At 38.1% G+C, this 57,671-nt stretch carries 56 protein-coding genes (1 of these 56 running past the window's edge); 27 read left to right on the top strand and 29 right to left on the bottom strand.

Features of this window, described 5'->3' with window-relative positions; translation table 11 throughout:
• A protein-coding gene (locus ACXITR_RS05520; protein ID WP_457996230.1) for an ABC transporter ATP-binding protein crosses the window boundary here: on the top strand, positions 1–577 show its 3' portion. It extends 158 nt beyond the left edge of the window; only the last 577 of its 735 coding nucleotides appear in the window; the start codon falls outside the window, past its left edge; the stop codon is at positions 575–577.
• On the opposite strand, the gene ACXITR_RS05515 is transcribed toward ACXITR_RS05520, so the two are convergent.
• The 3 genes from ACXITR_RS05515 to ACXITR_RS05505 all read right to left on the bottom strand — a co-directional run bounded on the left by ACXITR_RS05515 (position 574) and on the right by ACXITR_RS05505 (position 6,718).
• Positions 574–4,797 carry a response regulator gene (locus tag ACXITR_RS05515; protein WP_457996229.1) on the bottom strand — a complete coding sequence of 1,408 codons (4,224 nt, stop codon included), beginning with the start codon at positions 4,795–4,797 and terminating at the stop codon, positions 574–576. The genes ACXITR_RS05520 and ACXITR_RS05515 overlap by 4 nt on opposite strands.
• Before the next feature lie 94 nt (positions 4,798–4,891).
• The gene (cysS, locus tag ACXITR_RS05510) at positions 4,892–6,340 is read right to left on the bottom strand and encodes a cysteine--tRNA ligase (RefSeq protein ID WP_457996228.1); all 1,449 of its coding nucleotides are present in this window, start codon (positions 6,338–6,340) and stop codon (positions 4,892–4,894) included.
• 177 nt (positions 6,341–6,517) lie between these two features.
• Positions 6,518–6,718 carry a hypothetical protein gene (locus ACXITR_RS05505; RefSeq protein WP_457996227.1) on the bottom strand — a complete coding sequence of 67 codons (201 nt, stop codon included), beginning with the start codon at positions 6,716–6,718 and terminating at the stop codon, positions 6,518–6,520.
• A gap of 201 nt (positions 6,719–6,919) precedes the next feature.
• Between ACXITR_RS05505 and ACXITR_RS05500 the strand changes: the two genes are divergently transcribed.
• The 6 genes from ACXITR_RS05500 to ACXITR_RS05475 all read left to right on the top strand — a co-directional run bounded on the left by ACXITR_RS05500 (position 6,920) and on the right by ACXITR_RS05475 (position 14,330).
• A complete protein-coding gene (locus tag ACXITR_RS05500; protein WP_457996226.1) occupies positions 6,920–8,179 on the top strand; it encodes a dihydroorotase in 1,260 nt (419 codons plus the stop codon).
• Positions 8,180–8,263: 84 nt separating this feature from the next.
• Positions 8,264–9,007 carry a phosphoribosylaminoimidazolesuccinocarboxamide synthase gene (gene purC / locus ACXITR_RS05495; RefSeq protein WP_457996225.1) on the top strand — a complete coding sequence of 248 codons (744 nt, stop codon included), beginning with the start codon at positions 8,264–8,266 and terminating at the stop codon, positions 9,005–9,007.
• 194 nt (positions 9,008–9,201) lie between these two features.
• Positions 9,202–11,400, top strand: a complete 2,199-nt coding sequence (locus tag ACXITR_RS05490) for a BamA/TamA family outer membrane protein (protein ID WP_457996263.1) — start codon at positions 9,202–9,204, stop codon at positions 11,398–11,400.
• Between the two features lie 95 nt (positions 11,401–11,495).
• Positions 11,496–12,215, top strand: coding sequence for an ABC transporter ATP-binding protein (locus tag ACXITR_RS05485; RefSeq protein WP_457996224.1), 720 nt, complete (start codon positions 11,496–11,498; stop codon positions 12,213–12,215).
• 315 nt (positions 12,216–12,530) lie between these two features.
• Positions 12,531–13,382, top strand: coding sequence for an SHOCT domain-containing protein (locus ACXITR_RS05480; protein WP_457996223.1), 852 nt, complete (start codon positions 12,531–12,533; stop codon positions 13,380–13,382).
• 6 nt (positions 13,383–13,388) lie between these two features.
• Positions 13,389–14,330 carry an SGNH/GDSL hydrolase family protein gene (locus ACXITR_RS05475; RefSeq protein WP_457996222.1) on the top strand — a complete coding sequence of 314 codons (942 nt, stop codon included), beginning with the start codon at positions 13,389–13,391 and terminating at the stop codon, positions 14,328–14,330.
• Between the two features lie 90 nt (positions 14,331–14,420).
• On the opposite strand, the gene ACXITR_RS05470 is transcribed toward ACXITR_RS05475, so the two are convergent.
• Positions 14,421–16,022, bottom strand: a complete 1,602-nt coding sequence (locus tag ACXITR_RS05470; RefSeq protein ID WP_457996221.1) for a glycerol-3-phosphate dehydrogenase/oxidase — start codon at positions 16,020–16,022, stop codon at positions 14,421–14,423.
• Between the two features lie 293 nt (positions 16,023–16,315).
• On the opposite strand from ACXITR_RS05470, the gene ACXITR_RS05465 reads away from it, so the two are divergent.
• Together ACXITR_RS05465 and ACXITR_RS05460 are read left to right on the top strand one after the other, a co-directional pair.
• The gene (locus ACXITR_RS05465) at positions 16,316–16,705 is read left to right on the top strand and encodes a c-type cytochrome (RefSeq protein WP_457996220.1); all 390 of its coding nucleotides are present in this window, start codon (positions 16,316–16,318) and stop codon (positions 16,703–16,705) included.
• Between the two features lie 49 nt (positions 16,706–16,754).
• Positions 16,755–17,153 (top strand): MAPEG family protein, encoded by a 399-nt coding sequence (locus ACXITR_RS05460; RefSeq protein WP_457996219.1) that lies wholly within the window; start codon positions 16,755–16,757, stop codon positions 17,151–17,153.
• Positions 17,154–17,428: 275 nt separating this feature from the next.
• On the opposite strand, the gene folP is transcribed toward ACXITR_RS05460, so the two are convergent.
• The 5 genes from folP to ACXITR_RS05435 all read right to left on the bottom strand — a co-directional run bounded on the left by folP (position 17,429) and on the right by ACXITR_RS05435 (position 21,935).
• On the bottom strand, positions 17,429–18,268 hold the full coding sequence (gene folP, locus ACXITR_RS05455; RefSeq protein ID WP_457996218.1) for a dihydropteroate synthase: 840 nt from the start codon (positions 18,266–18,268) through the stop codon (positions 17,429–17,431).
• Positions 18,269–18,347: 79 nt separating this feature from the next.
• The gene (locus ACXITR_RS05450) at positions 18,348–19,832 is read right to left on the bottom strand and encodes a carotenoid oxygenase family protein (RefSeq protein ID WP_457996217.1); all 1,485 of its coding nucleotides are present in this window, start codon (positions 19,830–19,832) and stop codon (positions 18,348–18,350) included.
• 249 nt (positions 19,833–20,081) lie between these two features.
• The gene (gene gcvT, locus ACXITR_RS05445) at positions 20,082–21,185 is read right to left on the bottom strand and encodes a glycine cleavage system aminomethyltransferase GcvT (RefSeq protein WP_457996216.1); all 1,104 of its coding nucleotides are present in this window, start codon (positions 21,183–21,185) and stop codon (positions 20,082–20,084) included.
• Between the two features lie 57 nt (positions 21,186–21,242).
• Positions 21,243–21,434, bottom strand: coding sequence for a hypothetical protein (locus tag ACXITR_RS05440; RefSeq protein WP_457996215.1), 192 nt, complete (start codon positions 21,432–21,434; stop codon positions 21,243–21,245).
• Between the two features lie 57 nt (positions 21,435–21,491).
• Complete coding sequence (locus ACXITR_RS05435) at positions 21,492–21,935, bottom strand: dTDP-4-dehydrorhamnose 3,5-epimerase (RefSeq protein WP_457996214.1); 444 nt, start codon at positions 21,933–21,935, stop codon at positions 21,492–21,494.
• A 204-nt stretch (positions 21,936–22,139) separates the two neighbouring features.
• Between ACXITR_RS05435 and ACXITR_RS05430 the strand changes: the two genes are divergently transcribed.
• Positions 22,140–23,453, top strand: coding sequence for an ABC transporter substrate-binding protein (locus ACXITR_RS05430; RefSeq protein WP_457996213.1), 1,314 nt, complete (start codon positions 22,140–22,142; stop codon positions 23,451–23,453).
• Between the two features lie 54 nt (positions 23,454–23,507).
• Here ACXITR_RS05430 and lepA read toward each other — a convergent pair whose 3' ends face one another.
• The 6 genes from lepA to ACXITR_RS05400 all read right to left on the bottom strand — a co-directional run bounded on the left by lepA (position 23,508) and on the right by ACXITR_RS05400 (position 27,676).
• Positions 23,508–25,316, bottom strand: a complete 1,809-nt coding sequence (lepA, locus tag ACXITR_RS05425; protein ID WP_457996212.1) for a translation elongation factor 4 — start codon at positions 25,314–25,316, stop codon at positions 23,508–23,510.
• A gap of 130 nt (positions 25,317–25,446) precedes the next feature.
• The gene (locus ACXITR_RS05420; RefSeq protein WP_457996211.1) at positions 25,447–25,788 is read right to left on the bottom strand and encodes a HepT-like ribonuclease domain-containing protein; all 342 of its coding nucleotides are present in this window, start codon (positions 25,786–25,788) and stop codon (positions 25,447–25,449) included.
• Entirely contained in the window at positions 25,772–26,098 is a 327-nt protein-coding gene (locus tag ACXITR_RS05415; protein WP_457996210.1) for a nucleotidyltransferase family protein, read from the bottom strand. Before ACXITR_RS05415 ends, ACXITR_RS05420 begins: the two co-directional genes overlap by 17 nt.
• Before the next feature lie 33 nt (positions 26,099–26,131).
• A complete protein-coding gene (locus ACXITR_RS05410; protein WP_457996209.1) occupies positions 26,132–26,521 on the bottom strand; it encodes a RidA family protein in 390 nt (129 codons plus the stop codon).
• A 211-nt stretch (positions 26,522–26,732) separates the two neighbouring features.
• Complete coding sequence (psaC, locus tag ACXITR_RS05405) at positions 26,733–26,978, bottom strand: photosystem I iron-sulfur center protein PsaC (RefSeq protein WP_006515950.1); 246 nt, start codon at positions 26,976–26,978, stop codon at positions 26,733–26,735.
• Positions 26,979–27,124: 146 nt separating this feature from the next.
• Positions 27,125–27,676 carry a DUF721 domain-containing protein gene (locus tag ACXITR_RS05400; RefSeq protein ID WP_457996208.1) on the bottom strand — a complete coding sequence of 184 codons (552 nt, stop codon included), beginning with the start codon at positions 27,674–27,676 and terminating at the stop codon, positions 27,125–27,127.
• A gap of 6 nt (positions 27,677–27,682) precedes the next feature.
• Between ACXITR_RS05400 and ACXITR_RS05395 the strand changes: the two genes are divergently transcribed.
• Both ACXITR_RS05395 and ACXITR_RS05390 read left to right on the top strand, forming a co-directional pair.
• Positions 27,683–28,603, top strand: coding sequence for a hypothetical protein (locus tag ACXITR_RS05395; RefSeq protein ID WP_457996207.1), 921 nt, complete (start codon positions 27,683–27,685; stop codon positions 28,601–28,603).
• Positions 28,604–29,065: 462 nt separating this feature from the next.
• The gene (locus ACXITR_RS05390) at positions 29,066–29,362 is read left to right on the top strand and encodes a hypothetical protein (protein ID WP_457996206.1); all 297 of its coding nucleotides are present in this window, start codon (positions 29,066–29,068) and stop codon (positions 29,360–29,362) included.
• A 206-nt stretch (positions 29,363–29,568) separates the two neighbouring features.
• Here the strand turns inward: ACXITR_RS05390 and ACXITR_RS05385 are convergent, their stop codons facing one another.
• The 4 genes from ACXITR_RS05385 to ACXITR_RS05370 all read right to left on the bottom strand — a co-directional run bounded on the left by ACXITR_RS05385 (position 29,569) and on the right by ACXITR_RS05370 (position 31,512).
• On the bottom strand, positions 29,569–30,225 hold the full coding sequence (locus ACXITR_RS05385) for a hypothetical protein (protein ID WP_457996205.1): 657 nt from the start codon (positions 30,223–30,225) through the stop codon (positions 29,569–29,571).
• A complete protein-coding gene (locus tag ACXITR_RS05380) occupies positions 30,218–30,442 on the bottom strand; it encodes a DNA-directed RNA polymerase subunit omega (protein ID WP_457996204.1) in 225 nt (74 codons plus the stop codon). Before ACXITR_RS05380 ends, ACXITR_RS05385 begins: the two co-directional genes overlap by 8 nt.
• A 174-nt stretch (positions 30,443–30,616) precedes the next feature.
• Entirely contained in the window at positions 30,617–30,733 is a 117-nt protein-coding gene (locus tag ACXITR_RS05375) for a photosystem II reaction center protein I (protein WP_069791879.1), read from the bottom strand.
• Positions 30,734–30,768: 35 nt separating this feature from the next.
• The gene (locus ACXITR_RS05370) at positions 30,769–31,512 is read right to left on the bottom strand and encodes a response regulator transcription factor (protein ID WP_457996262.1); all 744 of its coding nucleotides are present in this window, start codon (positions 31,510–31,512) and stop codon (positions 30,769–30,771) included.
• Positions 31,513–31,779: 267 nt separating this feature from the next.
• On the opposite strand from ACXITR_RS05370, the gene ACXITR_RS05365 reads away from it, so the two are divergent.
• Positions 31,780–32,358 (top strand): DUF3727 domain-containing protein, encoded by a 579-nt coding sequence (locus ACXITR_RS05365; RefSeq protein WP_457996203.1) that lies wholly within the window; start codon positions 31,780–31,782, stop codon positions 32,356–32,358.
• Positions 32,359–32,585: 227 nt separating this feature from the next.
• Here ACXITR_RS05365 and ACXITR_RS05360 read toward each other — a convergent pair whose 3' ends face one another.
• Both ACXITR_RS05360 and ribD read right to left on the bottom strand, forming a co-directional pair.
• Positions 32,586–33,113 (bottom strand): phycobiliprotein lyase, encoded by a 528-nt coding sequence (locus tag ACXITR_RS05360; protein WP_457996202.1) that lies wholly within the window; start codon positions 33,111–33,113, stop codon positions 32,586–32,588.
• A gap of 155 nt (positions 33,114–33,268) precedes the next feature.
• Positions 33,269–34,360, bottom strand: a complete 1,092-nt coding sequence (gene ribD, locus ACXITR_RS05355) for a bifunctional diaminohydroxyphosphoribosylaminopyrimidine deaminase/5-amino-6-(5-phosphoribosylamino)uracil reductase RibD (RefSeq protein ID WP_457996201.1) — start codon at positions 34,358–34,360, stop codon at positions 33,269–33,271.
• Positions 34,361–34,639: 279 nt separating this feature from the next.
• Here ribD and ACXITR_RS05350 point away from each other — a divergent pair, with 279 nt between their 5' ends.
• Positions 34,640–35,596, top strand: a complete 957-nt coding sequence (locus tag ACXITR_RS05350; RefSeq protein ID WP_457996200.1) for an RNA polymerase sigma factor, RpoD/SigA family — start codon at positions 34,640–34,642, stop codon at positions 35,594–35,596.
• 150 nt (positions 35,597–35,746) lie between these two features.
• On the opposite strand, the gene ACXITR_RS05345 is transcribed toward ACXITR_RS05350, so the two are convergent.
• Entirely contained in the window at positions 35,747–37,684 is a 1,938-nt protein-coding gene (locus ACXITR_RS05345; RefSeq protein ID WP_457996199.1) for a transglycosylase domain-containing protein, read from the bottom strand.
• A 206-nt stretch (positions 37,685–37,890) separates the two neighbouring features.
• On the opposite strand from ACXITR_RS05345, the gene ndhC reads away from it, so the two are divergent.
• The 4 genes from ndhC (at position 37,891) to ligA (ending at position 41,858) form a co-directional block, all read left to right on the top strand.
• Entirely contained in the window at positions 37,891–38,253 is a 363-nt protein-coding gene (gene ndhC, locus ACXITR_RS05340; protein WP_015221520.1) for a photosynthetic/respiratory NAD(P)H-quinone oxidoreductase subunit C, read from the top strand.
• 171 nt (positions 38,254–38,424) lie between these two features.
• Entirely contained in the window at positions 38,425–39,165 is a 741-nt protein-coding gene (ndhK, locus tag ACXITR_RS05335; protein ID WP_457996198.1) for a photosynthetic/respiratory NAD(P)H-quinone oxidoreductase subunit K, read from the top strand.
• 7 nt (positions 39,166–39,172) lie between these two features.
• Entirely contained in the window at positions 39,173–39,703 is a 531-nt protein-coding gene (locus ACXITR_RS05330; protein WP_457996197.1) for an NAD(P)H-quinone oxidoreductase subunit J, read from the top strand.
• Positions 39,704–39,833: 130 nt separating this feature from the next.
• Positions 39,834–41,858 carry an NAD-dependent DNA ligase LigA gene (gene ligA, locus ACXITR_RS05325; RefSeq protein ID WP_457996196.1) on the top strand — a complete coding sequence of 675 codons (2,025 nt, stop codon included), beginning with the start codon at positions 39,834–39,836 and terminating at the stop codon, positions 41,856–41,858.
• A 21-nt stretch (positions 41,859–41,879) separates the two neighbouring features.
• On the opposite strand, the gene ACXITR_RS05320 is transcribed toward ligA, so the two are convergent.
• Positions 41,880–42,269: a hypothetical protein gene (locus ACXITR_RS05320; RefSeq protein ID WP_457996195.1), complete on the bottom strand. Its 390-nt coding sequence runs from the start codon at positions 42,267–42,269 to the stop codon at positions 41,880–41,882.
• A 120-nt stretch (positions 42,270–42,389) separates the two neighbouring features.
• On the opposite strand from ACXITR_RS05320, the gene ACXITR_RS05315 reads away from it, so the two are divergent.
• Entirely contained in the window at positions 42,390–42,995 is a 606-nt protein-coding gene (locus ACXITR_RS05315) for a Crp/Fnr family transcriptional regulator (protein WP_457996194.1), read from the top strand.
• Positions 42,996–43,048: 53 nt separating this feature from the next.
• Here ACXITR_RS05315 and ACXITR_RS05310 read toward each other — a convergent pair whose 3' ends face one another.
• Positions 43,049–43,972 carry a LysR family transcriptional regulator gene (locus ACXITR_RS05310; protein WP_457996193.1) on the bottom strand — a complete coding sequence of 308 codons (924 nt, stop codon included), beginning with the start codon at positions 43,970–43,972 and terminating at the stop codon, positions 43,049–43,051.
• Positions 43,973–44,304: 332 nt separating this feature from the next.
• On the opposite strand from ACXITR_RS05310, the gene ACXITR_RS05305 reads away from it, so the two are divergent.
• The gene (locus ACXITR_RS05305; protein ID WP_457996192.1) at positions 44,305–45,084 is read left to right on the top strand and encodes a fumarylacetoacetate hydrolase family protein; all 780 of its coding nucleotides are present in this window, start codon (positions 44,305–44,307) and stop codon (positions 45,082–45,084) included.
• Here ACXITR_RS05305 and ACXITR_RS05300 read toward each other — a convergent pair.
• Positions 45,081–45,557: a Tic20 family protein gene (locus tag ACXITR_RS05300; RefSeq protein WP_457996191.1), complete on the bottom strand. Its 477-nt coding sequence runs from the start codon at positions 45,555–45,557 to the stop codon at positions 45,081–45,083. The genes ACXITR_RS05305 and ACXITR_RS05300 overlap by 4 nt on opposite strands.
• 29 nt (positions 45,558–45,586) lie before the next feature.
• Complete coding sequence (locus ACXITR_RS05295; RefSeq protein WP_457996190.1) at positions 45,587–45,784, bottom strand: hypothetical protein; 198 nt, start codon at positions 45,782–45,784, stop codon at positions 45,587–45,589.
• A 228-nt stretch (positions 45,785–46,012) separates the two neighbouring features.
• Here ACXITR_RS05295 and era point away from each other — a divergent pair, with 228 nt between their 5' ends.
• Positions 46,013–46,954 (top strand): GTPase Era, encoded by a 942-nt coding sequence (era, locus tag ACXITR_RS05290; RefSeq protein ID WP_457996189.1) that lies wholly within the window; start codon positions 46,013–46,015, stop codon positions 46,952–46,954.
• A 114-nt stretch (positions 46,955–47,068) separates the two neighbouring features.
• Positions 47,069–47,269 carry a hypothetical protein gene (locus tag ACXITR_RS05285; RefSeq protein ID WP_457996188.1) on the top strand — a complete coding sequence of 67 codons (201 nt, stop codon included), beginning with the start codon at positions 47,069–47,071 and terminating at the stop codon, positions 47,267–47,269.
• On the opposite strand, the gene ACXITR_RS05280 is transcribed toward ACXITR_RS05285, so the two are convergent.
• Complete coding sequence (locus tag ACXITR_RS05280; protein WP_457996187.1) at positions 47,266–47,562, bottom strand: TIGR03792 family protein; 297 nt, start codon at positions 47,560–47,562, stop codon at positions 47,266–47,268. The two genes, ACXITR_RS05285 and ACXITR_RS05280, sit on opposite strands and share 4 nt — an antisense overlap.
• A 98-nt stretch (positions 47,563–47,660) precedes the next feature.
• On the opposite strand from ACXITR_RS05280, the gene ACXITR_RS05275 reads away from it, so the two are divergent.
• The 3 genes from ACXITR_RS05275 (at position 47,661) to ACXITR_RS05265 (ending at position 50,140) form a co-directional block, all read left to right on the top strand.
• Positions 47,661–48,572 (top strand): branched-chain amino acid transaminase, encoded by a 912-nt coding sequence (locus ACXITR_RS05275; RefSeq protein WP_457996186.1) that lies wholly within the window; start codon positions 47,661–47,663, stop codon positions 48,570–48,572.
• Between the two features lie 134 nt (positions 48,573–48,706).
• Complete coding sequence (locus ACXITR_RS05270; protein WP_457996185.1) at positions 48,707–49,480, top strand: LmeA family phospholipid-binding protein; 774 nt, start codon at positions 48,707–48,709, stop codon at positions 49,478–49,480.
• Positions 49,481–49,525: 45 nt separating this feature from the next.
• The gene (locus ACXITR_RS05265) at positions 49,526–50,140 is read left to right on the top strand and encodes a GerMN domain-containing protein (RefSeq protein WP_457996184.1); all 615 of its coding nucleotides are present in this window, start codon (positions 49,526–49,528) and stop codon (positions 50,138–50,140) included.
• 34 nt (positions 50,141–50,174) lie between these two features.
• Here ACXITR_RS05265 and ACXITR_RS05260 read toward each other — a convergent pair whose 3' ends face one another.
• Complete coding sequence (locus ACXITR_RS05260) at positions 50,175–50,339, bottom strand: hypothetical protein (RefSeq protein ID WP_457996183.1); 165 nt, start codon at positions 50,337–50,339, stop codon at positions 50,175–50,177.
• 60 nt (positions 50,340–50,399) lie between these two features.
• The gene (zds, locus tag ACXITR_RS05255) at positions 50,400–51,833 is read right to left on the bottom strand and encodes a 9,9'-di-cis-zeta-carotene desaturase (RefSeq protein WP_457996182.1); all 1,434 of its coding nucleotides are present in this window, start codon (positions 51,831–51,833) and stop codon (positions 50,400–50,402) included.
• 458 nt (positions 51,834–52,291) lie between these two features.
• Between zds and ACXITR_RS05250 the strand changes: the two genes are divergently transcribed.
• Together ACXITR_RS05250 and ACXITR_RS05245 are read left to right on the top strand one after the other, a co-directional pair.
• Positions 52,292–56,128 carry a choice-of-anchor L domain-containing protein gene (locus tag ACXITR_RS05250; RefSeq protein WP_457996181.1) on the top strand — a complete coding sequence of 1,279 codons (3,837 nt, stop codon included), beginning with the start codon at positions 52,292–52,294 and terminating at the stop codon, positions 56,126–56,128.
• A gap of 138 nt (positions 56,129–56,266) precedes the next feature.
• Positions 56,267–57,671 (top strand): CAP domain-containing protein (locus ACXITR_RS05245; RefSeq protein ID WP_457996180.1); only part of this gene is annotated, 1,405 nt, incomplete at its 3' end.

Raw genomic sequence — 57,671 nt, 5'->3', positions numbered from 1 at the left:
TGGTAAATCTACCATGATGAATATTTTAGGTTGTTTAGATAGACCTACCAAGGGGGAATATTATCTCAATGGGGATAATGTGGCTTCCATGTCTTCTCGACAACAGGCAATGATTCGTAACCAAAGAATTGGTTTTGTCTTTCAACAATTCCATCTTTTAGCCCAATTAAGCGCCTTAGAAAATGTGATTTTACCCATGAAATATGCGGGGGTATCTCCCGAGGAACAAAAAACCAGAGCCATTGATGCCCTTACCAAAGTGGGATTACAAAATCGTCTTAATAATCGTCCTAATCAGCTTTCGGGGGGACAACAACAGCGAGTTGCGATCGCCCGTGCCATAGTAAATAAACCCCTAATACTACTAGCAGACGAACCCACAGGGGCATTAGACTCAGAAACCACCCATGAGGTAATGAAAATTTTTGCCGACCTCAATCAAGAAGGAATGACCATAATTTTAGTCACCCACGAACACGAAGTAGCCGAGCTCACCCGTCGAGTAATCCTATTTTCTGACGGTAAAATTATTAACAATAACTATAAAACCTCCACCAGAATCCAACAACTAGCCTAGGAATTCATTTTTTGTAACTCCTTTTGCATTAAATCTTCAACATTCCCATACTCAGTCACAATTAAAGGTAGTAATTCCTTAATCGCCTTCATATTATTACCTTCATTTTGAGTATGACTTTCCACCTGCCTACACAACTCAGATAAATAGGTAGCCCCAAGGGTAATACTACTAGACTTGAGGGTATGGGAATTAATTTTTATTTCCCCCAAATTCTCATTTTCTACCCCTATCTTAAGACCATGGAGCAACTTAGGGGCATCTTCTAAATAGGAGTTAATTAAATCTTGGAAAACTTCTTCAAAATCTTCCTCCCCTATCATGTCTTTTAATTCAGCAATTATACTTTGATCTAATTCAGTCATTGAATCTTTGATAACAGGTTTTTCTTTCTGATAACTATTATTAAATATAACGGTAGTATCAGATCGTTTAACAGTTTTTAACTTTTCAATAAGTGCCTCCACCCTCACAGGCTTCGATAAATAATCATTCATCCCCGCCTCAATACATCTTTCCCTATCTCCCTCCATGGCATTAGCCGTCATGGCGATAATATGGGGCGGTTGTCCATGAAAATCATTATTAGGACTATCCCATAGAGTGCGTATTTGACGGGTAGCAGTTAAGCCATCCATTTCAGGCATCTGTACATCCATCAAAATTAGGTCATAGGATTGACGGCGGAGAGTTTCTAGCACTTCCAACCCATTGGCTACCACATCGGCACGATACCCCAAACGCTTAAGAATGTTAGTAATTACCTTTTGGTTAATGATGTTATCCTCCGCAATGAGAATCTTAAGGGGGGTTGTGATGGCTAACTCTTGTCCTCCCATGGAGTCTGTTAAAGATATAGAGGAGATTTCCTCGGATTTTACGACTTTTAGATCTGGATTTTGGACAATTTTTGAGAGAATATAATATAGTCTTGATTGCTTGATGGGCTTGATCAGAGTTGCTGCCCAGTTGACTTGTTCGAGGGCTTTTTCGATTTCAGCGTGTCCGATGGAACTTAATAAGATAAGGGGCATTGAGCGATATTTTTCAGTGATACTAATGGCCTTAGCCAGAGTCACCCCATCCATTTTGGGCATCTGCATATCGAGAATGGCTAAATCAATGTCTGGTTGCTTTTCGTTAATGAGGGTGAGGGTTTCTTCCCCAGAGGCGGTGACTAATACATCTAACCCAAATTTATTGCACTGGGTACGCAACATACGACGATTTATTTCATTATCATCCACTACCAATACCTTTTTCCCCTGTAGCAAGGAATTTTGAGTTTCCATGGAACTGGGAATATCACTGGAAAATCGGGTTTTGATGGTAAAACAAAACTTTGAGCCGAGGGTTTCACTATGGGAAGTAATAGACCATTGGGGAGGACAATCCCCCGCTACATGACCTTTACTTTCTACCCACATTCTACCCCCCATCAGGTTGACTAATTTTTGGCAGATAGCTAAACCTAACCCTGTGCCACCATAATTACGGGTGGTGGAGGCATCTACTTGGGAAAAGGCTTTAAATAGCTTATCCATACGGTTGCTAGGTATGCCAATGCCTGTGTCTTCTACCACAAACAATAAATATCCTTGGCTACTGTCGGAAAGATGGGGAGAGTTGATATTGACCGATAAAATAACTTCTCCTTGGGGGGTAAACTTAACGGCGTTACTGAGGAGATTTACTAATACTTGTCTTAGGCGGGTGACATCACCGATGATGGCGGGGGTAATTTGTGGATCGAGGAAGTAAACTAATTCAATATTTTTTTGAGCAGCTTTGGGGGCTAACAAGTCGAGGGATTCTTCTACTACTTGATAGAGGGAGAAGGGTTGTTGTTCTAGTTCTAGTTTGCCTGATTCGATTTTAGAAAAGTCTAGTATGTCGTTAATGATGCTAAGTAAGCTGTCGCTACTGGTGCGGATGATTTCGGTAAATTCTTGTTGCTCTGGGTTTAATTCTGTGTCGAGTAATAGTCCTGTCATGCCGATGACTGCATTCATGGGAGTACGAATTTCATGGCTCATGGTGGCTAAAAATTGACTTTTAGCTAAGTTAGCGGCCTCTGCTTGTTCTTTGGCTATTCTTAATTCCTGCTCTACTTTTACTTTGTCGGTAATGTCGGTGATGGTACCCACTAGGCGATAGGGTTTTCCTTCATTGTCAAAGTCTCTTTTTCCTTTGGCTTGTACCCATACATAGTTTCCATCTTTGTGTTGGAGACGGTGGATATTTTGATATAGTTCTTTTTTACCGTTTAAGTATAAGTAAATTTCTTGGAGATTATTTTCTTTGTCTTCTTGATAAATGCGATCGAACCATGTATCGAGAATGGGGGGAAGGGGGGCAGATTCGTAGCCAATAATCCGCATCCATGCAGGAGAATAATAGACTTCGTTGGTGTTTAAATTCCAATCCCAGATACCATCGTTGGTACCTGATACAGCTAGTTCATAACGTTCGTCCTTTTCCCTTAATCTTTGTTCTATTTGTTGTTTTTTTTGTATTTGCAGTTCTAGTTTTTCGGTGTTGAGTTGTAGTTCTTGGGTACGTTCTGCTATCCTGATGGCAAGGTTTTCTTTTGATTCTCTTAGTTGAGCAAATTTTTCCCTGAGAACCAATATCATTGATCTATAGTTATTACTAAGAAGCTCTATTTCTTGGATGGTAGTTTTTTCCCATTCGATGGGTTGGTCTGTGGTTACTTTTTCTGGTAAGTCGGTGGTAATTTTAGTTAAACTTTTCATCGGTTTAACAATGTTTTGGCTAATTTTGTAGGCTAGGTAAAAGGTAATTAAGACTATTAGCATCATGATGGCAAGAAGTCTTACATAATATCTTTGAAGACTATCAACGTAAGGTTTGGTACTAACATTACTAATAATTTTTAGGGGTAAGTTTTCGGGTAGGGGTATTTGTTTAAAGTAGGTTGATTCTCTCCATCTGGACATGATGGGCATTCCTTTTACTATGGGCAAAGATTGATAAATGCCTTGGTTTGGGGATTGATTATTGTAAATAGGGGGTCTAACTTGATATTTTTCATCGGTTTCTAGGCTAAAAAACAGATTTTCTGTATGGTGTGAACTGGTACTAAAAAGAATCTTATTTTCTTCCCCCAAAAGAAATAAATCAGTTTCAAATATTTGAGCATTTTGGCTAATAAATGTTTGTAAGGTATTAATATTAATCGCTCCATAAATTATGCCAGACCATTGATCATTATTCATAATAGAGCTAACAAAACCTATGTGTAAATTATTATTTGCGATGTCTTTGTGAAGTTCAGTAATTAAATTTCTTCCATTATATTTTGACAGTACAAAATGATCCGTAGCACTGACATCTAAGCCTATTAATTCAGTTTTTCTAACTTGATCTTTGCCCACTGCATTGATAATAATTCCTTGGTCATCGGTAATATAAATTTTGTCGAAATAGGGCAATATATTTACGATCAAAGAAAGGTTATTTTCTCTATTTTCTACTCCGTTGCTAGATTCTGTTTCCGCTAAAAGGGCGATCGCCCTTTGATTATTTTGTTGCCACAGAGTTATGTTTTCACTAAAACTATTAGATACTTGATTCAATTTAGAGACAATTTGACTTTCTATTTCTTGTAATTGATGATTACTTGCTATGATGCTAAATAATAAGAGAGGAATAAAAGTACAAATAATTAACAAATTAAATAAAGTTTGCTCAAAGGGTAAAACTAATTTTTTAGTAACAACATTCAGCTTTTTATCTAGGGAAATATAGTAAATAAATACACTGGCAATTATTGCATTTAAAATACCATTAATACTTTGCTTAAGAATCAACAAAAGTACGCCTAAAAAAGATACTTTTAAAATATATAAGTAAAAAAGAAAAATTAGAGGAGTTCCAATGACTAACCAAAATAAAGTTGTTAATAAGACTAAACTTTTAGATTTCTTTTGCCAAAAGTAGTTGACGGTAAAAGCTTCTATGGTATAGATAATAACCGAATAAATATGACCCCACAAAAAATAGGTATGTACCCCTGCTATAAAACCAGCTATGACTCCCCAAAATCTACCATAATAATAGGAAATTAACCAAACAAAAATACTTCCAAAAATAAAGTCAACCCCAAAAAATAATGGTAAGTTGAAATAGTTCCCCAAATAAGCAAAAATGACTAAGGCAACTAAACCAACATTAATTTGTCTAACTTTACTTTTCATAGTAGATAATAAATAGGGAAAAGTCTGACAAGCAGCTACTTAATAAAAAAGATAACTAATTGTACTTGTTCTAATTCTGACATCCAAAATTATTTTAACGATGCCATTTGGTAACGCCCCCAGCCCCATCAATAAGGGTGATTCCTTGTTCTTTTAATATATCCCGAATGCGATCGCCCTGAGCAAAATCTTTATTTTTACGGGCAGTAATTCTTTCTTGGACAAGATTTTCTACCTCCTCATCACTCATCTGAGTGGGAGAATCATCAAAGGATGTAGAAACCTCCACCTTCAACCCTAACACATCCGCCAAATTCGTTAAGGTTAACCACTTATCCCCCAACTCCTCAGATGAAAGGGTAGTTTTACCCTCATGAACTAAAATATTCGCTTCTCGGCGTAATTCCTTCGCCAAATCAAACAAAATTGCTACCCCCGCCGCAAAATTAAAATCTCGATCCACCTCTTGACAAAAAAGCTCCTGAACAGATTTAATCATGTTATGCTGGGTTTCCTTTGTCCAATTTAAAGCCTCACCATGCTTAAAACCAAATTGTAAACCTTCAGCGAGGGTGTGCCAGCCATTAGTAGCCGACTCCATGGCATCCTTAGTAAAATCGATGGGTTTACGGTAATTAGCCTGTAACACAAATAGGCGCACCGCCATGGGTTCATACTCTTCTAAAAGCTCTCGAATAGTAATAAAATTACCCAAAGACTTGGACATCTTTTCCCCTTCCACCTTGACCATGCCATTGTGCATCCAATAGCTAGCTAAGGGTTTTCCCGTTACCGCTTCCGATTGAGCAATCTCGTTTTCGTGGTGAGGAAAAATTAAATCATTGCCCCCCGCATGAATGTCAATGGTTTCCCCCAACATCTCCCTTATCATCCCCGAACATTCAATGTGCCAGCCCGGGCGCCCTTTACCCCAAGGAGAATCAAAACTAGGCTCTCCAGGTTTCGCTGATTTCCAGAGGGCAAAATCGGCGGAATTTTCTTTTTCCACTTCCGATTGATTCACTCTACCCCCAGCCCCTGCTTGTAAGTCCTCGAGTTTTCTTCCTGATAATTTCCCGTATGGGGCAAACTTGTGGACAGAGTAATAAACATCTCCACCCTTTTGATAAGCATAGCCTTTTTGTTCTAATTCCCACACTAATTTTTTTATGCCATCAAGGGCATGGGTAGCACGGGGATAGGCATCGGCGGGACTAACGTTGAGCATTTCCATGTCTTCAAAGTAGGCTTTGATAAAACGCTCTGATACTTCTTCCATGGAGCTATTTTCTTTCTTTGCTCGGTTTAAAATTTTGTCATCTATATCGGTGAAGTTTTGGATATAGGTAACTTTATAGCCTCGCCATTGTAAATATTTTCTAACGACATCCCAAACAATGCAAGTACGGGCATGACCTAAATGACAGTAATCATAAACAGTAATACCACAGCAATACATTTTTACTTCGTTTTCGCAGACAGTTTTGAACTCTTCTTCTCGATTGGAAAGGCTGTTGTATAGGGTTATTTTACTGTTCATCATTTTCCCGTTATTTCTTAATGGCAGTTACCATCATTTTACCGTAGTTTGCTGGGGGTTATTTATAACGGAAGGTAAAAAAAATGAGACGCAATATATTACGCCCCTGTTTCAGAGAATTATTCATTCTTCAATGTTTAAGTTCTGCAGCTAAAAATAGTAGTCTATATATATTCAGGATTAACTTAAAGAAGCTCCACTACGATCATAACTAACACGGAAGCTAGAGTTAGGTTTTCCTTGAGTGCCGTTAGAGTATTCAGAAGCATTGATGTCCATACCGATTTCGGTGGCAACTCTTCCTAACATGGATTGTTGACGGTTTTTTACTGCGTGGTGGTGACGCATCATGAGGCGACGGGCTTGATTTTCAGTGTTCATATTTTTTCTCCTATGTATCAGTTTCTGTAAAGTTTTTTATTAACTGATTCTATTTAATCATTATTTCTGTATAAATTGCTACATTTTACTGATTTTATTTACAAAAATTAATCTTGGAGATCTTTGGATTTGAGCTTAAAATGGTAAGTCGGACAAGGAAGAGAAATTTTTTTCTGCTCCCTCATAAGTGTAAAAGTGTTAATGACGGTGAAACCTAATTCTCGAGTTTATCGACAGGTAAGAATTTTAGATCCTGTGTGTGCGGTGGATGATGTTACGGATGTTTTGGTTATGGATGGCAAGATTGAGCAGGTGGGGAATGGTCTTGATTATGATGCCGATGGGGTGGAGGTTATGGAGGGGAATGGTTTAATTCTCGCCCCTGCACTGGTGGATATATATAGTAGTAGCGGTGAGCCGGGTTATGAGGAAAGGGAAACTTTATTAACCCTGGGGAGGGCTATGGAGGCAGGGGGATTTAGTCGGGGGGCAATTTTGCCAAATACAAATCCTGTGATGGATAATCCTGCTACTTGTGCTTTTATGGAGAGTCGGGGGAGGGGTTTATCTTCCCATTTTTATCTATGGGGCGCATTGACTAATGGCTTGAAAGGGGATGTGATTGCGGAGTTGGCTTCTTTGGCGGAGGCTGGGGTGGTGGGTTTTACGGATAATAAACCCTATGATAATTTGTTATTACTACGACGGATGCTCGAATATGCTCACCCTTTTGATTTACCTGTGGCTCTTTTTCCTAATCATACGCAGTTACGGGGGGCCGGGGTTATTCGAGAAAATAGTACGTCTGTTCGCCTAGGATTGATCGGTTGTCCTACGGTTAGTGAAACGGTGGCGATCGCCTCTATCATTGAATTAGTTGCCCTGACTAAAACTAAGGTTCACTTGATGAGGGTATCCACGGAGCGAGGGGTAAAATTAATCCAACGGGCGAAGGAGGAGGGTTTACCCATTAGCGCCAGTGTAAATTGGCATCATCTTTTGCTCAATAGTGAGGCGGTGGAGAGTTATGACCCAAATTTGAGGTTAGAACCCCCTTTAGGGGCAGAGAATGACCGTCTAGCCCTCATTGAAGGAATAAAAAATGGGGTTATAGATGCGATCGCCGTTGACCATACCCCCTATACCTATGAAGAAAATACCGTAGCTTTTGCCCAAGCACCCCCCGGAGCGATCGGTTATGAGCTAATATTACCTTTGTTGTGGGAAAATCTTGTGGAAACGGGGCAAATCAGCGCCCTGAAACTTTGGGAAGCCCTCAGTGTTAATCCTCTCCTTTGTCTCAACCAAAAGCCCATTAGTTTACGACCCGGGGAAAAAGCGGAATTAATTTTATTTTCTCCCCAACAGTGTTGGCAAGTTACCCCCCAAAATTTAGAATCTCTATCCAGTAATACTTATTGGTTGAATAAAGAAATTAGGGGTAAGGTTTTGAGCAATTGACAATGGACAATGGACAATGGACAATTAAACTCTATCTAAATTAAGTATTTTTTTTATTACTCCCCATATAGTTAATCATTTATTATGACTACCAGAGAAAAATTGTACGAAGGAAAAGCAAAAATTATTTATCCCACCGATGATGACCAAGTTTACTTGACCTATTACAAAGATTCAGCCACCGCCTTTAATGCCCAGAAAAAAGGTACTATTACCGATAAAGGCAAAGTTAACTGTGCGATCGCCTCTGCCCTGCTAACATACCTCGAAAAAAAAGGTATCCCCACCCACTTCATCGAAAAAACCTCCGAGCGAGAAATGCTCGTTAAAGCCGTGAAAATAATTCCCCTCGAAGTAGTGGTAAGAAACATCGCTGCGGGGAGTCTGTGTAGAGAAACAGGCTTACCAGAAGGACAAATACTACCCAATCCCCTCGTAGAATTTTACCTCAAAGATGATGCCCTCCAAGATCCCTTACTCACCCCCGACAGATTAACACTATTAAACATTGCCACCCCAGAACAAATTACACAACTACAAAACCTAGCCAAAACCATCAACCAACATCTGATAGAATTTTTCCAAAGTTGTCAAATTACCCTCGTGGACTTTAAACTCGAATTTGGCACCGATAATCAAGGAGCAATACTACTCGCCGACGAAATTAGCCCCGATACCTGTCGTCTATGGGATAATCAGGAACAAGATCAAGAAAAAAGAGTCATGGACAAAGATAGATTTAGGAAAGACTTAGGAGAAGTAGAATCTGCTTATCAAAAAGTACAAACTAGAGTCCTAACTCAAATTGAAAAACTAGAAAATAGCTAGTATATTAAAGACAATTATTTCTATTATAAAAAAATTGGTGTGTGGCTGTGAGCAACAACAAAATAAGTAAAAAAAATCGGAATTATATCTCTGTGGTGCAAAAAAAGAAAACCGCCCAAAAAGCAGAAAAAATGAACCTAACCTTAAAAGTTACTAATAAAATCTACCATGGTGTCTCCCCTAAAAAAATATCCATGGCAAACCTAGTAACAAAATTTCCCATACTTTCTGCTCTCCTCTTTCTAACTACCTTTACCGTCAGTCAACCCTTACAAGCCAATGCAGAGGTAGAAAAAGAAGATGGAATTTCCCTCACCACCGATTCAGATTTTAATCTTAGTTCCCTTGCCCATCAACCCCAACAATTTGCCAGTGAAACCATAGAGATAAATCAAGCCCCCCAACCAGAAGACTTTGCCCAACAAAGTAACGATCAAGAAATTATCGTCCAAGATAATAAAATCCAATCCCCTAACCTAGAAATAGCCTCATCTAGTTTAGAAACCCAATCCCCCAACCTAGAAATAGCCCCATCTCCTAACGTAGAAATATCGCCACAAACCCTCCTCGCTCAAAATAACCAACCCACCAGTGAAGAAGAAGCAAGGGTATTAGTAGCAGAAGTGCTAGTGGAAGGAGTTGAAGGGGAATTAGAAGACTTAGTCTATAACGTAATTAGAACAGCCCCCGGCCGTACCACCACCAGAACCCAACTACAAGAAGACATCAACGCCATTTTCGCCACAGGCTTTTTTAGTAATGCTAATGTAGTTCCCAGCGATACTCCTTTGGGGGTGAGAATTACCTACACCGTTGCACCTAACCCCGTCCTAGAAAGGGTACAAGTACAAACAGTATCAGGGGTTCGTCCCGATGCTCAAATTCCCCTAGAGGTCATTGACGAAGCCTTTGGAGAGCAGTATGGAGAAATTATTAACCTCCGTGACTTACAAGAAGGTATCACCGCCATTAATACTTGGTATAGCGATAATGGTTTCGATTTAGCCCAGGTGGTAAGCTCCCCCCAAGTGTCTGCTGATGGAGTTGTCACCCTCGTTATTGCGGAAGGGGAAATCGAAGATATTAGGGTGAGATATTTTAGTGAAGATAACGAAGAAGTGGATGGCAAAACCAGAGAATTTATTATCACTAGGGAAGTACAGCTAAAACCGGGGGATATTTTTAATCGGAATATGGCCCAAAGGGATTTACAAAGGGTATTTGGCTTAGGAATTTTCCAAGATGTACGCCTTTCTTTCAGTGAAGCCGAAGATCCTTCTAAGGTGGTCATGAATATTGAAGTAGTACAAGCAAATACAGGCTCCATTGCAGCGGGGGCAGGTATTAGTTCTAATAGTGGCTTTTTTGGAACTTTGAGCTACCAAGAGCAAAACTTGGGGGGCAATAATCAAAACTTAGCAGCGGAATTTCAGTTAGGGGAAAGGGAATTATTATTTGATCTTAGTCTAAGGGATCCTTGGATTGCAACCACCCCCGATCGCACTTCCTACACCGCCAATCTCTTCCGTCGTCGTTCCATTTCCTTGGTTTTTGATGGTACAGACACCGATAGTATCCGCACCGAAATAGGGGAGACACGCCCTAGGGTAGTACGCACAGGAACAGGGGTAACGTTCTCTCGTCCCCTTGCCGAAGATCCCTTCAGCCGTCCAGAGTGGGTATTGAGCGCAGGAATGCAATATCAGAGAATCGAAATTAAAAATACCGAAGGGGATTTGAGTCCTCGTTCTTCCGCCGAATTTGGCAATGAGCTATTGTCTTTCAGTGAGTCTGGACAGGATGATCTTTTCCTTTTAAGGCTTAATGCCTCGCGCGATCGCCGTGACAACCGCCTACAACCCACAGGGGGGAATTTCTTATTGCTGGGTATGGAACAAAGTGTACCCCTAGGCTCAGGTAATATTCTCTTTAATCGTATTCGTGCCAACTATAGCCACTACATCCCTGTAAATTTTCTTGATTTTGACTTTGCCGAAGGCCCCCAAGCCCTCGCCTTTAACGTCCAAGCAGGGACAATTTTGGGTGACTTACCCCCCTATGAAGCCTTTGTTTTAGGAGGTAGTAACTCCGTTAGAGGTTATGGAGAAGGGGATTTGGGTAATGGTCGTACCTTCCTTCAAGCTACCGCCGAATATCGTTTTCCCATCTTCTCGGTGATCGGTGGTGCTTTATTCCTCGACTTTGGTACAGATTTAGGCTCTGGTTCATCGGTACCCGGGCGCCCTGCGGAGGTAAGGGGTTTAAATGGTACTGGTTTTGGCTATGGCTTAGGAGTGAGGATTCAATCCCCTGTGGGCCCTATCCGCATTGACTATGGTATTAATGATGAGGGTGAGAACCGCATTCACTTTGGTATCGGTGAAAGATTCTAAGCAATTGACAATCAACAATGGACAATGGACAATTAAAGTTATATTGACCTTGTCTGTTGATAGATAATTTCTCGTCAACACCTCATTAATGATTTATGACTAATTTACTAGAAGTAAAAGATGTTTACGCAGGGTATATCAAGGACTTAAATATTTTACAGGGAATTAATTTTCGGGTTGAACCGGGGGAGTTAATCACTGTAATTGGTCCTAATGGGGCGGGAAAGTCCACCCTCGCTAAAACTATTTTTGGGCTTTTGACTCCTAATCAGGGGGAAATAATTTTTAAAGATCGTAATATTGCTGGTTTAAAGTCCAATGAGATTGTAAAGTTGGGAATGTGTTATGTTCCTCAAATATCTAATGTTTTCGCTACTTTGACGGTGGAAGAAAATTTGGAAATGGGGGCTTATACCCTTTCTGGCTCTTGCAAAAAGCAAAAGGAAATTATTTATTCTATGTTTCCTAAGTTGAAGGAGCGTTTTCGACAAAAAGCAGGCACCTTGTCGGGGGGAGAAAGGCAGATGTTGGCCATGGGTAAGGCATTAATGTTAGATCCTGATTTACTGTTGTTGGATGAGCCTTCCGCCGCTCTTTCTCCTATCCTTGTTAATGATGTTTTTGAACAAATTAAGGCGATAAATGCCACGGGAAAGGCGATCGTTTTGGTGGAACAAAATGCAAAAAAAGCCCTGATGATGGCAGATCGAGGTTATGTTTTAGAAAGTGGTAAAGATGCGATCGAGGGTAAAGGTTCTGATTTATTAGATAATCCCCAAGTAGGTGAATTATATCTTGGTACTCGCCATGGTTGATAAAATATTGGCGTTAGTGAATTAAGATATGATTTTTAGTTTAGTTCGGCAATAGGCAATAATAGTTCTAGTATTATATATTGGCTGCCGTTTAATGATGTTGCATACCCAAAAGAAGTAACACCAAAATATTTAATATGAACAATTACTAACTTTTTATTCAACTTGCTATTTTTATCTGTTGGAAACTCCCCTCTTCTTTTTTGTTCTGTACTGAGATTTTCTTTCTATTTTGTTATATTTGTTCATAGAGAAGAATTTTTATTTATGGTCATGAATAAATTTATTTGATATTGCTTTGGGTAATCAGGAGTTATGGCGAAAAATTATTTTGTACTCAGTAGTTATCGGGATTTAGATAAAGTTTATAACGATGTAATACTATGGTTTAAGGGTAAACAATACCTTGTGGATGGGGTTTTAAAAAACGGCGTGTATATTGTCCAAGCCAAAAAAAGTGATACAATTCGCACTATTTTAGGAACTAATATTGCTTTTAAAGTAAAAATTTATCTCTCCCAAAGTAGTGGAGGAGAATTTATCATTGAAACCTCGAGGGGAAAATGGATTCAGAATATAGCGGGAGCTAGTTTTGGGGCAATTTTCACAGGGGGTTTAACCTATTTAACGGGCATTGCTAGTGCTAGTTGGACTTTTGTTTTGGAAAATGAGTTGATTAGTTATCTTGAAAGTAGTTGTCAACTAAGTAGAGTACAACCAGTAACCACGCAAAATCAAGATGCAGAGGTTTGGTATTCCGATAAATCAAACAATCCCTGTGATTATAAAACCCCTGAGCAAAAAGAAATAATTAGTAATTTGGAAGCTGAAATAAGAAGGTTAGAAGAAGCCTTTGCCAATGATATTTTGACAGAAGGGGAATTTAATCAAAAAAAATCTATCCTCGAAAAGCAAGTTGATGACCATGAGGTTAATTTTGTTATCGAATATAAAGTAAAGCAATTACAAGATGCTTTTGCCCAAGGGATTTTGAGTCAAGATGAGTATTCCTCAAAATTGGAGCAGTTAGAGGCGCAAACAAGGGATCAAATTTTACAGGAAAAATATGCTCAACGTAATCGGGTAAAAATGATTAAGCTAAAGGAGGCTTTAAATAGTGGCATTATTACTCAGGCGGAGTATGAGCGAAAAGTTGCTTCTCTTTAAATGGTTATGAATTTTATTATTTATTTTTTTCTTTTTATTGTTATTTTCACTGTATTATTTGAGTTATTTTTAAGGAAAAAGTGGGGTTTTGGGAATCCTTTAATTTATATTCCAGATCCAGACATTGGCTATTTACTAGCCCCAAATCAGGTTACTAGAAGGAATGGTAATTTGATTAAGATTAATAATTATTCTATGCGTTCTAATAATTTCAATTTAGAGAAAAAAGACGACATTTTACGCATCATATTGTTAGGTGATTCTATTGTTAATGGTGGTTGGTGGACTGATCAACAAAATACTCTGTCTAGTTTATTGGAACAAACTATAGATTTAAATAATTCTAAGTTTAATGAGATAGAAGTTTTAAATATTTCTGCTAATTCCTGGGGCGCTCGAAATGAGTTAGCTTATTTACAAAAATATGGTACTTTTTCTAGTGATGTATTAATTTTAGTTTTAAATACTGATGATTTATTCAGTTTTGCTCCTTCTAGTATTCAAGTAGGAAAAGCGTTAAATTATCCTGATAAAAAACCTTTATTGGGGTTGGAAGAATTTCTTAAAAAAGTTTTACCTTTACCTATTCATCCTGATTTAAAGGATATTCCTAAGGAAAGAGGGGATGTAGTTGGGGTTAATTTAAAGGCAGTGGAAGATATTTATGGTATGGCTTTGGAAAATGATATGGATTTTTTCTTGGTTTTAACACCTCTTAAGAGGGAAGTTTTTCCTCCTTTTTCTAAGGATTATGAAGTAGATGCGAGAGATAGATTAAAAAGTTTTGTGGCAGAATTAAATATCAATTATACAGATTTTTTACCCTTATTCCAAAATCATCCTAATCCTGATATTTTGTACCATGATCATATCCATCTTAGTCACGAAGGAAATCAGTTATTGATAAATAATTGGCGAGAAAAGATCTTTAGTATTACAAAAAAATAAGGAATAAAAAACCCTCTATAAAGAGGGCAAATAAAAATTAAGATATAGTTGTTATGATTCCTTGAACTATAAAAAATATTGTTAATGCTTTTAGGAATTGACGGTTAATTCTTCTTTATTAACTACTGCTTTTTCTTTTTCTATGATGGCGTTAACTTTGTCTGTCACTTGCTCACTTACGACGGAGTCAAGGAAAGTTAGTCTAAATCTGCGGGATAAAATATCCTCTGATTTTTGTGCCATTTCATAGCGATAAACGTAGGCTACTTCGGCGGTGATAAATGGATATTGGGGGGCTAGTCTTTCGATGCCATATTCTTCTATGATGGTTTTAATGGCGATCGCCCTTGAGCCATAATAATTAATTAGGTGATGTCTAATCGCTTCATCTTCAATGGTTTCGGACAATTTTTGATCCAAATCATCAAAATCATAGTTTTCACCCCCTGCCACGGGAATCAACTCAGGAGAATGACCAGAAAAACCATTAGGCGAGGATAATTGTTTAATAACATTGTTGATGGTATCGGCCGCCATTTTGCGGAAAGTAGTCCATTTTCCCCCCGTAATGGTGATTAAACCACTTTTAGATTTAAGAATAGTATGATCTCGAGAAATTTTAGCGGTAGAATTAGCCGTATGACTAGGAGAAACCAGAGGGCGTAATCCACTCCATGCAGACAATACATCTTGACGGTTAATGGTTTTAGTGAGATAACGGTTAGCGTATGCCATCAAGTATGCAATTTCTTCTTCCGTTGCCACTGGATTATCCGTTACTTGGGCTTCTTCGTCCGTAGTCCCAATTAAGGTGAACTCACGCCAAGGTACAATGAAAATAACCCTACCATCATCAGTTTTAGGAATCAATAAAGCACCATCCCCCGGGGCATACTCTTTATCCACAACAATATGTACCCCAGAGCTTACTTTCAGAATTTTTTCTACTTCTGGTTGGTCTAGCTGTCTGATACTATCACTATAGGGTCCTGTGGCGTTAACCACAACTTCGGCTTTGATGGTAAAGGTTTCACCACTAAGAGTGTCTTTTACTACTGCCCCTTTACACTTTTCATTATCCTTGATGATTTCAATAACTTCGAGGTAATTTGCGATCGCACATCCCCTATCAATGGCTTTCATGGCTACTTCCACATTAAGCCTAGCATCATCAAACTGCCCATCATAATACATTACACTGGCAATCATCCCTTCGGTATTGAGAGAGGGAAATAACTCTAGGGTATCTTTAAGACTTAAAAGGCGACTGCGTCCTAAACTCTGTTTTCCTGATAATAAGTCATACATTAATAGCCCAGTAAAAAAATAGGGAATTTGCCAAAGCTGATATAAAGGAATTATCAGGGGCAACGGTTTTGCTAAATGGGGGGCAATTTGAATAACATTTTTTCTCTCCGAGAGTGCATCTTTTACCAAGTTAAATTGTTCGATGTCTAAACGCTTAAAAGCCTGTTCTAAATATCTAACTCCACCATGGAGTAATTTTGTACTACGACTACTGGTTCCCGATGCAAAGTCAAATCTTTCAACGAGGGCGACTTTTAAACCTCTACTATTTGCCTCTAGTGCAGAGCCTGTGCCTGTTGCACCCCCTCCGATAATCAAACAGTCGAATTCTTCGTTTTTCAGTTTGTCTAATTGTTTTTGTCTTTCAATTAGCTGTATGGTCATGAAATTAGTCCTTGAAACTTCCCTTTCAGTATAGCTGATCCCTTTTTGGGGCGAGTCATCAATTATTAATTACCCATAAAATATTTTTGAGTGTACTGAATAGGTTGATGAAATTATTTCTCTGTTTATTTTATTAACAAGGGGCTTAAGCCCCTTGCCTACACCTATTTAATGTAAGATTACTTACTTACTAGAATATTTGAGTTTTCACTTTCGTTGTCTCAGACTTCAGAAATGATTTAGGATAGTCGTGGTTAAGATTTATTCAAATAATAATTTATTAATTAATAACTGTGCTTTTATTATCTTTACAAATCATCAAAAAATTCTCTATTGTTATTACGATATTGATTACAATTTTATCCTTTAATTTATTGTATATGCCAAGGGCGATCGCCCAGATAAACTTAACAGAAATAAATCAAAATATTCAAGAACCAAGCAAACTTTTTGAAATTAATTGTGCAGGGTGTCATCTTAACGGAGGTAACATTATTCGCCGAGGAAAAAACCTAAAATCAAAAGCTCTCCAAAAGAATGGTTATGATACCGTTGAATCTATCACTGATATTATCAGTAACGGTAAAAATAATATGTCCGCTTATGGCGATCGCCTTTCAGCACAACAAATAAATAATCTAGCAAAATATGTGTTAAATCAAGCAGAAAATAACTGGAAATAAAAGCAAAAATTAGCTTATAATTAAACAGTATAAAACAATTTTTAACAGTATGTTATTAGGACCTAGTATTATTACAGTATTTGCTCTTTTGGTTTATTTTGTCACCATCATTAACGTTGGAAGAGCTAGATTTAAATATAACGTAATGCCCCCAGCCACCAGCGGAGACGAAAACTTTGAAAGAGTCTTACGAGTACAAGAAAACACCCTCGAACAACTAATATTTTTCTTACCTCTCCTGTGGATTTTTTCCTACTTCGTCAGTGAAATGTGGGGCATGATATTAGGTGGCACTTGGGTTGTGGGTAGAATCCTTTATGCTTGGGGTTACGCCAAAGAAGCCAAAAAAAGAGCTCCCGGATTTGCCATTAGCACCCTCAGCGGTTTAGCTTTATTGGGAATGTCTTTAGTCAAATTAATGTTGATGGCTTACGAAGCATATTTGTAATTGATTTACCATAGTTTGGGTGGAGGCAACAAAGCCCAACAAGTCTCGTAAAATATCATATTTGTTCTTAAAACTCTATTGTTGAACATAGAGAAAATTAAGGAATTTTTTTATTGTGTCATGCTCTCTTTCATGATATACTTGTAATATAATGGGAATCTATACATTTTTAAAGATAAACAGTTACACTTCCATTGTTTAGTAAACAATTCTATAATCCCTTAAAACAAGTACAAAGTCAACAAAAAAAAGAATTTTCGTTACAAATTTTATTACTAATCTTGTTTTGACCGAGTAATAGCATCAGCCATCCTCGCAACATCATACATCGGAGCGACATCATGAACCCTTAAAATATCAGCCCCCTGACTAATGGCATGGTAACAAGTGGCAGCAGTACCCCATACCCTTTTTGCAGGGTCATTTTCGTTTAATATTTTACCGATAAAACTTTTCCGAGAAGTGCCTATGAGTATGGGAAAACTTATATTTTTAAGAGTTTTAATATTATTTAAAATCTCAATATTTTGTTGATAATTTTTAGCAAAACCGATACCAGGATCGAGAATTATATTAGATTTACGGATACCTTTTTGTAAACATTCATCTATTCTATTCAGGAAAAATTCCTCAATTTCTCCCATCAAGTCTTGATAATCCGTCATGGTTTGCATCGTCTGAGGATTACCCCGAATGTGCATCAAAATAATCGGCACTTGTAAATGGGCAACGGTATCTAACATTAATGGATCGAATGTTGCCCCTGATATATCATTAACTATATCACCCCCAGAGGCGATCGCCCTTTGTGCCACTTCTGCCCTTGTGGTATCAACAGAAATAGGAATATCTGTTTTTTCACGAATAGCCCTTATCACAGGAATAACCCTATTTAATTCCTCTTCTAAAGTAACTTCCTTTGCCCCTGGGCGGGTTGACTGCCCCCCAATATCAATTATATCCGCCCCCTCTTTTACCATCGTCAAGGCTTGATTAACAGCTTTTTCCACCTCGTTGTATTCCCCCCCATCACTAAAACTATCGGGAGTAACATTAAGGATACCCATGATATAGGTGCGCTGATTCCAATCAAAACTATAATTTCTTATTTGCATTGCTTAATTTCTCACAAAGTAGGGTGGGCAATGCCCACCATCAAAAAATAAATAATTATCAATTATCAATTATCAATTATCAATTATCAATTGTCGAAGAAGCCCAGCTACCATGTAAACCGTAGGGAATATGTTGTTTTAGGTGTAAGGTTGCCACGGGTTGCGAAATATCTTTACCATCAAATATAACTAAATCCGAGCGATGATTTTCAGAATCATAAATTAAATCAAGTATCCAAGCATCATCCTCACCATCAGCATTACTTTTAGGCACAAAAACAGGCTCTCCAGCAAAACCTTTGGGGGCAAAAGAATACAATTGTTCTTCTTTTGTATGTAAATCGAATTTCAATAAACCCTGTAAAGGAGCATTTTTATTAGGGCTATGGGTAGCACCAATAAACATATAACGATAATCTCTCCCTACATTTTCAGGATTGATAAAAGGAAATTCAACACACCTTTGATTTAGTAATTCTTTTTCTACTTTTTGACTATTTAAATCTAGTTTAAAACGGAATAATTGTCCAGGGGCAAGGTCATCAAAATCTACCTCTTTATAACTTTTATCTGGGTTAATTTGACTTAATTTTGCATAACAAACAGAGTCAATAATTAATGTTTTATCATCCTTTTCAAAGGCATTGGCATGGTGAAAAATAAATCCTGCATTAGTTTCTAAGGTAATAACATCCTTATGGGGTGCGTGGCGAGGAATTAAAATAATTTTAGTGACTTCATTCTCTTTAAAATCTAAACATTCTCCAGCGCCCTTAATACCAAATACAAAGGGTAAAGGATTATAACTGGTGGGGTTTTGAAAGAAAATAATATAGTTGGGAGTAATTAAAAAATCATGGATGAAACAAAATCCGGGGGTAATATGGCTATATTGCTGTAATATTTTCCCTTCTTCGTCAAATTCATACACATTAATAGTGCTAGATAAACCCGGTTTTATCCCAAAATTAATTAAGGAAGGTTTTCCATTATTAAATGGAGAATGGGGATCAATTCTAGGATGGGCGGAAAATACATCACCATCTTTTAATAGACCATCTAAATTATCTAATTTTTTCGTTTCTAAAGTTTCTGGATCTAAGCTGTGAGGTAGGGCTGCTTCCCACAATGCTAATAGTTTTTTTCCGAGTTTTACCACATTGGTATTAGCAATATTTTTTACCCTAATATCAAATATATTTCCTAAAATCCCTCCTGGTTTTTGACTACCAAATACTCCTCGATAGAGCATTTTTTGAGCTTTTTTTTCTTCCAAATATTCTTTGGTTTTTACATAGCTATTACGAAAATAACACCCCTCATCGGTAAATTTAAACGAGCAAATCATGCCATCTCCATCGAAAGGATGGTTTAAGGGGGTGCCATATACTTCTAATAATCCAGGACCATTACGATATAGTGTACCTCGCAAGTCGGCGGGAATTTCCCCTTCTATGTCTTCTATCCAGTATTCTTTTTCTTGGGGTTGAGATTCGTAACCTTTACGCCAGTCTTCTAAACTGTAGGATTTATTCTCTACGGGTTTATTTTCTATTTGTACCATGGGATGTTTTGTTAAAATTGCTTAATATTTATTCATATTTCTTTGAACAATTATAACAACATCATTTTGAGGAATTGATAATTGAGAATGAATAATGGATAATGGCGAGGTTTAAAAATCCCCTCCAGCACAATTTTAGGCGTGAAATACTATTGAATAACAGCAAATATATAATACTAAAACTATTGTTACCATTGCCTATTCCCGAACTAAACTGAAAATTATACCTTAATTCACCAACACCCAATTTTATTTTCGGCGATAGAAGGGTTTTTTGACGACTCTGGCGAGGTAAAGTTTACCTCTGATTTCTACATCCACAGTTTGCCCTATTTTAGTTAATTCTAGGGGTAAATAACCAAGGGCGATCGCACTGTTGAGGGTAGGAGAAAGGGTACCGCTAGTAACCTCCCCCACGGTATGATTATTATGTTTAATGGCATAACCATGACGGGCAATATATCTGCCTTCCATTTGTAAACCCACCAATTTTCTTGTTAAGCCTTCTTTTTTTTGTTTCGCTAAAATTTCACGGGCAATAAAATCATCTTCACGGTTAAGATTAACTACCCAACCCAATCCAGCCTCAAGGGGAGTAGTAGTTTCATCAATTTCCTGCCCATACAAACTCATCCCTGCCTCGAGTCTTAGGGTATCCCTTGCCCCCAAACCGCAGGGGGTTACTCCTTGTTCTAAGTGCGATCGCCACATATCCTGTGCTACAGTGGGAGTAGTCATCACCTCAAAACCATCTTCCCCAGTGTAACCCGTCCGAGCCACAAAAACCTTTTGCCCATCAAAGCTAGTAGTCAAATGCTCAAAAGCCTTTAAATTAGTTAAATCAACCCCCAAAAAAGATTGTAAATAATCCTCAGCCTTACGCCCTTGGATAGCCACCAAAGCCAAATTTTTAGACTTATCCAACAACTCAATCCCTTGAGGAGTTAATTTTTTAGTTAACCAAGCCCAATCCTTCTCACAAGTAGAAGCATTAACAATTAATATTCCAGACTCAGTGCCATCATCATTCCTACCCTGATAGTAAAAAATAATATCGTCAATAATGCCCCCATGCTCATTCAACAATACAGAATATTGAGCCTTACCCTCCATCATTGTCGAAAAATCCGTAGGTACGAGATAACCTAAACAGGAGCGTAAATTTTTTCCCCGTAAATAAAACTTACCCATATGGGAAATATCAAACATTCCAGCGCCTTCCCTCACCGCCTGATGCTCTTTTTTCAAACCTTCATACTGTACCGCCATTTCCCACCCTGCAAAATCCGTAAACTTAGCTTTAGCTTCCACAGACAAAGAATATAAAGGAGTACGCAACAATTCAGGCTTCATAAATAAGTGTTAAGAAAAAAGGGAATATATCCATTTTCAATTGTTCCCGAGCAAATGTCAATTTTCTAACAATATCTCCCCATTAGTCACTTTGATTTGCAACTCTCGCCAAAGCCTCATCTTTTCTCCCGTCACCATTCCCTCACCATAGATGGCATTTCTAATCAAATCACTATCCTTACGATTGAGTCGCCTATCAATCAGGGCATTTTCAATCATATTTTTTACTTTATCAGTGTTATCTGTCATTCCTAAATAAGCTAACTTTTCTCAACCATAAAGATAACACCGCCTATCTGAAAAAAATCAATTAACCCCCGAAAATATTGAGGGTGGGAGGAAAAAAGTTTTTGCCATATCTAAATCATAGTCAAAAGGTTTTTTAATCGGTTGATAATCTTTGGGATGGTTTTTCCCATGACGCAACACCGCATTGATTAATAAACAACCGTCACTATTAAGGTTAATGGCACTATGGGGAATCCCGGGGGGAATCGTTACTACTTGATGATTTTCCTCACTCAGATAAATATAGTTATATTGACGATTTTGTAATACTACCAACAAAAAACTACCTTTTACCACTAAAAGTTGATCCGTTTGAAAATGATGTACAAATAAGTCATCAATACTTTGAGCAGGGATTTCCACTAGCATAGTTTCATGGCTAGATTGAGGAGTGTAAAAATGAGCCATACCCCCTTGAATTGATTCTAATTTCTTGACTTCAATTTTCTTTGCTAATGCCATATTTCATCTCCTATAACGCTTACATTCCATTGTACTGGCAAGAAATGTTACAATTTGTTGCAAAATTAACTAAAGTATGCTTTTAAGTATTTGTTTTTTTCCTATTCAATCAAAAACTTAAATTTCAAATCCCTAATATTGTTAACCGTCCATTGTTTAAGGCATAATCGGAAAATTGCAATATTTCTTGTGTTGAAAAACTAAATGATAATTAATAGACTTTTTAAACAAACTAAACTTTTTCGTTACCCCTTGATTATTGGTTCATTAAGTGCTGTGGTATTGGGATGTGGGCAACAGCCCGTTGCCAATGAAGGGCAGGTGGAATTTTGGACAATGCAACTACAGCCTAGATTTACTCCTTTTTTTGAGGCGGTGAATGAAAGTTTTGAGGCGAATAATGAAGATGCCAGTATTCTTTGGGTGGATGTGCCTTGGGATGCCATGGAAAGCCGAATTTTGACGGCAGTTTCGGCTAATAATGCCCCTGATGTGGTTAATCTTAATCCTGATTTTGCTTCTCAGTTGGCTTCCCGCAATGCTTGGTTAAATTTGGCGGATGAAATTTCTGAAGATGTGAGGGGGGAATATTTATCTAAAATTTGGGAAGCGAATCAAATTGAAATTTGTGCTTCTGAGAATGATTGTACCACTTCTACTTTTGGTATTCCTTGGTATTTAACCACTACGGTAACGGTATATAACAAGGATTTGTTGCAACAGGCAGGGGTGGAAAATCCTCCTGCTAATTTTGAGGAGTTGGCAGAAGTTGCGCAGAGGGTGAAGGATGAAACGGGTAAATATGCCTTTTTTATTACTTTTGTGCCGACGGATTCTAATGAGGTGTTAAATTCTTTGGTGCAGATGGGGGTAAGTTTGTTGGATGGGGAAGGTAAGGCGGCTTTTAATACTCCTGAAGGGGAAAGGGCTTTTTCCTATTGGGTAGATTTATATCAGAGGGGTTTACTTCCTGCGGAGGTGTTTACTCAGGGGCATCGTCATGGGGTGGAGTTATATCAAGCTGGGGAGTCGGCAATTCTTGGCACGGGGGCGGAATTTTTAAATACCATTGCTACTAATGCCCCAACAATTTATGAGCAGTCGGCGGTGGCACCCCAGATTACGGGGGAAACGGGTAAGCGTAGTGTTTCGGTGATGAATTTGGTAATTCCTCGCAGTAGTCGTAATCCTCAAAAGGCGATTAATTATGCTTTGTATGTTACCAATAGTGAAAACCAACTTAGTTTTGCTCAGGAGGCTAATGTATTACCTTCCCATACAAGTGCGATCGCCTCTTATATCGAAAATTTAGAACAAGAATCGGAGCAAAATATCCTGTTTGAAGCTAGAAAAATAAGCGCCATGCAACTAGACTCGGCAGAGGTATTAATTCCCCCATCGCCAAACATTAATCAACTCAAAAGAATTATTTATGAAAATCTGCAATCAGCCATGTTAGGGGAAAAAACAGTACAACAAGCCCTTGATGATGCCCAAACCCAGTGGAATAATATGTAATTAGGGCTTAATGGAAAATGGGGAAACTATTGCCTATTCCCCATTCCCTATTCCTTAATTAGTAATTTTCAACACCGCCATAAAAGCCTCTTGGGGTACATCTACAGTACCGAGGGATTTCATGCGTTTTTTACCCTTAGCTTGTTTCTGGAGGAGTTTTTTCTTACGACTAATATCACCACCATAACATTTTGCTAAAACGTCTTTTCTGAGGGCTGGAATATGTTCACTGGCAATAATTTTTGAACCAATGGCAGCTTGAATAGGCACTTTAAATTGATGGCGAGGAATCAATTCTTTAAGTTTTTCCGTCAAAGCTCGTCCAACATGATAGGCTTTATCTCGATGAACAATCATGGCTAAAGCATCCACTGGCTCTTTATTCACCATAACATCTAAGCGAATTAAGTTATTTTCTCGATAACCAATTAACTGATATTCCATACTGGCGTAACCCCGAGAGCGGGATTTTAATTGATCAAAAAAGTCGGTGACTACTTCAGCGAGGGGTAATTCATAAATCAAGTTAGTACGGTTGAGGGTAAAGTATTTCATATCCACAAATACACCCCTTCTGGTTTGACATAAATCCATCAAAGTACCCACATAGGTTTCCGGGGTAATCATCTCAATTTTGATGTAGGGCTCTTCAATTTTTTGTCGTTTTTGTGGGTCCGGTAATAAACTGGGATTATCAACCTTTATTACTTCTCCGTCGGTGGTGGTGACACGGTAAATTACCGAAGGGGCGGTGGTAATTAGGTCTAAATCATACTCCCTTTCTAACCTTTCTTGGACGATTTCCATGTGCAACAAACCGAGGAAACCGCAACGGAAACCAAAGCCCATGGCGCTGGATGTTTCAGGCTCATAGGAAAGGGCGGCATCGTTTAATTTTAGTTTCTCAAGGGCTTCTTTGAGGTCAGAATATTGATCGGCATCGATGGGGAAAAGTCCACAAAATACCATGGGTTTTGCCTCGGTGTAACCCGGTAATGGCTCTTTGGCGGGGTTGTTAACGAGGGTGATGGTATCTCCTACCCTTGCATCTTCTACGGCTTTGATGGAGGCGGCGAGATAGCCTACTTCCCCTGCATGGAGTTCATCCACAGGAATTTGGTTGGGGGATAAGATACCAATATCATCTAAATCATACTGCTTTCCTGATGCCATCAGTAAGATGCGATCGTTCTTTTTGAGGGAGCCATCGGTGACACGGAAATAAACAATTACCCCTCGATAGGGATCATAATAACTATCAAAAATTAAAGCTCGGAAAGGTTTTTCTACGGTGTCCTCTGGGGGTGGTACCCGATCAATAATAGCCTGTAAAATATCGTTAATACCAATACCATTTTTAGCCGAAGCGTGGATAATATTGGTACAATCTAAACCCACAACCTCCTCTATTTCCTCAATTACCCGCTCTGGCTCTGCCCCTGGTAAATCAATTTTATTTAATACGGGAATAATTTCTAAATTGTTTTCCAAGGCTAAATAGACGTTAGCGAGGGTTTGGGCTTCTACCCCTTGAGACGCATCCACCACCAATAAAGCCCCTTCACAGGCTGCTAGAGAGCGGGATACTTCATAGGTAAAATCCACATGGCCAGGGGTATCAATGAGGTTTAAAACATATTCTTCGCCGTCCTTACCCTTATAGTTCATTCGGGCGGCTTGGAGTTTGATGGTAATACCTCTTTCCCTTTCTAAATCCATGTTATCGAGAAATTGCTCTTTCATCTCCCGATCTGCTACTGTATCGGTAGTTTGTAGCATACGGTCTGCCAATGTTGATTTACCATGATCAATATGGGCAATAATGGAAAAGTTGCGCAGTCGTTTTACGGGAGCATCTGTCATAGCTATTATTTCGATATTTGTTTTAGAAAGATTGGATTTTAATATTTCTTAATTTATTTTAATATCATTTTGCTCTGACTGGTTGAGGAATTAAGAATTAGGCTCATCTTACTTGGATTATTTAGCTTCTTCATTGTTCCTGTAGTAGTTCAGTTAAAATATTAATCAATTCTGGTATATCTTGTTTAAGAGTTTGCCATAATATTTTTTTATTAATGTCAAAATATGCGTGAACTAAACGGTTGCGCATACTTATAATTGCTGTCCATGATATTTCAGGATGATCAAGTTGATATTTTTTTGATACTTTTCCCGCAGCTTCTCCCACAATTTCAATGGCTTTGACTAAGGCGAAAACCAGTAAATCATCACTACCTAAATCTGAGAAACTTTTCCCTTCTATAAAGGAAATAGCCTTTAGACTTGCATCTAACATATGCTGTAATCTAATGCGGTCATGTTTGGCTAACATATTGCACCAGTGCTAAATCCAAAACTTCTTGGCGAAAATATTTACTCAAGTCTTCAGAAGTTAATAAGTCCACTGGACGCTTGAGTATTGACGATAATTCTAGTTCCATCTTTGCAAGGGAAATTAAACCAGGAATGTGTTCTGGATTAAATTCTACTAATACATCTATATCACTATCTTTGTTAAAGTCTGCCCTGAGTATTGAGCCAAATAAAGAGAGTTTTTGAATATGATGTTTTTTGCAAAAGGTATCGATCGCACTTTGGGAGATAATTTGATTAATTCGGTTTTTAAGAGTATCAGTGTTCATCGTAGAATCAATGATTATTTACCATTAATTCTATTATCCCCTAACGGCTATACATTCAATTTCCACTAAAACATCCTTGGGAAGACGGGCAACTTCGACACAGGCACGGGCGGGAGGATTTTCGGGGAAGTATTGGGCATAAATTTCGTTCATAGGAACAAAATTGGTTAAATCACTGAGAAATACGCTGGTTTTAACCACGGCGGAAAAGTCCACTCCTGCTTCTTCTAAGATGGCTTGTAGATTTGCCATTACTTGGGTGGTTTGGGCTTGTATGTCTCCTTCTCCTACCATTTCTCCTTGGGCATTGAGGGGGATTTGTCCTGCTACAAAGATTAATTCTCCTGTAACGGCGATCGCCTGATTGTATGGTCCTACAGGGGCTGGGGCTTTATCGGTATAAATAACTTTCTTGCTGGTCATTGTCTCAAAATAATATTAGCAAAGCTAATTTTACCAGTTTTTTCAGAGTTATTGATTTCGATGTGGGATTTATCGGTTTTTGGGTTGAATTTCTTCCAATTATGAAATTAAAAGAAAAACAATTATTGTTCACCCCTTTACAATCAAAAACCATTGCCTGTTATCCTAAGATACCTAACACTTTTACCACAACCTAGGATATAAAAATATATTAGTACGCTAGACCCATACTGCGGGTAGTTTCAGCACCTAAGTAAACACGAATACTTAAGAAGTCTGTAGGACAAGCAGTTTCACAACGTTTACAACCTACACAATCCTCTGTGCGAGGGGAGGATGCAATTTGTCCCGCTTTACAACCGTCCCAAGGTACCATTTCTAGTACATCAGTAGGACAAGCACGAACACATTGAGTACAGCCAATACAGGTATCGTAAATTTTTACACTATGAGACATAAAAAAAGATGCTCCTTACCGAGTTTTGTTTTTTATTAATGATTTCTCAATTTCAGCTCTACTTTATCGCAGTATATGCTCTTGCATACCTTTTCTGATATATAACTTTAAACTCTGTAACAATTTTTATTTTTTCTTTTCATTCTTCACCCATTCAGGCTATTATTATCTTTTGCAAAACAAATGCCACATATTCCCCATCTTTCTAATTCTCCTAGGGGTGTAGGGCTATGGCAACGGGGGCAAGGAGGCAGTAGGTGCGATCGCACTTTAACCTTATGTAACCATTGTTGTAGGGCTTCTTGGGGGGTAAGGGGAGAACATTCTGGGGGGGGTTGTTCATCAATGCCTAAAATAGTAGGATTAACTAAATTGGTTTCTTCTTCGGGGTCAAGGATGGCTTTTTGATACCATTTAGCCGTGGTGAAACGTATATCCTTAACAGACTCGTTGAGACGACGATTAATTTTTTTGAGTAACGTATATCTTTGCAAAGATAAATTCTGGGCATAGGCACTACTCGAAGTTGATACCCATAAAACATCATCCCTGAGGGCGATCGGTTTAGTATGTTGTGCTACCTTGTGATTAACCACCGTAAACCAACATTTAACCAATAGCTGGTATCTTTTTTGAGTTTCCCACTGAGGTTGAGCTAAAATTGCATCTAATAACTTATCAATTGATTCAAAAGTCATGAGTTTATGAGTGAGAAAGAAACATCCATACATCCCCTTGTTCAACTTACCTTAAAAAACATCGATTTCGATCTGAGTTTTGAACTTCATCAATTTGAAGAATCCCAACAAAAACCAGTGGAATCTTTGGCGGTAGTAGAATCATCCTCCTTACCCCATGACTTACCAAAACATCCCATTGATTATCACTTCGTCTCTCCACCATCTCCCCAAGAAGAGGAAGAAGACAATATCCCCGTAGCTTCTCGTCTCATTAACGATAAATATAGTCTTAAGGAAATTCTTTTTACCCCTTGGGCAATGTTTGGCTTAATTATCTTCATTGCTACTAACGCTTTAATTTTTATTACTTGGGATTTAAACTCCTCCCAAAGACAACTCGCAGAAAATAATAATTCTCCAGCACAAGAGTTAGAAAATACTGATGCCATAGAAGAAAGTTTATCTACCATCAACCCTGAAGAAAATTCCCCTTCCCCCATACCCGAAGAAGAAGTTAGTTTTGAATTACCTTCCCCCCCTAATCTACCCTCTCCTTTACCCACAGATAACGCAGAAAACCTTGAAAGTAACAATCAGGGAAATAATAATGCAAATCTTTATCCTGACTTAAAAACAGCCCTTCTCAGTGAAGCGGTAATGTATTTAGCAGAATCGGGAAGACAAAACCCTTCGGGGGTAAATATTGAGCAAGGAAATATGGCTAGTGATACCAATGCCCTTCAATATCTTCTCATCACTGACTATAAAAGTGCTGAACATTTTGCTAAGGTGCGGGAAATGATACCTAATGCCATGGTGACAAATATTAATCAGGAGATCAAAATTCAGTTAGGTGCTTTTCGGGATAATTCTGAGGCCCAGCAACAGGCACAACGACTTACTCAAAATCAGCAGTTACCCGTTAGCGTCATTGCTACGAGATAAGGGATTAAGGCAAGGCAATAAATAACCCATTGTTAACGGCTTTGTTGCATCAATCCAAAAATGAGAAAATCTACCTCTATTAGGAACTTTTTCTCAGTAAACTAGGAAAATTGCCCCATATTAATATTATTTACTATGTCATAGGATGTTTTATTTTATGATTGTTTCGTTACATACCCATAGATGAATATATATTTAAAGCAAAAAAGAGTCTTTTTCTCTTGATCCCTAAGTGTTTTCCTCCATAGCAGTCAAAAAAGCCAAAATATTAAAAACTCAATGTTGAGACATTTTTCTAAATGTGTGGTTGTGTGAAGCAATAGTTAAGACAATATAAAAAATAAATACTTATAAATATAGTGATTTTCCTCATTCTATCTAGGTTATACCCCAAAAAGCCTTGATCCCAGATGGTTAATAATAAAAAGAGAAGGTTTTAATAAAAAAATATAAATAAAGAAAATGATACCCAATAATAGTAGATGTGCTTCAGCCTGTCGATACTGCCGCTTTTATCATCCAGAAGGGAGGAGGGGCGGAATGTGTGAGCAATTAAACGTTTCAGTACAAGGTGCTTGGAAGTCTTGTAGTTTAGCCGTTTTGGCTTTTGGTGAATCTTGGGAAGCCATGCCTGAAATTGTCCTATTAGAAAAATCCTTTTCCCTCGGATGTGCAACCCCCAATATGGAAGTGAATACACCCAAAATCACCCAATATTTACCAGAAAATACCCCAGTCAGAGCGGAAGTAAGCATATAATCATCAAGGCTTATGAGAGTTTCCCAGATTCTCATATCTTTTAAAAACCCCAATTTTTCGTAGTCAATATTAAAAAACCAATAAATTAGTCATTCATGTTGTTTACTCCGCTAAACAGCATTATTAAACCACCTATTACAATTAATAAAGCTACAATTCCTAGTACAGCGTCTAATTTACTGGTATCCATTTTATATTTTTCTTACTTAAGGCATTAATAAATTTGCTCCCCCCCTGCGAGGTAATACCGAGGGAGTATTGTTGTTATCCGAAGAGGGAGTTTCTGTGGGAGGAGAATCCGTTGTTTCCTCTGATGGAATGGTGGGAGGTTGATATATACTAACCAATAAATCCACTAACTGATTTCTTTGTTTCCTAGTTAAACTTTTAATCAATTCTCTATCTTCGTTAAAAGGATTTTGGGTTAAGGTACTAAAACCGGGATACCTTTCTTGGTTCATGGTTTCGTTATAACCAAGGTAATCTGCGAGGGTTAATTTCCAGTCTAGGCGAAATGTGGTTGGTCTCGATTTGATAAATTCATGATAACGAATAAATCTACTTATGAGGGTATGTTGAGACGCTACTTCTCCAGTGTCGATGGAGATATATTGATTATTTTTTGGTATTTCTGGTATTTGCTCATATATCTGAAGGGCAATGATTTCTGGGGTTAACCGTTGGGCTGATACTGGGGTATTCCATGACAGGTTTACTGACTTTTGCTCGATGATATTTTCTCCATGAACAAAATATACCCCAAAAAAGGTTATCAGTGCGATCGCCCCGTAACCAATTATTTTAAAAGAAGTACCGTAAAAAAGACGGTACAACGGAGAAATTTTTTTTAATAACCTAGTCATCACTAATAATTTCAGGTTGAGTAAGCTCATCAGACATTTCAATAATAGCCCTTAAAACAGGCTTCATGATTTCTTCTACATTTTCAAAATCTTCATAACGTCTTTGTTTAGCCCTTTTTGCAACCTGTACCGTAATTTTGTAACGATTAGAAGCAGCCTCCATCAACTCGTCACTACGAAACATTACCTGTCCTGAGTCAAAGTTGTTTTTTAACATTCTTTGTTTTTATAGTTTTTTGAAAAAAAGCACCAAAGTTCATTGTATCAAGTTTTGGGAAACCATAGCTACACTTTATTTTGGTCAAGGCAAAAAGTAAAAATAAAAAAGCCCGTTACATACCAATGATGATAACGGGAAAATTAAGTCTAATATTTCTGTATTATAGTAATATTATTCCGCATCTTTGCGTCCGGGGTTACGCGCAGGGTCTCCAGAAAGGAAGCCGAAAATAAACATTAAAATGAAAGAGGCAACCACGATATTGACAACAATTTTTAAAGTTAACATTTTATTTTCTCCTTATTAATAAGCATTACTATATTTTACACCTCTTTCAGATTTTCTTGAACTCCAAACCAATATCCTTTTCCATAAATAGTGTGAATCAGAGCTTTTTCTCCCTTCATTTCAATCTTTCTTCGTAACAGTCTAATTACGGCCGCCACCACATTACTACTCGGCGCTTGATCCTCTGACCAAAGATGATGATATATTTGTTCTTGAGTCACCAATTGATTAGAATGCAACAAAAAAAACTCTAATAATCGAATCTCCTTATCCGAGAGTTTGAGCAATCTACCTTGACGATAAGCCAATTTACTATCCATATCCAACTCCAAATCATCCATAGCTAATAATCTTTTATCCATCCCCCCCAAAGTAATATCAATTTTTGGGCTACCCCTTCTCAACAAAGCCCTTACCCTAGCCAATAACTCCCTCAACTCAAAAGGCTTCATCAAATAATCATCTGCCCCCGCATCCAATCCCAAAACCCTATCATCTAAAGTATCCTTAGCCGTCAAAAATAGAACAGGAGTATTAGCCTCAGTCTTCGCCATAGTATCATTAGCATTTTTAAAACTTCGCAAAGACTCACAAATATTTAACCCTGTTTTATAAGGTAACATCCAATCCAGAATTAAAAGATCAAAAGAATTATCTAAAATAAATTCCCATCCTTGCTTACCATCATAGGCAATTTTTACTTCATACCCTTCCTTTGCTAACACATGGGCAAGACTATCAGCCAGTTGCTTTTCATCCTCTACTAACAATATTTTAATTGACATAAAAGTTTGGCTACCTATCAATGATGTACAAGAAATTATGAATATTGATCATTAATTTAGCAGTTTTATAGGTTCACAAATTTCTTCCTTCCCAAAACAAACATGGACTTACAACAATATAATTTAACAAAAAGAAAGATAAAAGAATTTTTGACTTTAAAACACCCCTTAACTTTTTGAATGTATAGAGACAAGATCAACTAATCATGGTATTCTTTATGATACAAATAAAAATCAATCATAATCCTAGTAAAACCAATTATGTCTCCTTCCCAATTTGGGCAACATGACGATAAAGAAATTGTAATCATTAATGATGAAGAAGGAAGATTTCTTGAATGTTATGTTGAAAACGAAATTAACTATCAAGGTAACAAATATTTGTTACTAATGCCCGTTGATAGCACCATTGTTATCTTAACCGATGATGTGGTTGATGAGGATGATCCTGATTATACCGAAACCGTCATTGTGGAAGATGATGATGAAATCGATGCTATTTTTGACGATGCGAAGGCTGTATTGGGAGAGTTAAATCTGTCCTTAAAACGTTCGGGAATTAGTCTCACGGCTAGCGGAGATTTACCCCCCGAAGAAGATGACAATATGATTAGTTTAGAATTAGATGATGAAGGGGAAGGGCTAGAGGTAGAAGAATTACAGTTTTTAGCCAGTTTCTATAGTTTAGAGCAAAGATATGATATTTGTACTCCCCTTGCTCCTATTCTCTTGATTGGGGAACAAAAATCTTCTGGTAAGGTAACGCTTTTTAACCCTGACAAACCTGAATTGCAGGGTATTGTGGGAGAGTTACTTTTAGACTTTAGTGATGAGGATTAGTTGTCTATATTTCCATGGTTATTCCTCTTTATGAGGGGGTTACACCCCCTGTTTTAAACTTTTCAAGTCTTTTTTAACCCATCAGTTAATTTCACTATTTTTCCATGGGTAGTGATACTAAATCCAATTTATAAACTGTACTTTTATTGATTGTTTATTAGCAATGGACTTAAGCCCATTGTTAGTTTTATTAGTAAACTTTTATTTACGGATATAGTATGAATAAATTAACTTTTGTTTTCTTCAATTTTTATTTTTTTGATTTCAGAATAGAAAGAGGTTTCAATAACCTGATTTTTATCTTTTACTACGGTATTTCTTAGACGCAAATTATCATTGGCAAACCAAATTCTTTCTTCTACATATTGATTATCTTGGGAGATAGTGAAGGTTATAGATTCATCATCAGCAATGGTATATTTTCCTTCTAATACTTTGTTATTTCCTACTAAACGCCAGATTTTACCGTTTTTTAAATCTTCTTTTTTGTGGTTAATAATCATGGTACTATTGCCCGTTTTTTTTGGTTTTCCCCAATCAGGAGAATTATCCCAATCAGAGGTAATGATAGTATTATCTTCTGGGTTTATGGAATTTTGTTGCCAGATAGTTTTTGCTTCGTCGCTATGGGGTTCTAATAAATTAATGTTTAAGTTAGCTTTGCTGTTATCTACAGCTTCTTGATTCACATTATAGGTAGTACGCTGAGAAAACCAATTCCCCGCAGTTTTCTCTATGAAGGTATTTATATCCATTAATCTTATATCTAATTACTTTTTATAATAAATCGATCGCCCTTAACTGTAAATGTAGTTATTGGCAAAATTAATTATAGCGCCCTAAGATCAATGAACCATGAAAATTAAAGTGCTAGGGAAGGTAAGTAGCCGATGAAATGAGCAACAGCCAATTATTGAATATATCCCTCTATTAAAAAATCATCATCAAATCTTTGTAGGGTAATATTGTGCAATGATAAAGCATCTTTCATGGTAGCTACCCCCAAATCTCCCACGGGATTAAATCCCTGTTGCCCACCAATAATTTTTGGTGCGATGAAAGCCAATACCTTTTGTATGGTACCAGATGCGATCGCCCTTGCCCCCAAATTACCGCCACACTCCCAAAAAACACTATTAAAACCACGATGATATAAATTATCCATCACCACCGCAGGACAAAGATTGTCCAACTCCAACACCTCCACCCCCCTTGACAATAAATGGGATTTAAGGGGTGAGTCAACATCTTGAGGCACCGTAAAAACCACCGTGGATGCCGTTACCGTATCCCATAAATGACAATCAAAAGGTAAATCAAAACTAGCCGACATCACCACTCGCAAAGGATTATGATGCGTTACACCATGGGTAGTCAAACGAGGATTATCTTTTCTTACCGTATTACCCCCCACCACCACCGCATCACAACCAGAGCGCAAAAAATGAACATAATCCCGTGACTTTTGCCCCGTAATCCACTTACTATCCCCCATGGCCGTAGCAATTTTGCCATCCATGGTCATAGCATACTTTAAGATACCAAAAGGGCGTTTATGGATTACCCGATGGATAAAAGCCTCATTAAGACGAATACAAGCCTCTTCCTCCACCCCTACCCTCACATCAATTCCAGCGGACACCAAACGCTTAATACCGCCCCCTGCAACCCTTTCATCGGGATCTACCATACCCACCACCACTTGACTAATTCCCGCCTGAATAATAGCCTCCGTGCAAGGGGGAGTTTTACCGTAATGGTTACAAGGCTCTAAATTAATGTAAATAGTAGCACCCATAGCGTCCTCTCCCGCTTCCTTTAGGGCAAAAACTTCAGCATGGGGCAATCCAGCTTGAGGATGAAAGCCCCTGCCCACAATCTGACCATTTTTAACCACCACTGCACCCACCAAAGGATTAGGGGAAGTTTTTCCCAGTGCTTTTTTTGCCAAGGTAAGGCACTCATGGATCATTTTTTGGTCGAAGTTGGTCATAACCTGCATAGTCGAAGTGAAGAAAAAACCTGTAACCCTTATGTAGCAAAACTTGTAGTGAAAATCAAAAAAAAGTTTTACAAAACTTTCCTTTATGCTCTATGATTGTTAGGTGGTCAACTTTACTATTATGCCGTAACTAATCCATGAAAGACAAGGTCAGTAATAGTAAAAGGCGAGTTTATTATGCGAAAAACTCAAAAAAATGACCTAGATTTACGCACTATTATGTATAATTTTAATTCCCTAGATCTTATTAACTAATCTAGTATAGATAATTATTGTCTTATGCAACCTTTACCCAAGAATATTGATACAATCCGTGTTTATTTGAAAGAAATTGGTCGAATTCCTCTATTAACCCAAGAGGAAGAGATTATTTATGCTAAACATATTCAAGAGCTAGTCAGCCTTGAGAAAAAGAAAGAAACCCTTGCTAAAAAAATTGAAAAAGAACCTACTTTAGAAGAATGGGCGAAGGCTGCCAAAATTTCTGAAAAAAATTTACAAATTAAGATTACCCAAGGGGAGAAAGCTAAACGTCGCATGGTGGAAGCCAATTTACGTTTGGTAGTTTCCATCGCCAAAAAATACCTCAAGCGTAATTTAGATCTGTTAGATTTGATCCAAGAAGGTACTATCGGAATGCAAAGGGGTGTAGAAAAGTTTGACCCCACCAAAGGTTATCGTTTCTCGACCTATGCTTATTGGTGGATTCGTCAGGCTATTACAAGGGCGATCGCAGAGAAAAGCAGAGCCATCCGTTTACCCTTACATATTACCGAAAAATTAAACAAAATTCGCCAAACCCAAAGAAGACTATCCGAAGAAAAAGGTCGTCCCGCCACCATCGCTGAATTAGCACAAGAACTAGAATTAAGTGCAGAGCAGGTTAGAGAATATCTTGGCAAAGCCCGTCAACCCCTCTCCCTCGATCTCAAAGTAGGGGATAATAACGACACCGAATTAGGAGAATTATTAGAAGATAAAGGACAATCTCCCGAAGACTTCACCGATTATTCTTGCCTTCAATTTGACCTCAAAAAAATGATGTCTGAATTAACCCAACAACAACAGGACGTAATTAGATTACGTTATGGGTTAGAAGATGGAAAACCCCTCACCCTTTCCAAAATTGGTGACATTCTTAGCATCTCCCGTGAAAGAGTTAGACAAATCGAAAGAGAAGCCCTCACCAAGTTGAGAAAGCGCAAAGAAGTAATCCAAGAATACATCGCCAGTTAATTAAATAATTTTTTGACCTCCAAATTGGGGGTTTTTTTGTAGCAGACGACACAAAAAAGAAAACCTTAACTTAACTTCAGAATAAGATTTTCTAGCTTAGGTAGGCAATAGAGAATAATTATTAATTATCCATTCTCAATTATTAATTAACTACCTTGCTTCTGGACGTTTAAATTGAGAAGCCGCAGGAAATTGCAACACAGGCTCATTTTCTAAAGCCATATTCATAAATTGTCGCCATACAGGCGCTGCAGTTCCCCCTCCAGTAACCCCTCGCCCTAGGGTACGATTAAAATCATCATTCCCAATCCATACCGCCACCGATAGTTGGGGTACATAGCCCACAAACCAAACATCCCGCTCTCCGCTAGTCGTACCCGTTTTACCCGCCGCTGGTCTGCCAATATTAGCCGCAGGGGCTGTGCCTCCCGGACGTAGGACATTCTGTAATATGGTGGTGAGAGATGCCGTTGACCATTCATCCAACACTAATTTAGGTTTAGGGGTATTATCAACAATAACATTGCCATTGCTATCGGTAACTTGTAAGATCATAGTGGTGTCAGATTTCCAGCCATTGTTAGCAAAAGTTGCATAGGCGCTCGCCATTTCCATCGGAGTAATACCAATGGGGCCCAAGGGAAGAGATACCACAGGCTGTAAAGGGCTTTCTACCCCTAAAGTACGGGTCAAATCGATAACTTTATCAAGACCTATTTCTTGCCCCACTACCACCGCAGGAATATTGAGAGATACCGTTAGGGCATGATTAATGCTCACATTACCGCCCCCCATGTCACCACCGTAGTTTTGGGGACGATAAATTCCTGAGCCATCTCGAAAACCATTAGAATAGTTAGCCACGCTACTACTAGGAGTATATTTACCACTGGCAAAAGCAGAATAAAATACGAAAGGTTTAAAAGCAGAACCAGGTTGACGGCGAGAGTGCAAAACTCTGTTAAATTGGCTGGTTTCGTAGTCAATACCTCCCACCACCGCTTTAACAAAATGGGTACGGGGGTCGATCGCCACTAGCGCCATTTGATCCGCCTGAACCCCTGAGCGACGCAAATTACGGTGAGCATTTCGTACAATTTCTTCCGCCCGAATTTGCATATTATAATCAAGGGTAGTCTGGACATTTAAACCCCCTTTAATCAACATATCACTACCAAAACGGTTAATAATATCTTCCCTGACCGCATCCGTAACAAAGGGAAGTCGGCTTCTTTGCCATGCTTGGGGTCTTCCTACCCCCAAAGGTTCTACCTTGGCAGCTTGGGCTTCTTCCTCCGTAATCCAGCCTAGGTCAACCATACGATTAAGCACTAACGCTTGTCTTGCCTTTGCCGTGGCATAGTTGGCAAAAGGACTAAAGGCTTCTGGGGCTTGGATAATACCTGCCATCATGGCTGATTCTGCCAAATTTAACTCTGATGCGGGTTTATTAAAATAACTCTTAGCGGCGGTTTGTACCCCATAATTATTATGACCCCAATAGATATTATTAAGGTACATATCAAGGATTTCTTCCTTACTAAAAACCTGCTCGATACGCAATGCTAAAATTGCCTCCGCCAGTTTTCTCGCATAACTCCTTTGATGGGTAAGGAACATATTTTTGGCTAACTGCATGGTTAGGGTTGAAGCACCTTCTACTACTCCACCACTCTGATAGTTAACCACGATCGCCCTTGCTACACTGGTAGGGTTAATACCCTCATGATAATAAAAATTACTATCCTCAATAGCTAATACAGCCCTTTTTAACTCAGGGGAAATCTCATTCAATTCCACCGTTTGCCGATGCTCTTCCGAGTGAAAACTAGCTAATAAAACCCCTTTCACATCATATACATAACTGGTTTGAGCAGGAACATGACTCCGTAATACCCTCACATCAGGCAAATTACGAAAACTAATGGCCAACCCTGCTAAACCCCCCGCAACCACAGAAGTAGTCAGCAAAGTTAAACTGATGAAAGTACCCCCTGCAACCTTAGTGACACCCCACACAAACTCTTTGGCTGCATTAATTTTAGGTCGTTTAGTTTTTTTTAACTTAAAAGTAGTAGAAGATGACACGGTGATATATGTATATGGTGAAAGGACAGGTTTCTAATCAAGCTGAATCAAAAGAAGCATTACAACAGTCATGGATAACTATTGGTCATAAATAACATAAAAAATAACTGCGCATGATTCTAGCACAAACACTTTATAATGTATCAAGATATGACTTGACATTTAATTACAATTATTTTAAAGCAAAATTTAGTCTAACTTAACTCATGTTTGTTCTTAACGGTTACGAATACTTCCTCGGATTTTTACTTGTCAGTAGTTTAGTGCCTATTTTAGCCCTAACTGCTTCAAAATTACTTAGACCTAGGACAGGAGGCCCTGAAAGACGCACCACCTACGAATCAGGTATGGAACCCATTGGGGGTGCTTGGATTCAATTTAATATCCGTTATTATATGTTCGCCCTTGTATTTGTAGTATTTGATGTGGAAACCGTTTTCCTCTATCCTTGGGCTGTGGCATTCAACACCTTAGGCTTACTCGCCTTCGTAGAAGCTCTTATTTTCATCTCTATTTTAGTGGTTGCCCTCGTCTATGCTTGGCGTAAGGGTGCTTTAGAATGGTCTTAGTAATGGATAATGGATAGTTGATAATGGATAATTATTTTTTCATGATCAACAACATTATCAAAGATTCGCTCAGAATAAGACTTTTTTAAATACTCTTTATGAGCATAAGAAGTTCAAGAGTACGGTTAAAATTGAGATGGAAGCAAAGACAGCTATTAAATTAAAATTATTATGAACAATTCAACTCCTGATTTAGCAACTTTGGAACAAAACGCCAAAGACAAAATCCTGAACCCCATTGCCAGAAGTCAGGTGACACAAGATTTATCGGAAAACGTTATCTTAACCACCGTGGATGACTTACATAACTGGGCGAGGTTGTCTAGCCTATGGCCCATGCTTTACGGTACGGCCTGTTGTTTTATCGAATTTGCGGCCCTTCTTGGTTCTCGCTTCGATTTTGATAGATTTGGTTTAGTACCTCGTTCTAGCCCCCGTCAGGCTGATCTACTCATTACTGCGGGTACTGTCACCATGAAGATGGCCCCTGCTTTAGTTCGTTTGTATGAAGAAATGCCTGAGCCTAAGTATGTAATTGCCATGGGCGCTTGCACCATTACTGGGGGTATGTTTAGCAGTGACTCTACTACCGCTGTGCGTGGGGTTGATAAATTAATCCCTGTGGATGTATATATTCCAGGTTGTCCTCCTCGTCCTGAAGCAATTTTTGATGCGGTTATCAAGTTGAGGAAGAAGGTGGCTAATGAGTCTATCCAAGAAAGGGGGACTTTACAAAAACAAACTAACCGTTATTATAGTACAACCCATAATCTCAAGATAGTTGATCCTATTTTGGACGGTAAGTATCTCCGCAATGATGCTTTGAAAAATCCCCCCGCAGAGTTGGCCGCCGCCATGGGTATGCCTGTAAATCCTGCCTTGGAAACCAATAAAGAAAAAGAGGAGGCTTAAGAAATAGATGAGCGAAGAAAATCAAGAAACGGTAGAAACCACTGAAAATGCAGAAATTGTTGAGGCTAGGGTAGCTTCTAAGTGGTTGGCAGAAAATGGTTTTGATCATAAGTCTTTGGAAAAAGATCATTCTGGCATTGAGTTAATTGAGGTTGAGCCTGAGTATTTATTGCCTATTTGTACGGCTTTATATGCCTATGGTTTTAATTATCTCCAGTGTCAGGGGGCTTATGATTTGGGGCCGGGGAAACAGTTGGTTAGTTTTTATCATTTAATTAAGGTTAGTGATAATGCTGATACTCCCCAAGAGGTAAGAATTAAGGTTTTCTTGAGTCGTGAAGAGCCTAAAGTTCCTTCTGTATATTGGATTTGGAAGGCTGCTGATTGGCAGGAAAGGGAGAGTTATGATATGTATGGCATCATTTATGAGGGTCATCCTAATCTTAAGCGTATTTTGATGAATGAGGATTGGGTGGGTTGGCCTTTACGTAAGGACTATATCTCTCCTGATTTTTATGAGCTTCAGGATGCTTACTAACCTATTCATTATCGATTAATTTTTGGGCGATTTCTTGTATCTTTGCAAGGGGCGATCGCCCTTTTTTCGTTTAGTTCATCAATAATATGGGGTTTTTATCGTTAATTATTAATTGTTGATTGTATTTATTATGACTTCCATTCCCACTGAAATTAGTAACCGTGTTCAACAGTTAAAGGCTAAATTACAAGAGGCTAGTTATGCTTATTATGTATTAGATAATCCTATTATGGAGGACTCTATTTATGATCAACTTTATCGGGAATTACAAACCCTAGAAGAAGATTATCCTCAGTTAATTACCATGGATAGCCCCACTCAAAGGGTGGGAGATAAATTGGATGCTCAGTTTGATTCTATTGGGCATAATATTCCTCTTTATAGTTTAGATAATGCTTTTAATTTTGAGGAGTTGAAACAGTGGGAAAATCGGTGGCAAAAACAAATTAATGATTCCGTTAATTTTGATTATATTTGTGAGTTAAAAATTGATGGCAGTGCGATCGCCCTTACCTATGAAAATGGACTCTTAACAAGGGGTTTAACAAGGGGAGACGGCATTACAGGGGAAGACATTACCCATAATTTACGTACCATTCGCTCCATTCCCTTAAGGTTAAATTTAGACAATCCACCCCCTATATTAGAAGTAAGGGGAGAAGCCCTATTGCCCCTCCATGAATTTGAAAGAATTAATCAAGAAAGAGCTAAAAATCAAGAAAATTTATTTGCTAATCCTCGCAACGCTACCGCAGGAACATTAAGACAATTAGACCCGAATATAGTTAGTAAAAGAAAATTACAATTTTTTGCTTATAATTTATATTTAAATAGTGACAATATTACTATTAAAACTCAAAAAGAAGCCTTAGATTTTTTACGACAAATTTGCTTTTTAGTCAACCCCCATCATCAAGTATGTAAATCCTTAGAACAGGTAATAAATTATTGTAATTATTGGGAAAATAATCGCCAAAATTTAGCCTACATGACCGATGGCGTAGTAATTAAAATTAACTCCCTAACCCTTCAAAATCAACTCGGTTTTACTCAAAAATTTCCCCGCTGGGCGATCGCCCTTAAATATCCTGCCGACGAAACCCCCACCGTAGTGGAGAAAATTACGGTCAACGTAGGACGCACTGGGGCAGTGACTCCCATGGCAATCATGAAACCAGTACAACTAGCCGGAACAACCGTTCAACGAGCCACTTTACATAATTACGACTTTTTGCAACAATTAGACATTAGGGTAGGAGATACCGTAGTTATTCGTAAAGCAGGGGAAATCATTCCCGAAGTAGTTCGAGTTATCCCTGAGTTGCGCCCCGAAAAAACTGAACCCTTTTCATTTCCCACCCACTGCCCCGAATGTGGCTCAGAATTAGTACGCCCAGAAAATGAAGCCGTTACCCGTTGCGTCAACAACTCCTGCCCTGCAATTTTACGGGGTAGTTTAATTCATTGGGCATCCCGTAGTGCCATGGATATTAGGGGTTTAGGAGAAAAAGTAGTTGCTTTATTAATGGAACATAAACTCATTAAATCCATCGCTGATATATATGAATTAAAAGCCTTTGAAATTGCCGAATTAGAAAGAATGGGAGAAAAATCTGCCCAAAAATTAATAGATGCCATTGAAGCGAGTAAAAAACAACCTTTTGCCAAGGTTTTATATGGTTTAGGAATCCGTTATGTAGGGGCTGTTAATGCTCAAATTTTAGCAGATAATTTTCAAGATATAGATAAATTAGCTCATACAACCATCAGCGATTTAGAAGCAGTAAATGGTATCGGCAAAGAGATCGCAAATTCCGTGGTGGAATGGTTTGAGATAGAGCAAAATAAACAATTAATTAACTCATTAAAAAGTCATAACCTTACATTTATAAACCAAAACTCTAACACTAAAAAAGAGAGTAGTAATCTAGCATTAAACGGAAAAATATTCGTAATTACAGGAACATTAAAAGAATTAACAAGAAATGAAGCAAAAGACTTAGTGCAAAAACATGGAGGAAAAGTTACAGGTTCCATAAGTAGTAAAACAGATTATTTATTAGCTGGAGAAAAAGCGGGTTCAAAGCTAACCAAGGCTCAAGAATTAGGTATAAAAATTATCTCTGAATCAGAACTATTAAAATTGATTAGTTAAATAAATATTAGCCGTTAACCTTTAATTTTTTTTCAACCACTTCCATAAAAAATGTTTATCCCCCTTAGCATTTATTTTCCTTAACTCTTGGGCAAAATAATATTTTTCCTTATCCGATAATCCGCCCCTAATAATATAAGAGCTATGCCAAAGTAAAACAGAAGTAAGAAAACCAATAGAGAAAGTAACAGCTAAAGTACCGAGGGGATTAAATTCCATTCCCGCCCGAACCGCCGACCATGTACAATGTTCTTGACAAAGGGAAAAAGTCTCTCTAAATTGCCATAAACCCCACGGCATTAGGGTTAACCATGAGATTAGCACCAGTAACCATCTTCCGTATATTCTACTGAGGTGTAACCTTTCAAGGTCAGCATCTTCAATGATAGATTCTTCTTGATTTTCTTTCATCTTATTTTGGTTAACAAATCTTGGTTAAAACTTAAACTATTCATTACCTTCTATTAACTTTTATACCCTAGCATAGGTGGTAATTCGATGTATCCTAGCAAACATTGGCTATTACAACTTATGTTAATTACTTCTCCTTCTAAACATCATTTAACCACTAAAATTCAATCTAGTGAAAGAAGATTACATTTTTACAGCAAGGGTGAAGAAATTCCTCTTTTAGCTCAGGGTGTTTGGGGTATTAGTAGCGGTTTTGTGCAACTGGTTGGAATGAATAATCAGGATGATGAAACTTGGTTGGGGTGGGCTTATCAAGGTCATTTTTTTGGTCGGTGGTTAACAACTTTAGATTCTTTTAAGGCAAGGGCTTTGTCTGATGTTTATTTACAGTGGTACAGTTTACGGGAAATTGAACAATCCCCATCCATTGCTCAGAATGTTTTAGCTCAAACGGTAGTTAGGGTTCAGCAAAATGAGCGATTATTGGCGATCGCAGGGTTAAAAAGAGTGGAAGAAAAGCTGATGGCATTATTGCGTTTGTTGGCTGAATGTATTGGGGAAGAAATAAATAACGATTATTTACGCATTACCGTACGCTTTACCCATCAACACCTAGCCAGTGCCATTGGCACCACAAGGGTTACAGTCACTCGTATTTTGGGAGATTTACAAAAGGATGGTTTAATTTCCTTTGATAAACAACGGCATATCCTCGTCAAAAAATAGTTCCATGGGGTTCGACAATTTTAGGTGTGGTTAGGTTTTCTGAAATTCTGTAACTAAAGATTTTTACTCACCGAAGGGGATTGGGTTTGACTATAAACAAGGTTAAAAAAGTTTTTGATGGTGGGAATCTCTAACCTATCCCTTGTCGTCACTAAAACCACGTCTCTGGTGAGGGGTAGCCCTGAATCAAGGGCGATGGAGACCACCTCTAGGGTAGGATCTAATACAGCCTCTTGGAGAGCAGATTGGGGCAGTAAAGCGATTAAATTACCCTGACGAATTACCCCCCGAAAAGCATCAAGGGTGTTTAATTCCATGGCAACACTTAATTCAAAGCCGTGACTGGCAAATAAATCTTGGACAATGCGCTGCATTCCGTAGCCGTCTTTAAAAATAACTTGGGGAAAACCGACTAAATCTTTAATGGTTAGGGTTTTATAAGAAGCTAGGGGATGATCTTTTGCGACCAATACCTGTATCACTTCTTCGTATAATGGACGTACAAACATTTCCCCCGTGGCTGTCAAATATTTATTATTCATCACCACCGCAACATCTACGAGTCCATCCCGTAAAACTTTTAAGGCGCGATCGCTCCCTAAAGCTGTTACCCTTAATTGTACTTGGGGAAAACTACGACAAAATTGCTGTAGGATAGGGGGCAAAAAATAAGCACACACCGAATGAATAGCCGCCACGCACAACTCAGGTTGCTCCCCCTGTAAAAGTTCCTTCATTTTTTCCTCAACCTTTTCCCACTCCTGACAAATGCGCCTAGCATGGGGCAACAATCGCTCTCCCCCCACCGTTAACTTTGCCTGGGCGTGACGATGAAATAAAGAAGTACCCAAATGAGCTTCTAAGGCCTGAACTTGACGGCTTACCGTGGACTGGGTAACACCACATTTTTTGGCCGCTTGTCCAAAACTACCCGTATCACTAACCGCTAAAAACGCCTTAATTTGCTCAATTCTCATTAATTTATCAATCCTCTACCTCTGGTATTACATCCATTAATACCCTACGATTAGATAACCTTTCCAATCTGTAACAATCCATACTATATTGTTCAAATATTCCTTGCCCAGCAGAAAGGCAAAACTCACAACCACAAATAAAAGGTGATAATTAGATTAGGACTACTTTTAATCAAAGATGATGTATTGAAATCTTAGTGATTTTACTATAGCATTACCTAGGAGTAATTTTTTCTCTTGTTTTAATGGTTTACGGTTGTTTAAAAAAACTTTATTTTTTTTATAAAAAAATCATCAATAAAACTTAATATCTAACTTTTAGAATTTATATCATGGCACAGCGTTATGTAAGGGTGAAAACCGAAAAAGGACAAACATATTACGGGAAACTACAACTTGACCGTAGTGTGCTGGTTTTAGATGCTCCCCCATGGCTAGATGGCGGCGAAACGGATCTAATTTTGGGGGTTGATGAATATCTCTTACTTGCACCCTGTGCTCCTTCTAAAATTGTTGCGGTGGGTAAAAATTATGCTTCCCATGCAGCGGAGATGGGTTCGGATGTGCCGAAAGAGCCTTTAATTTTCTTAAAGCCCCCCTCTGCCATTATTGCCCATGAGCAAGTTATTTATTATCCTAAACAGTCCCAAAGGGTAGATTTTGAAGGGGAATTGGCAATTATAATAGGCGATCGCACGAAAGACTGTACCCTAGAAGAAGCTAAAACAAAAATATGGGGTTATACTATCGCCAACGACGTTACCGCCAGAGATTTACAGAAAAAAGACGGACAATGGACAAGAGCGAAAGGATTTGATACATTTTGCCCCCTCGGCCCTTGGATTGTAAGGGAATTAACATCAGGAGCAAAACTAGAAACCATTGTTAACGAAGAAGAAAAACCAAAGCAGTCTGCACTACTAGAAGACATGGTATTTTCTCCCGCCGAAATTGTAGCCTATGTCTCCCAAATCATGACCCTTTTACCGGGGGATGTTATCTTAACAGGCACCCCAGAGGGCATCGCCCCCATGCAGATAGGGGACACCGTTAGTGTAGAAATTGAAAGCATTGGAGTATTAACCAACACCATTGAGGCTACCCCAGACTAAAAAGGTACTTGGGAATAAGCCGCCTCAGAAATACCGGGTAACTCGGCATATTTACCCGTAGCAGATTGATAGATACTATAGGCACAAGAGGCTAAAGTACCCAAGAAAATAACATTATAGAGGGTTTCCATAAATAGCCCTCCAATACCCCCTCCCAAAATACTAACAATCAGATTAACTAAAATTAATAAAATATCAATTAAAATTGCCTGCATGGCATTGTATCGAAGGAAGTGGCTAAAATTAGAATTTCTAATGACAAAAGAAAATAGGACAATAAAAATAATAAAACGAGCAAAAGGGATGATGCGATAAAGATAAATGAGAGGGATTAAGGGAATAGTTATTAATTGTAAAAGAGGAAATTGTCTGAATAAAAATATTCCAAATTCTAAAACATAGTAAAGGGGTATTAAATATACCAAAGAAGAAAATAGTCTATCTTTCCAATCATTTGAGCCTAGGCGAGTCATAAAGTTAATAGTTTATTTTTTGATTTCACTTATTCGATATTAACAAGATGAAAGCCCATCTGACACTGGTACACTATGGGTTGATTTTGCCCTAACTTGCCCAAACACTGCCCACAGCCCAACTTACCCTTTTGCCAACGGGGAGTACCCCCATGATTTGCCATGAGACAACCATTACATATTTTTTCAGTAGATAATAATTGTTCATTTTGGAGAATTACTAACATTGCCTAGCCCTCCTTGATGCTTAAATCCCATAATTCCATTTTACTCTTTTGCCCAGAAAAACTGTATTAACGGATGCTTAACTTAACAATTAATTATAAACTAGGAATTAAAACCCCTTGTTAAGTAGTAGATAACCATGGGTTGTATTTGTCAATCAACTAAATTATGTTACTTTTAAAGGATGATATTAACCGTGAAAATTATCACGACTTTTTCTAAGATTTTCTATGTCGAATGTTAACGATTTTGTTTCTAGTATTATTCCCATTGCACCAGAAAATTTCAAATCTGGTTTTATAGCCATTATTGGGCGCCCAAATGTGGGTAAATCCACTCTGATGAATCAACTAATCGGGCAAAAAGTTGCCATTACCTCCCCCGTTGCCCAGACTACTCGGAATCGCTTACGGGGAATTTTAACCACCGATGAGGCTCAAATTATTTTTGTGGATACCCCCGGTATTCATAAGCCCCACCATGAATTGGGCCGAGTTTTGGTACAAAATGCTACCTCAGCTATTAAAAATGTTGATGTAGTTTTATTTGTGGTGGATTGTGCTCAAAAGGCAGGAGGAGGCGATCGCTTCATAGCCGAATTGTTACATAATAATTCTACCCCTGTAATTTTGGGTTTAAATAAGGCTGATTTACAAAAGGGTGATACGGAAGAAATTGACGCTAGTTATGAAGAAATTTGTCAGGAAAATTGGCAACAGGTTAAATTTTCGGCTACCGATGGTACTGGATTAGAAAATTTACAAGAAAAGTTAATTGGTAATCTTGATAATGGTCCTTATTATTATCCCCCAGACCTAGTGACGGATCAACCCGAGCGGTTTATTATGGGAGAGTTAATTCGGGAACAAATTTTGTTATTAACAAGGGAAGAAATTCCCCATTCTGTGGCAGTTACCATTGAAAAAATGGTAGAAACTCCTAAAATAACTAAAATATATGCTGCTATTAGTGTCGAGAGAAACTCCCAAAAAGGTATCATAATTGGGGATAAAGGTAGTATGTTAAAGGAAATTGGTTCTGCTTCTCGTCAGCAAATGCAAAAAATATTAAGTGGAAAAGTATATTTAGAGTTATTTGTTAAGGTTGAGCCAAAATGGAGACAATCACGGTTAAGATTAGCTGAATTTGGTTATCAAGTTGATAAAAACTAATGGATAATTGATAATTTATCTTAATAACTTTGTTTTGTAATATTGTTCAAATCTGTATCGAATAAAGTTTTATATTTTCTTAGTAATTATTATTAATATTTTATTTATTTTATAATGTTAAATCTTATTACACATCCTAGTCCCAATGCTGTTTTTTTATTAGCTTTATTGCACTGTTTTATAGGTTTATTAGCAGGTATTGTCGCCGATACAAAAGGTTATTCCTTCGCCCTTTGGTTGCTCATCGGTGCGATCGCAGGTACCTTTGGACTAATAGCCTCCCTACGACTCAAACCCTTAAGCAAATTAAACTAGATAACTCTAAACTCCCTCGATTCCAGCATCCGAAAAGGAATATTCCCCATGGCATTTTGAAACTCAACATCAATCAACGCCAAATCCTGAGTAGGAATAGCCTTCCATAACTCCCTAGAAGCCCAACGAATCACAAATATAATTTCATCCTCATTTTCAGCCCTTGCCCAAACCTGCTTATCAACAAATCCCTCATACTTTTTAAGAGCATCAGTCCAAACTAATTTATCCTGCTCCAAAAAAAAGTCATGATACTCAGAATAAACCTCAAACTTTAACCATTCAATAACCATCCCTTAAGTCCTAACAATAAATAATGTTGAGAGTTTTAATAATACGTTGAAAACACCTATATAATTATAAGATTGACTAAAATTTATTGATCCAAATTATGCCTGATTTTTTACCCATCGCCTATTTTGAAGGTAACTTCGTACCCTTTAAAGAAGCTAATATTTCCATTGCTACCCACGCCCTACACTACGGCACAGGTGCTTTCGGTGGTTTAAGAGGTACTATCAACCCTCAAAATCCCAAACAAGTGCTATTATTTCGCTTAGATCGTCACTGCAAAAGATTAAGCAATAGTGCCAAATATCTTCACTATGATTTACCTGCTACCAAAATTTACGATGTAATCCAAGATTTTGTCAGTAAAAATGCTCCTGCTAATCCCTTCTATATTCGTCCTTTCGTTTATACCTCAGATTTAGGAGTAGCCCCTAGATTACACAACATCGAAAAAAACTTTTTTGTTTACGGTTTAGAAATGGGTGATTATTTATCCCCCGATGGTATTAGTTGCCGTATTAGCTCTTGGTATCGTCAGGAAGACCGCAGTTTACCCCTAAGAGGAAAAATCAGTGGCGCATACATCACCTCGGCTTTAGCGAAGACTGAAGCGGTGGATTCTGGCTTTGATGAGGCAATTTTAATGAACTCCCAAGGCAAGGTGTGCGAAGCTACGGGGATGAATATTTTCATGGTTAGAAATGGTAAATTGATTACCCCTAGTTTTGATCAAGATATTCTTGAGGGTATCACTAGGGATAGTGTAATAACTATTGCTGAAAATTTGGGTATTGAAATCCAACAAAGGGAAATTGATAAAACAGAATTGTTCATTGCCGATGAGTTATTTTTATGTGGCACAGCGGCGAAAGTTACCCCAGTTAAAAGGGTAGAAAATTATCATTTACCCAAGGAAAGACCTATTACAAGTAAAATTAAGGAAACTTTAACGGCTATTACGGAAAATAGAGATCCTAATTATCAAGATTGGATTACGGTTATTGATCTTTAAAGAATTAGTTATTAGTAATTATTGTATTGTAGATTTTTATATGTAATATTCAAAAACCCCACTGGTTATAGTTGGTGGGGTTCGGAACAAAAAAATAAACAATCAGTTCAAGTTCATTTTTTTTATTAGAAGTAATGGAATTTTTTATTAGCACTTTTACAATTTTTACTACTTTGATGTCATCGGGGGGGTTTATTATTGATAGTGCTTTTACCAATGCTATCAAACAAAATTCTGAATCCGTGGAGGAAATCGAGGTAAGGGTGGAAAATGTTCCTACCCACAATATTACTAAGGGTAAAGTTGATCGGATTAGGTTGGCAACACGGGGTTGGGAATTAAGGGAAAATTTTCGCTTAGATGTGTTTGAGTTAGAGACTGACCCTCTTCAGTTTGATTTTGGTCGTATTCGGGAAATTAATGCCCAAACTTGGCGTGAAATTGTCCAGAGTGATATTAATCTGGGTATTCGTACCGTTTTGACAGAAGAAGATCTTAACGCCATGGTGCGATCGCCCAGAGCCTTAGATATAATATCCTCATCCATCCCCCCCTCATCCCCCGAAGGATTTGAATTAGAAGACGTTAGCATCAATATCCTTCCCAATCAAAGGGTAAGACTAAACACCGTAGCAAGATCTCAAACCCCCGGAGTAAGAGTAGATTTTAGTATAGAATTTGGTATAGAACTAATCGACGGTCAACGGTTAAGAATTGTTGAACCCACGGGAACATTAAACGAGCGCCCCATATCACAACAACTATTACAAGGTTTTACCCAAAATATTAATATGCGCTTAGATCTCAATGCCCTTCAACGTTTTGGGGTGGTTGCCCGACTACTGCAATTAGATATAGAAGATGAAAATATAGAAATAAGTGCATTGATTCATGTTCCAAATCGTTAAAATTAGCTCAACAATATAATTATTTAATACTTATTTTTTATTATCATGGCAGACAAAAATTCTAACCCCTTTTCCTCCCTGAGAAATACAATTATCACTGGTAGCGTCGTTTTAGTCCTAGGCACCGTGGGAGCATTTATCGCCTATAATTCCATAAACAGACAAACGGGTCAAGTTCCTGAAAATCCCAACATTATTGAGCCAGTAGAACCCATTGAACCCAATCAACCAGCCCAAACCGAAGGGCAAAGGGTAAACCTTTATTGGTTAAACGAAAATTTAGAGATCACCCCCCGCACCACCGACTTACCAAAAGCCACCACCCAACAAGAAGTATTAACCAATGCTTTTAATATGCTGTTGCAAGGGTCAGACACCGATGATTTTAGCGCCATTCCCGATGAAACTAGATTATTAGACCTAGAAGTAAAAGAGGATGGAGTTCATGTGGACTTATCCTTTGAATTTACCACTGGGGGCGGTAGTGCTTCCATGGTTGGGCGTTTGGGGCAGGTAATTTTTACCGCCAGTAGTTTAGAGCCTAGCACCCCTGTATGGCTGAGTGTTGACGGTGAACCCTTAGAACTTTTGGGCGGTGAAGGTTTAGAAGTAGAACAACCCATGACTAGGGACTTATATCAAGAGCAGTATCAATTTTAAACTAAGATTTACTGAAAAATGGAGTCAATATGAATTATTTTGCCATGCTCTTTTTTATCAGATAACCTAAATAAAAACTGGTCAGAGCAGTGATGGTAATATCCCAAAACTGAGGTAACATCAAAGAGTATCTCTGGGCGATCGCCCCTAGCACAATAAAAATCCCCAGAAATACCGCATACCGATCTCTTTCCTTCATAATCTTAAAATCTAAAAGTAGGGTGGGCAATGCCCACCAAATAATTATCACCAGACAAAACTATCCCTTAGAAGCCAAAACAGCCTCCGCCGCCTGTCTTCCCGAAATCGTAGCCCCCTCCATACTATCAATATAATCTTGCTGAGTATAGCTACCCGCCAAGAAGAAATTATCAATGGGAGTCTTTTGAGCAGGGCGAAAAACATCCATCCCCGGTGCTTCACGGTACAGGGACTGAGCCAACTTCACCACACTATACCAAGTCATATTTAACTCCTTAGAAGAAGGGAATAACTTATGAACCTGATCCAAAACATGGTGAGCAATCTTTTCATTACTTTCCTTAATAAAGGGATCTCCAGGGGTTAACACCAACTGTAACAAAGAACCCTCACCCTCCCGATAATAGTCCGCAGGGCTAGACAAAGCCAAATCAGAAAAACAAGAGAAATCAGCATCCGCCGTATAAAGCAAATTATCAATGCCCTCAGCCCTCTCTAATTGGGCTCGTTTTTGAGGATCATTTAACTCCGTTACCCAACCATCAAAACGTAACTGCACCGTAGCCACAGGCACAGCATCAAGTTTATAGATATTGTCAAACTCAGACCACTTGCGCCATCCTTCAGGCAACAACCGTTGAATCCCGGGTACATCACAAGCACACACATATCTATCCGCCGTTACCAACTCTTCATTTTCCCCATCCGCAATCAATAAGCCCGTCACTTGAGCCTTACCATTTTCCTCATACTGAATTTCCCTTACCCGTCGGCGAGTATGAATCTTAACCCCTTTTTCTTCTAAGTAACTAACAATGGGGCCATGTAAATATTTATGGGGAGAACCTTCCAACATTCTTAATACAGAAGCCTCGGTTTTAGCCGCAAAAAATTGGAAAATAGTTAACATACAACGGGCCGAAATATTTTCCGTATCGATAAAGCCCAAAGCATAGGCAATGGGATTCCACATTTTATCCAAACTACCCTGATTACCCCCATGGCTCCTAAACCAATCGGCAAAACTAACTTTATCTAACTTGCGAATGTCTCGCATAGCCCCCTCAAAATCCACCAAACCCCTGACGATGGGGCTAGTGCCAAGGGCTAAAGAATTGGCTACCTTGTCCACCGCTGAAAGTTGGGAAGTAGTAAAAAATGCTTTTAAACCATTAAAAGGAGCCCCTGTGATAAAGCGAAAATCAAGCTCTCCTACCCTACCACCTTCGTTAATAAAGGTGTGAGTGTGTTGTTTTAAACGTAAATTATCGATCGCCCCTACCTTTTTCATAAGAGCAAAAAGATTGTAATAACAGCCAAAAAAGACGTGTAACCCCATCTCGATGTGATTACCATCCTTGTCAACCCAACTACCAACCTTCCCCCCCACAAAAGGACGAGATTCAAAAATTTCTACCTCACAACCAGCATCAACTAAATCAATGGCTGTGGCTAATCCTGCTAATCCAGCTCCGACGATGGCAACTCGCATTATTTTTTATCATACTCTTAACTTTTCTTTACATATTATAAACCTTAACTAGGGTGCGCTGGCAAAATCAGCTTGAAGAACAGTTAATAGTTAACATTATCCACAGAGCAAATCTACAAAGTTTGATCATTTAATTAATCACAAGTATTTTCTTAAGATTTTAGCGTAGTCAAATCTAGGTATAAATTACTGTATACCATAGAATAAAAATCATCAAAAAAAGTTGTTTATTCTATATGTATATGTATTAATATTATCACATAGAACAAAATGGTTATAAACATATATCTCTAAATGTTAAAACCCACTTAAAAATTTCCCTATATTCTTAGAAGAGGATTTTTTTATTTATGAAAACTCTCGTTTTAATCACAGTATAGATCATCAATAACATTTGGAATATATTGTGCTCCTAGTCAAAGTTCTAATTCAATTTATGTTATAAAACACAAAAAACGATGCCAGAAAATACCCAAAACCAGACATTTGCAGGTAATTCAGTATTCAGATTGTACGATTCGACCACTGACTCTCCTATTTTACTGTTAGATCAAATTATTTCTAATACTAATGGAATTGAAATCGATTTAGATAGTATCAACTTTATTGGAGAAGATCGATCAACATCATTTTTTGAAACTGTTAATTTTGGACAAAGCATTAGTTTAAATCAACCCGGTATTTTGTTGACTTCTGGGGATGGAGCACCACCTCTGGAAAATACAGAGATTAATTACACCATATCTTGGGATTCACCAGGAGATGCTCAACTAACACAAATAGCTCAAAATGCTTTTGGCGGTGCAGGGACAACCAACGATGCTGCTATTCTAGAGTTTGCGTTCACTAGAACAAACCCCAACGTAAATTCCATTTCATTTGATGTACTATTTGGTTCAGAAGAATATCCAGAGTTTATTAATTCTCAATTTGTAGATATAGCTGCTATCACACTAAACGGGACTAATTTCGCCCGAATAGAAGGAGATCCCAATAAACCTCTGAGTATTATTGGCACCACAGTGGAAGATGGAAGATTTGTGGACAACCTAAACAATATTCTTCCCATTGAATATAACGGTATAACAAGAAGATTATCCATACCCATTCCTCTGGAAACGGGACGTGATGACTATTTTGTAAGAATTGGAATCGCTGATACTGGAGATACCGCTCTTGATTCAGGTTTGTTTGTTTCTAATTTCCGTACGAGTACCAGCAGTTTTGGAGAAATTCCACTGACAGTAATAGAGGCTCCAACGCTTCCTATTAAAGTAAACCATAAGTTCCTAGAACTATTAGCAAAAGACTTAGTTTATCAAGACTGGGGCAACAACAAAGTCGAACTGCAACAAAAACTAAATCAGGGTAGTGTAATCAGTGGTATTGAGTATTACTTAGACCCCCAAGCAGGAAATGGTGGAATTTGGGGGGATGATTCTAAAGGTTTTTATGCTATTGGTTTAATCTCTGATGATCCCAATGCTCCTCCCATTTTAGCAATCAGAGGCAGTGATGATGCTTTTGATTGGCTTCAAAATACAGATATAAGAGGTGTTGGATTCGAGCAATTCCATGAGTTTCGTAGCGATATAGTATCGTGGTTAGAATCATTAGATCAACCTGCGTACATTACAGGTCATAGCTTGGGCGGTGCCTTATCTCAGTGGTTTGGCTCTTACATTACCGATACTACAGATTTATCTTTAGGAGAAATTGTAACTTTCAATTCACCCGGCATATCACCCATCGTTAACTTTGAGGGTAATACTTTTGGAAGCAATCTGTTCGATGATAGACAAGTTCTGGGTGTTACCCATTACACTACCTCTGCGGATGCGGTTAGTCTTGCGGGGAGAAATTATTTAAATGGTGCTTTTAAACAACTTCAATATGTCGGGATGCCTCCCTCTGTAAATTTTCAAACCTTCATTGAGGATGTAATATCGAAAGTAGTTTTAGAGAAACATTTAAATCCCATCTTAGATCCAACATTAGTGGACTCTCTCGGTGGTACCGTGACTCCACAACCTTTCTCTTTTCTAAACTCTCCTGTCTTCAACTATGGTCTTGATTCAGATTTTTTACAGTTGCGAGGGGGACTATCTCTTTTTGGTGGTTTATTGCAAACTGTACAATTTGGAACATTTGTTACACCCTTTATCGGAGTTCCTGTCGCCCTCTTCGGAGAAATTTTGAGAGGAGCATCAGTTGCATTAGGATCAAGATTAACTACGGAAACATTTCGCACAGAGCTAGGATTGGGTATAGAAATTTTGTCTGATCTTCTCGATGCACTCGAACCTATTCCACAGGCCATATCGGATATACTTAACTCTGCATATACAGCCATTGTTAATGGGGGAACTGCCGCATTGGAGGCCGTTACTAATTTTAGCGTTGAAACATGGGAAGCTATCAGCTCTTGGGGTGTTGATGCGTGGAATACAGCAGGTACATGGACTAATAATACTTGGAATGCTAGTAAAGATTTTACCATAGATACTTGGAATAGCATAACAAATATATTTACCAATGTAACAGATAATGTTACCAGCTTTATCATTGATAACAGTCAAAATATTTTTGAAGCTCTTTCTTTTACCCTTAGTCCTATTCTCCCAGTTTCTGCAGTATTCTCATTAAGTGAAACAGGGAATGAAGTCGCATTCGCCCTTAGTGATACAGGGGAACTAGGGATGGATACTATCAGCAGTCAAACCATCGAAGTAAGCATAAATATTTCATCCCCCAGCGAAGATATAATATTACTAGAGTATAGTACGGCTGACGGCTCGGCTGTTGAAGGTATAGACTATGTCGCCAGTGGTGGAATACTGACTTTTCAACCCGGAGAAACCGAAAAATTTATTCCTGTTGAAATATTGGGATTGGATACATGGTCTGAAGGGAAAACATTTAATATTGTATTAGAGAATGCCGAAAATGTTCTTCTCTTTAGTGAACAAATTACCGTCACGGTAAATCCCAACAATGCACCCGTTTTACTCAATCCTATAGAATCTCAAGATAGTCCCATTAATGAATTTTTTGACTTTCAAATTCCTGACAATACTTTCTTTGACGAGGATCTAACACTAGGTGATAGCTTAACCTACACGGCAACTTTAGTTGATGGAAGTTCTCTTCCTTCTTGGTTAACATTCGATCCTGTCAATTTAATTTTTAGTGGCTCTCCAGAGAATCTTGATATAGATAATATAACAGTTGTCGTAACAGCCATAGACGAAGCTCAAGAGTCGGTCAGTGCTGAGTTTGTTCTTAACGTAATTGTTCCTGAAAACAGTATTATTCAGGCAGCAGGACCTAATACGGGTACTTTATTTGAAGATAATGAGGGAAATAATGCCTTTGAAGGTAGCACAGCTGCTGACGTTTATAACTTAACCCTCGGAAGTGCTAATGTGATTTTAGGAACACCAGAGCAGTTACATCAAGACATCATAATTAACTTTGAATCTAATGATGTGATTTTAGTTAAGAATGCTCAATTTACCCAGGAAGATTTGACGGTTACTTTTGGTTCTGCTACTTTATCCATTGATACTAATGGCGACGGGCAATCTGATACAACCATAACTCTTGACGGGGAATATTCTGATAGCTTTGTGGTTAATCAACTACAAGAAGATACGATGATTGTATATACGGGGGAAGGTGATTCTATGATTCCGCCGAGTGAGCAAATTCTTACCCTCAATGAAGATAACATACAAATATTGTATCTTGCTCTCACTGGAAGACCTGCAGATTCTGATGGTCAAGAGTTTTGGAGAAGTGCTGTTGCCGAAAATAACATTAGCTATTCTCCTTCTAGTGAAGACAGTTTGATGAATTTCTCGGAAGAAAAAAGAACTGCTTATCAAGATATAATCAATGATTTTGCTTCATCTGATGAAACCATCAGACTATTTGGAGAGAATGACAACTTATCTCTCATTAACTTGATTTACAATAATGTTTTTAACCGCTCTGCAGAAGAGGAAGGATTAAATTATTGGAATGAGATCCTAGAGTCAGAAGATGTTAACTTTGCCAATTTAGCTCTTGAGATTACCCTCGGAGCAGTAGGTTCTGATGTAACGATTCTCAGCAATAAAATTGTGAGTGCGGAACTATTTACAGAAAGGTTAGACTCTCTTGGTGTTAGCTCAGGATATGTTGGAGAAGATGCTGAAAAAGTAGGTTTTGACTTTTTATCGTCTGTAGGTAATGCTTCTGCTACCCGAGTTCAAGTTGATGATGTGATTTTTGCTCCTCTAACGATTAGCTAGGGCTGATGATCATTGTATCAATTATACTAAATTAGTTTTTTGATACTAGCAAGGGGTATAGACCCCTTGCTAAAAAAAAGGATTCGGGGTGCTAACTTCTCTAGTTTCTCATTGATAAATATTAATTTACAAATAGCGATGAATAAAATCACGTCTAAAAAAAATAAAGTAAATAATAGCTTGATTAAAGATATAGATCAGTTAATGTTGGAATATGTTAACCGAGCAAGACTTAATCCCAGTCAGGAAGCTAACCGCCTCCTTGATGGTAATTTGAATCAAGGATTAGAGCAAAATTTGATTAATACGCATGGGAAACAACCCTTAGCTTTTAATCTTGATCTAACACAATCTGCAAGGGATCATAGTCAATGGATGTTAGAAAATAATATATTCAGTCATACAGGTATTAATAATACTAGTTCCCGAGAAAGAATGGTCACAGCCGGATATGAATTTAATGTATCTGGATCGAGTGGGGAAAATCTTTCATGGAGAGGTTCAACAGGAGAAATAAAATTAGAAGATTGGGTAGTTAGAAACTATGAAGGATTATTTATTAGTCCAGGGCATCGTATCAATATTCTAAACGAAAATTTTCAAGAAATAGGTATTAGTTCTTTAGTGGGAACTTTTACCCAAGATAATGTGGACTATAATGCTCTGATGACTACCCAAAATTTTGCGTTTTCAGGGAATGAAGGAGCATTTTTAACAGGGGTAATCTATGACGATTCCATCGTGCAAGATAATTTTTATACCATTGGGGAAGGGATTGCTGATGTCACAATTCGAGCAAAAAATGTAGCCACAGGAAAAATTTTTGAAACAGAAAATTGGTCAACGGGAGGCTATAGCTTATATCTACCATCGGGGGAATATAAAGTTAGTTTTATAGGTGACTTAACCAATGATTCTGAAATTGACACTGTTAACCGAAGTATTTTGATTGATTCACAGAATATCAAACTAGATATTTTACCCACGGATGTTATTCCCGTAGCGATTAATATTCCCGCTACAGAACAACTTTTAACTTTTAGTAAGGATAATCTACAAATTCTTTATATCCCTTTGACAGGAAGGCCCGGTGATTCTCAAGGACTAGAGTTTTGGAAAAATGCGGTTGATGGACACAATATTAATTATTCCCCTTCGACGGGTGATACTTTGATGAATTTCCCAAAAGAGCAAAGAATTGGTTATGAAACTATTATCAATGATTTTGCATCCTCTTCGGAAACCATAGGATTATTTTTTGCTGAAAATGATAATTTATTCGCCATTAATTTAGTTTATGAGAATGCTTTTAACCGCTCTGCGGAGGAAGAAGGGTTAAACTACTGGGGTAATGCCTTAGAAGTGGGAGATGTCACCTTCGCCAATCTCGCCCTTGAGATAACCTTGGGTGCGAGAGGCTCTGATGTTACTATATTAAAAAATAAAGTTGCCAGTGCCGAGTTATTTACACAGCAGTTAAACTCTCTTGGCATGGATTCAAGATATGTAGGAGAAGAGGCAGAAAAAATAGGTTTTGACTTTT

The sequence above is a fragment of the Cyanobacterium sp. genome, assembly GCF_054166785.1.
This window is presented reverse-complemented; position numbering and strand designations above follow the sequence as displayed.

Excerpts from the sequence above, each read along its gene's own strand:
- ACXITR_RS05515 (WP_457996229.1), bottom strand. The coding sequence starts at position 4,797 with ATGAAAAGTAAAGTTAGACAAATTAATGTTGGTTTAGTTGCCTTAGTC.
- cysS (WP_457996228.1), bottom strand. The coding sequence starts at position 6,340 with ATGATGAACAGTAAAATAACCCTATACAACAGCCTTTCCAATCGAGAA.
- ACXITR_RS05505 (WP_457996227.1), bottom strand. The coding sequence starts at position 6,718 with ATGAACACTGAAAATCAAGCCCGTCGCCTCATGATGCGTCACCACCAC.
- ACXITR_RS05500 (WP_457996226.1), top strand. The coding sequence starts at position 6,920 with ATGACGGTGAAACCTAATTCTCGAGTTTATCGACAGGTAAGAATTTTA.
- purC (WP_457996225.1), top strand. The coding sequence starts at position 8,264 with ATGACTACCAGAGAAAAATTGTACGAAGGAAAAGCAAAAATTATTTAT.
- ACXITR_RS05490 (WP_457996263.1), top strand. The coding sequence starts at position 9,202 with ATGGCAAACCTAGTAACAAAATTTCCCATACTTTCTGCTCTCCTCTTT.
- ACXITR_RS05485 (WP_457996224.1), top strand. The coding sequence starts at position 11,496 with ATGACTAATTTACTAGAAGTAAAAGATGTTTACGCAGGGTATATCAAG.
- ACXITR_RS05480 (WP_457996223.1), top strand. The coding sequence starts at position 12,531 with ATGGCGAAAAATTATTTTGTACTCAGTAGTTATCGGGATTTAGATAAA.
- ACXITR_RS05475 (WP_457996222.1), top strand. The coding sequence starts at position 13,389 with ATGAATTTTATTATTTATTTTTTTCTTTTTATTGTTATTTTCACTGTA.
- ACXITR_RS05470 (WP_457996221.1), bottom strand. The coding sequence starts at position 16,022 with ATGACCATACAGCTAATTGAAAGACAAAAACAATTAGACAAACTGAAA.
- ACXITR_RS05460 (WP_457996219.1), top strand. The coding sequence starts at position 16,755 with ATGTTATTAGGACCTAGTATTATTACAGTATTTGCTCTTTTGGTTTAT.
- folP (WP_457996218.1), bottom strand. The coding sequence starts at position 18,268 with ATGCAAATAAGAAATTATAGTTTTGATTGGAATCAGCGCACCTATATC.
- ACXITR_RS05450 (WP_457996217.1), bottom strand. The coding sequence starts at position 19,832 with ATGGTACAAATAGAAAATAAACCCGTAGAGAATAAATCCTACAGTTTA.
- gcvT (WP_457996216.1), bottom strand. The coding sequence starts at position 21,185 with ATGAAGCCTGAATTGTTGCGTACTCCTTTATATTCTTTGTCTGTGGAA.
- ACXITR_RS05440 (WP_457996215.1), bottom strand. The coding sequence starts at position 21,434 with ATGACAGATAACACTGATAAAGTAAAAAATATGATTGAAAATGCCCTG.
- ACXITR_RS05435 (WP_457996214.1), bottom strand. The coding sequence starts at position 21,935 with ATGGCATTAGCAAAGAAAATTGAAGTCAAGAAATTAGAATCAATTCAA.
- ACXITR_RS05430 (WP_457996213.1), top strand. The coding sequence starts at position 22,140 with ATGATAATTAATAGACTTTTTAAACAAACTAAACTTTTTCGTTACCCC.
- lepA (WP_457996212.1), bottom strand. The coding sequence starts at position 25,316 with ATGACAGATGCTCCCGTAAAACGACTGCGCAACTTTTCCATTATTGCC.
- ACXITR_RS05420 (WP_457996211.1), bottom strand. The coding sequence starts at position 25,788 with ATGTTAGCCAAACATGACCGCATTAGATTACAGCATATGTTAGATGCA.
- ACXITR_RS05415 (WP_457996210.1), bottom strand. The coding sequence starts at position 26,098 with ATGAACACTGATACTCTTAAAAACCGAATTAATCAAATTATCTCCCAA.
- ACXITR_RS05410 (WP_457996209.1), bottom strand. The coding sequence starts at position 26,521 with ATGACCAGCAAGAAAGTTATTTATACCGATAAAGCCCCAGCCCCTGTA.
- psaC (WP_006515950.1), bottom strand. The coding sequence starts at position 26,978 with ATGTCTCATAGTGTAAAAATTTACGATACCTGTATTGGCTGTACTCAA.
- ACXITR_RS05400 (WP_457996208.1), bottom strand. The coding sequence starts at position 27,676 with ATGACTTTTGAATCAATTGATAAGTTATTAGATGCAATTTTAGCTCAA.
- ACXITR_RS05395 (WP_457996207.1), top strand. The coding sequence starts at position 27,683 with ATGAGTGAGAAAGAAACATCCATACATCCCCTTGTTCAACTTACCTTA.
- ACXITR_RS05390 (WP_457996206.1), top strand. The coding sequence starts at position 29,066 with ATGATACCCAATAATAGTAGATGTGCTTCAGCCTGTCGATACTGCCGC.
- ACXITR_RS05385 (WP_457996205.1), bottom strand. The coding sequence starts at position 30,225 with ATGACTAGGTTATTAAAAAAAATTTCTCCGTTGTACCGTCTTTTTTAC.
- ACXITR_RS05380 (WP_457996204.1), bottom strand. The coding sequence starts at position 30,442 with ATGTTAAAAAACAACTTTGACTCAGGACAGGTAATGTTTCGTAGTGAC.
- ACXITR_RS05375 (WP_069791879.1), bottom strand. The coding sequence starts at position 30,733 with ATGTTAACTTTAAAAATTGTTGTCAATATCGTGGTTGCCTCTTTCATT.
- ACXITR_RS05365 (WP_457996203.1), top strand. The coding sequence starts at position 31,780 with ATGTCTCCTTCCCAATTTGGGCAACATGACGATAAAGAAATTGTAATC.
- ACXITR_RS05360 (WP_457996202.1), bottom strand. The coding sequence starts at position 33,113 with ATGGATATAAATACCTTCATAGAGAAAACTGCGGGGAATTGGTTTTCT.
- ribD (WP_457996201.1), bottom strand. The coding sequence starts at position 34,360 with ATGCAGGTTATGACCAACTTCGACCAAAAAATGATCCATGAGTGCCTT.
- ACXITR_RS05350 (WP_457996200.1), top strand. The coding sequence starts at position 34,640 with ATGCAACCTTTACCCAAGAATATTGATACAATCCGTGTTTATTTGAAA.
- ndhC (WP_015221520.1), top strand. The coding sequence starts at position 37,891 with ATGTTTGTTCTTAACGGTTACGAATACTTCCTCGGATTTTTACTTGTC.
- ndhK (WP_457996198.1), top strand. The coding sequence starts at position 38,425 with ATGAACAATTCAACTCCTGATTTAGCAACTTTGGAACAAAACGCCAAA.
- ACXITR_RS05330 (WP_457996197.1), top strand. The coding sequence starts at position 39,173 with ATGAGCGAAGAAAATCAAGAAACGGTAGAAACCACTGAAAATGCAGAA.
- ligA (WP_457996196.1), top strand. The coding sequence starts at position 39,834 with ATGACTTCCATTCCCACTGAAATTAGTAACCGTGTTCAACAGTTAAAG.
- ACXITR_RS05320 (WP_457996195.1), bottom strand. The coding sequence starts at position 42,269 with ATGAAAGAAAATCAAGAAGAATCTATCATTGAAGATGCTGACCTTGAA.
- ACXITR_RS05315 (WP_457996194.1), top strand. The coding sequence starts at position 42,390 with ATGTTAATTACTTCTCCTTCTAAACATCATTTAACCACTAAAATTCAA.
- ACXITR_RS05310 (WP_457996193.1), bottom strand. The coding sequence starts at position 43,972 with ATGAGAATTGAGCAAATTAAGGCGTTTTTAGCGGTTAGTGATACGGGT.
- ACXITR_RS05305 (WP_457996192.1), top strand. The coding sequence starts at position 44,305 with ATGGCACAGCGTTATGTAAGGGTGAAAACCGAAAAAGGACAAACATAT.
- ACXITR_RS05300 (WP_457996191.1), bottom strand. The coding sequence starts at position 45,557 with ATGACTCGCCTAGGCTCAAATGATTGGAAAGATAGACTATTTTCTTCT.
- ACXITR_RS05295 (WP_457996190.1), bottom strand. The coding sequence starts at position 45,784 with ATGTTAGTAATTCTCCAAAATGAACAATTATTATCTACTGAAAAAATA.
- era (WP_457996189.1), top strand. The coding sequence starts at position 46,013 with ATGTCGAATGTTAACGATTTTGTTTCTAGTATTATTCCCATTGCACCA.
- ACXITR_RS05285 (WP_457996188.1), top strand. The coding sequence starts at position 47,069 with ATGTTAAATCTTATTACACATCCTAGTCCCAATGCTGTTTTTTTATTA.
- ACXITR_RS05280 (WP_457996187.1), bottom strand. The coding sequence starts at position 47,562 with ATGGTTATTGAATGGTTAAAGTTTGAGGTTTATTCTGAGTATCATGAC.
- ACXITR_RS05275 (WP_457996186.1), top strand. The coding sequence starts at position 47,661 with ATGCCTGATTTTTTACCCATCGCCTATTTTGAAGGTAACTTCGTACCC.
- ACXITR_RS05270 (WP_457996185.1), top strand. The coding sequence starts at position 48,707 with ATGGAATTTTTTATTAGCACTTTTACAATTTTTACTACTTTGATGTCA.
- ACXITR_RS05265 (WP_457996184.1), top strand. The coding sequence starts at position 49,526 with ATGGCAGACAAAAATTCTAACCCCTTTTCCTCCCTGAGAAATACAATT.
- ACXITR_RS05260 (WP_457996183.1), bottom strand. The coding sequence starts at position 50,339 with ATGAAGGAAAGAGATCGGTATGCGGTATTTCTGGGGATTTTTATTGTG.
- zds (WP_457996182.1), bottom strand. The coding sequence starts at position 51,833 with ATGCGAGTTGCCATCGTCGGAGCTGGATTAGCAGGATTAGCCACAGCC.
- ACXITR_RS05250 (WP_457996181.1), top strand. The coding sequence starts at position 52,292 with ATGCCAGAAAATACCCAAAACCAGACATTTGCAGGTAATTCAGTATTC.